The sequence below is a fragment of the Oribacterium sp. P6A1 genome (genome assembly GCF_000702885.1).
Lineage (GTDB): Bacteria > Bacillota > Clostridia > Lachnospirales > Lachnospiraceae > Oribacterium.
Genome location: NZ_JNKO01000002.1, coordinates 1 through 57671 on the forward strand (window position 1 = coordinate 1; position 57671 = coordinate 57671).

The 57671-nt window shown below is 43.3% G+C and carries 52 protein-coding genes, 3 tRNA genes and 1 other annotated feature (1 of these 56 running past the window's edge); of the genes, 46 read left to right on the forward strand and 9 right to left on the reverse strand.

Going from position 1 to position 57671, the window contains the following annotated elements; all coding sequences use genetic code 11:
* Positions 1–152: 152 nt before the first annotated feature.
* The 11 genes from T515_RS01295 (at position 153) to T515_RS01345 (ending at position 15120) form a co-directional block, all read left to right on the forward strand.
* Entirely contained in the window at positions 153–1235 is a 1083-nt protein-coding gene (locus T515_RS01295; protein ID WP_036606732.1) for an acyltransferase family protein, read from the forward strand.
* A 34-nt stretch (positions 1236–1269) separates the two neighbouring features.
* Positions 1270–2433 (forward strand): putative ABC transporter permease, encoded by a 1164-nt coding sequence (locus tag T515_RS01300; protein WP_051671313.1) that lies wholly within the window; start codon positions 1270–1272, stop codon positions 2431–2433.
* A 608-nt stretch (positions 2434–3041) separates the two neighbouring features.
* Complete coding sequence (locus T515_RS01305; protein WP_242839305.1) at positions 3042–4049, forward strand: adenylyl-sulfate kinase; 1008 nt, start codon at positions 3042–3044, stop codon at positions 4047–4049.
* Positions 4050–4177: 128 nt separating this feature from the next.
* Positions 4178–5848, forward strand: coding sequence for an alpha-amylase family glycosyl hydrolase (locus T515_RS01310; RefSeq protein ID WP_036606733.1), 1671 nt, complete (start codon positions 4178–4180; stop codon positions 5846–5848).
* A 285-nt stretch (positions 5849–6133) separates the two neighbouring features.
* Positions 6134–7513: an ABC transporter substrate-binding protein gene (locus T515_RS01315; RefSeq protein ID WP_036606734.1), complete on the forward strand. Its 1380-nt coding sequence runs from the start codon at positions 6134–6136 to the stop codon at positions 7511–7513.
* A 169-nt stretch (positions 7514–7682) separates the two neighbouring features.
* Positions 7683–8573: a carbohydrate ABC transporter permease gene (locus T515_RS01320; protein ID WP_036606735.1), complete on the forward strand. Its 891-nt coding sequence runs from the start codon at positions 7683–7685 to the stop codon at positions 8571–8573.
* Positions 8573–9472 (forward strand): carbohydrate ABC transporter permease, encoded by a 900-nt coding sequence (locus tag T515_RS01325; RefSeq protein WP_051671314.1) that lies wholly within the window; start codon positions 8573–8575, stop codon positions 9470–9472. The genes T515_RS01320 and T515_RS01325 overlap by 1 nt, the downstream gene beginning before the upstream one ends.
* A 279-nt stretch (positions 9473–9751) precedes the next feature.
* Positions 9752–10732, forward strand: coding sequence for a LacI family DNA-binding transcriptional regulator (locus tag T515_RS01330; protein WP_036606737.1), 981 nt, complete (start codon positions 9752–9754; stop codon positions 10730–10732).
* A gap of 149 nt (positions 10733–10881) precedes the next feature.
* A complete protein-coding gene (locus T515_RS01335; protein WP_036606740.1) occupies positions 10882–11886 on the forward strand; it encodes a rod shape-determining protein in 1005 nt (334 codons plus the stop codon).
* A 161-nt stretch (positions 11887–12047) separates the two neighbouring features.
* The gene (gene recD2, locus T515_RS01340; protein ID WP_036606742.1) at positions 12048–14408 is read left to right on the forward strand and encodes an SF1B family DNA helicase RecD2; all 2361 of its coding nucleotides are present in this window, start codon (positions 12048–12050) and stop codon (positions 14406–14408) included.
* Positions 14398–15120 (forward strand): ComF family protein, encoded by a 723-nt coding sequence (locus T515_RS01345; protein WP_036606744.1) that lies wholly within the window; start codon positions 14398–14400, stop codon positions 15118–15120. The genes recD2 and T515_RS01345 overlap by 11 nt, the downstream gene beginning before the upstream one ends.
* A gap of 15 nt (positions 15121–15135) precedes the next feature.
* Here T515_RS01345 and T515_RS01350 read toward each other — a convergent pair whose 3' ends face one another.
* Complete coding sequence (locus tag T515_RS01350; protein WP_036606746.1) at positions 15136–16050, reverse strand: LysR family transcriptional regulator; 915 nt, start codon at positions 16048–16050, stop codon at positions 15136–15138.
* A gap of 303 nt (positions 16051–16353) precedes the next feature.
* Between T515_RS01350 and rpmG the strand changes: the two genes are divergently transcribed.
* The 7 genes from rpmG (at position 16354) to rplL (ending at position 19662) form a co-directional block, all read left to right on the forward strand.
* Positions 16354–16503, forward strand: coding sequence for a 50S ribosomal protein L33 (gene rpmG, locus T515_RS01355; RefSeq protein ID WP_036606748.1), 150 nt, complete (start codon positions 16354–16356; stop codon positions 16501–16503).
* Positions 16503–16700, forward strand: a complete 198-nt coding sequence (gene secE, locus T515_RS01360; protein WP_036606750.1) for a preprotein translocase subunit SecE — start codon at positions 16503–16505, stop codon at positions 16698–16700. The genes rpmG and secE overlap by 1 nt, the downstream gene beginning before the upstream one ends.
* Positions 16701–16711: 11 nt before the next feature.
* Positions 16712–17242, forward strand: coding sequence for a transcription termination/antitermination protein NusG (nusG, locus tag T515_RS01365; RefSeq protein WP_036606753.1), 531 nt, complete (start codon positions 16712–16714; stop codon positions 17240–17242).
* A gap of 63 nt (positions 17243–17305) precedes the next feature.
* A complete protein-coding gene (gene rplK, locus T515_RS01370; protein WP_036606756.1) occupies positions 17306–17731 on the forward strand; it encodes a 50S ribosomal protein L11 in 426 nt (141 codons plus the stop codon).
* Between the two features lie 18 nt (positions 17732–17749).
* Positions 17750–18442 carry a 50S ribosomal protein L1 gene (gene rplA / locus T515_RS01375; protein WP_036606760.1) on the forward strand — a complete coding sequence of 231 codons (693 nt, stop codon included), beginning with the start codon at positions 17750–17752 and terminating at the stop codon, positions 18440–18442.
* 45 nt (positions 18443–18487) lie between these two features.
* Positions 18488–18625, forward strand: a sequence feature (ribosomal protein L10 leader region).
* 37 nt (positions 18626–18662) lie between these two features.
* Entirely contained in the window at positions 18663–19157 is a 495-nt protein-coding gene (gene rplJ / locus T515_RS01380) for a 50S ribosomal protein L10 (RefSeq protein WP_036606763.1), read from the forward strand.
* A 133-nt stretch (positions 19158–19290) separates the two neighbouring features.
* Entirely contained in the window at positions 19291–19662 is a 372-nt protein-coding gene (rplL, locus tag T515_RS01385) for a 50S ribosomal protein L7/L12 (RefSeq protein ID WP_036606766.1), read from the forward strand.
* Between the two features lie 131 nt (positions 19663–19793).
* Here rplL and T515_RS16245 read toward each other — a convergent pair whose 3' ends face one another.
* On the reverse strand, positions 19794–20372 hold the full coding sequence (locus T515_RS16245; RefSeq protein WP_051671315.1) for a TetR/AcrR family transcriptional regulator: 579 nt from the start codon (positions 20370–20372) through the stop codon (positions 19794–19796).
* Between the two features lie 594 nt (positions 20373–20966).
* On the opposite strand from T515_RS16245, the gene T515_RS16960 reads away from it, so the two are divergent.
* The 6 genes from T515_RS16960 to T515_RS01420 all read left to right on the forward strand — a co-directional run bounded on the left by T515_RS16960 (position 20967) and on the right by T515_RS01420 (position 27504).
* Complete coding sequence (locus T515_RS16960) at positions 20967–21470, forward strand: FMN-binding protein (protein WP_081832614.1); 504 nt, start codon at positions 20967–20969, stop codon at positions 21468–21470.
* Between the two features lie 299 nt (positions 21471–21769).
* Positions 21770–22192, forward strand: a complete 423-nt coding sequence (locus T515_RS16250) for an FMN-binding protein (RefSeq protein ID WP_051671316.1) — start codon at positions 21770–21772, stop codon at positions 22190–22192.
* 307 nt (positions 22193–22499) lie between these two features.
* Positions 22500–23969, forward strand: a complete 1470-nt coding sequence (locus tag T515_RS01405) for an MBOAT family O-acyltransferase (RefSeq protein WP_036606769.1) — start codon at positions 22500–22502, stop codon at positions 23967–23969.
* 93 nt (positions 23970–24062) lie between these two features.
* Positions 24063–25238 carry an alginate O-acetyltransferase AlgX-related protein gene (locus T515_RS01410; RefSeq protein ID WP_081832615.1) on the forward strand — a complete coding sequence of 392 codons (1176 nt, stop codon included), beginning with the start codon at positions 24063–24065 and terminating at the stop codon, positions 25236–25238.
* Entirely contained in the window at positions 25225–26508 is a 1284-nt protein-coding gene (locus tag T515_RS01415) for a replication-associated recombination protein A (protein WP_036606775.1), read from the forward strand. Before T515_RS01410 ends, T515_RS01415 begins: the two co-directional genes overlap by 14 nt.
* A gap of 93 nt (positions 26509–26601) precedes the next feature.
* On the forward strand, positions 26602–27504 hold the full coding sequence (locus T515_RS01420) for a hypothetical protein (RefSeq protein ID WP_036606778.1): 903 nt from the start codon (positions 26602–26604) through the stop codon (positions 27502–27504).
* An 81-nt stretch (positions 27505–27585) separates the two neighbouring features.
* On the opposite strand, the gene T515_RS01425 is transcribed toward T515_RS01420, so the two are convergent.
* Complete coding sequence (locus tag T515_RS01425; RefSeq protein WP_036606780.1) at positions 27586–27762, reverse strand: DUF4250 domain-containing protein; 177 nt, start codon at positions 27760–27762, stop codon at positions 27586–27588.
* 237 nt (positions 27763–27999) lie between these two features.
* On the opposite strand from T515_RS01425, the gene T515_RS01430 reads away from it, so the two are divergent.
* From T515_RS01430 to T515_RS01440, 3 genes are all read left to right on the forward strand, one after another.
* The gene (locus T515_RS01430; protein WP_036606782.1) at positions 28000–28416 is read left to right on the forward strand and encodes an HIT family protein; all 417 of its coding nucleotides are present in this window, start codon (positions 28000–28002) and stop codon (positions 28414–28416) included.
* Positions 28417–28433: 17 nt separating this feature from the next.
* Positions 28434–29528, forward strand: a complete 1095-nt coding sequence (locus tag T515_RS01435) for an undecaprenyldiphospho-muramoylpentapeptide beta-N-acetylglucosaminyltransferase (protein ID WP_036607168.1) — start codon at positions 28434–28436, stop codon at positions 29526–29528.
* Between the two features lie 85 nt (positions 29529–29613).
* Positions 29614–30306: a 5'-methylthioadenosine/adenosylhomocysteine nucleosidase gene (locus tag T515_RS01440; protein ID WP_036606784.1), complete on the forward strand. Its 693-nt coding sequence runs from the start codon at positions 29614–29616 to the stop codon at positions 30304–30306.
* Positions 30307–30416: 110 nt separating this feature from the next.
* Here T515_RS01440 and T515_RS01445 read toward each other — a convergent pair whose 3' ends face one another.
* Positions 30417–31544 (reverse strand): cation diffusion facilitator family transporter, encoded by a 1128-nt coding sequence (locus T515_RS01445; RefSeq protein WP_036606786.1) that lies wholly within the window; start codon positions 31542–31544, stop codon positions 30417–30419.
* A 232-nt stretch (positions 31545–31776) separates the two neighbouring features.
* On the opposite strand from T515_RS01445, the gene dtd reads away from it, so the two are divergent.
* Positions 31777–32232, forward strand: coding sequence for a D-aminoacyl-tRNA deacylase (dtd, locus tag T515_RS01450; protein WP_036606788.1), 456 nt, complete (start codon positions 31777–31779; stop codon positions 32230–32232).
* 4 nt (positions 32233–32236) lie between these two features.
* Here the strand turns inward: dtd and T515_RS01455 are convergent, their stop codons facing one another.
* Positions 32237–32503 carry a hypothetical protein gene (locus T515_RS01455; protein ID WP_036606790.1) on the reverse strand — a complete coding sequence of 89 codons (267 nt, stop codon included), beginning with the start codon at positions 32501–32503 and terminating at the stop codon, positions 32237–32239.
* A 191-nt stretch (positions 32504–32694) separates the two neighbouring features.
* On the opposite strand from T515_RS01455, the gene T515_RS01460 reads away from it, so the two are divergent.
* Positions 32695–33804, forward strand: coding sequence for a hypothetical protein (locus tag T515_RS01460; RefSeq protein ID WP_036606794.1), 1110 nt, complete (start codon positions 32695–32697; stop codon positions 33802–33804).
* A 354-nt stretch (positions 33805–34158) separates the two neighbouring features.
* Here T515_RS01460 and T515_RS01465 read toward each other — a convergent pair whose 3' ends face one another.
* The 3 genes from T515_RS01465 to asnS all read right to left on the reverse strand — a co-directional run bounded on the left by T515_RS01465 (position 34159) and on the right by asnS (position 38663).
* Positions 34159–36084, reverse strand: a complete 1926-nt coding sequence (locus T515_RS01465) for an ATP-binding protein (RefSeq protein ID WP_051671317.1) — start codon at positions 36082–36084, stop codon at positions 34159–34161.
* Positions 36081–37160, reverse strand: a complete 1080-nt coding sequence (locus T515_RS01470) for a metallophosphoesterase family protein (RefSeq protein WP_036606798.1) — start codon at positions 37158–37160, stop codon at positions 36081–36083. Before T515_RS01470 ends, T515_RS01465 begins: the two co-directional genes overlap by 4 nt.
* A gap of 114 nt (positions 37161–37274) precedes the next feature.
* Positions 37275–38663, reverse strand: coding sequence for an asparagine--tRNA ligase (gene asnS / locus T515_RS01475; protein WP_036606801.1), 1389 nt, complete (start codon positions 38661–38663; stop codon positions 37275–37277).
* 313 nt (positions 38664–38976) lie between these two features.
* Here asnS and T515_RS01480 point away from each other — a divergent pair, with 313 nt between their 5' ends.
* The 16 genes from T515_RS01480 to T515_RS16255 all read left to right on the forward strand — a co-directional run bounded on the left by T515_RS01480 (position 38977) and on the right by T515_RS16255 (position 54771).
* Complete coding sequence (locus T515_RS01480) at positions 38977–40251, forward strand: glucose-1-phosphate adenylyltransferase (RefSeq protein ID WP_036606804.1); 1275 nt, start codon at positions 38977–38979, stop codon at positions 40249–40251.
* Positions 40248–41369 (forward strand): glucose-1-phosphate adenylyltransferase subunit GlgD, encoded by a 1122-nt coding sequence (gene glgD, locus T515_RS01485; protein WP_036606806.1) that lies wholly within the window; start codon positions 40248–40250, stop codon positions 41367–41369. Before T515_RS01480 ends, glgD begins: the two co-directional genes overlap by 4 nt.
* 135 nt (positions 41370–41504) lie before the next feature.
* Positions 41505–41780 carry a septation regulator SpoVG gene (gene spoVG / locus T515_RS01490; RefSeq protein ID WP_036606809.1) on the forward strand — a complete coding sequence of 92 codons (276 nt, stop codon included), beginning with the start codon at positions 41505–41507 and terminating at the stop codon, positions 41778–41780.
* Between the two features lie 234 nt (positions 41781–42014).
* On the forward strand, positions 42015–42599 hold the full coding sequence (gene pth / locus T515_RS01495) for an aminoacyl-tRNA hydrolase (protein WP_036606810.1): 585 nt from the start codon (positions 42015–42017) through the stop codon (positions 42597–42599).
* Positions 42600–42623: 24 nt separating this feature from the next.
* A complete protein-coding gene (mfd, locus tag T515_RS01500) occupies positions 42624–46229 on the forward strand; it encodes a transcription-repair coupling factor (protein WP_036606812.1) in 3606 nt (1201 codons plus the stop codon).
* Positions 46230–46498: 269 nt separating this feature from the next.
* Positions 46499–46771 (forward strand): HU family DNA-binding protein, encoded by a 273-nt coding sequence (locus tag T515_RS01505; protein WP_036606814.1) that lies wholly within the window; start codon positions 46499–46501, stop codon positions 46769–46771.
* A gap of 110 nt (positions 46772–46881) precedes the next feature.
* Complete coding sequence (locus T515_RS01510; RefSeq protein WP_036606816.1) at positions 46882–47121, forward strand: RNA-binding S4 domain-containing protein; 240 nt, start codon at positions 46882–46884, stop codon at positions 47119–47121.
* An 82-nt stretch (positions 47122–47203) separates the two neighbouring features.
* Positions 47204–47515: a hypothetical protein gene (locus T515_RS01515; RefSeq protein WP_036606818.1), complete on the forward strand. Its 312-nt coding sequence runs from the start codon at positions 47204–47206 to the stop codon at positions 47513–47515.
* A 169-nt stretch (positions 47516–47684) separates the two neighbouring features.
* Positions 47685–48785, forward strand: coding sequence for a tRNA lysidine(34) synthetase TilS (tilS, locus tag T515_RS01520; protein ID WP_197026378.1), 1101 nt, complete (start codon positions 47685–47687; stop codon positions 48783–48785).
* Complete coding sequence (hpt, locus tag T515_RS01525) at positions 48754–49284, forward strand: hypoxanthine phosphoribosyltransferase (RefSeq protein WP_036606820.1); 531 nt, start codon at positions 48754–48756, stop codon at positions 49282–49284. The genes tilS and hpt overlap by 32 nt, the downstream gene beginning before the upstream one ends.
* 73 nt (positions 49285–49357) lie before the next feature.
* Positions 49358–51445: a glycoside hydrolase family 13 protein gene (locus tag T515_RS01530; protein ID WP_051671319.1), complete on the forward strand. Its 2088-nt coding sequence runs from the start codon at positions 49358–49360 to the stop codon at positions 51443–51445.
* 158 nt (positions 51446–51603) lie between these two features.
* Positions 51604–51674: transfer RNA gene (locus T515_RS01535), tRNA-Gly, on the forward strand.
* Between the two features lie 5 nt (positions 51675–51679).
* Positions 51680–51752 (forward strand) — tRNA-Phe (locus T515_RS01540).
* Positions 51753–51809: 57 nt separating this feature from the next.
* Positions 51810–51881, forward strand: a tRNA-Gly gene (locus tag T515_RS01545).
* A gap of 391 nt (positions 51882–52272) precedes the next feature.
* Positions 52273–53712, forward strand: a complete 1440-nt coding sequence (locus T515_RS01550; RefSeq protein ID WP_155988227.1) for an SH3 domain-containing protein — start codon at positions 52273–52275, stop codon at positions 53710–53712.
* Between the two features lie 471 nt (positions 53713–54183).
* Positions 54184–54771, forward strand: coding sequence for a hypothetical protein (locus T515_RS16255; RefSeq protein WP_051671320.1), 588 nt, complete (start codon positions 54184–54186; stop codon positions 54769–54771).
* A gap of 989 nt (positions 54772–55760) precedes the next feature.
* On the opposite strand, the gene T515_RS01560 is transcribed toward T515_RS16255, so the two are convergent.
* On the reverse strand, positions 55761–57152 hold the full coding sequence (locus T515_RS01560; protein ID WP_036606825.1) for an MATE family efflux transporter: 1392 nt from the start codon (positions 57150–57152) through the stop codon (positions 55761–55763).
* A 197-nt stretch (positions 57153–57349) separates the two neighbouring features.
* Here T515_RS01560 and T515_RS01565 point away from each other — a divergent pair, with 197 nt between their 5' ends.
* A protein-coding gene (locus T515_RS01565) for a DUF2752 domain-containing protein (protein WP_036606828.1) crosses the window boundary here: on the forward strand, positions 57350–57671 show its 5' portion. The gene runs 113 nt beyond the window's last position; 322 of the gene's 435 nt are visible here — the first part of the coding sequence; the start codon lies at positions 57350–57352; its stop codon lies off the right edge, out of view.

Consider the following 57671-nt stretch of genomic DNA (forward strand, 5'->3'; position numbering starts at 1 on the left):
GACCATCTTTGATGGGAGATTGCGATAAGCCCGTCAAGCGCTCTCTTGGGCGTTGAGTTTACACATAAGACCAAGAGAGCATTTGACGGGCAACGCAGAATCGACCATCTGAGATGGGAGATTGCAAAATTAATGGTTTTAGGGGATGATACATGTCTGTGAACAGAAATCTCAGGATGGATAATGCAAAGGGAATTTTGATAATGCTGGTGGTTATAGGGCATTTTCTTCTTCCGCTGCAGGGAAGAACCGTAGTCTGCACCAATCTGTTCTATGAGATCTATGTTTTCCATATGGCGGCCTTTACCTTTATTTCAGGCCTTTTTTCCCGGAATATTTACAGAGGAAAAGAGAAAAAGTCATTTAATCTCAGGCAGCTGTTTAAGACACTTTGGCTTTATGTGATATTTGAGATCATAGTGTTCTTTTCCGAGATTCCGGCCTATGGAAGAGCTTCTGCGTGGCCGGATCTTTTTCACGAAGAGGGGGCGCCATGGTACCTGCTGGCTCTTTTTGTATGGTATCTGTTCATTCCTTTTTTTACAGTACTTAAGGATAAGGTTTTTAAGTCCGGTTCAGTTATTATGCTTTTTATAGTTATACTTTCCCTTGGGGGAGGATATATAAGCGGAGTGGGAGAGTTTCTGTCAATTGAAAGAATCCTGGCATTTGCCCCCTTTTTTTATGCAGGTCACTTTACGGGGAGTGAGAAGCTGGAAGCTTTCCTCCGAGGTGAAAAACCGGAGCAGGCTAAAGCAATATGGTATGTGATAGAAGCATTGGCACTTTTTTCGGTGCTGGCTATAGCATTATTTATGTATGACTATCTGCTTCCGTATCATGACATTGTGTTCGGAGTATGGTATGAGAGACTGAGAGCCTATGAACATCCTGAATGTTTTACAGGTATAACAGGACAGTTTTGGTTCCTGAGACTCTTGTGGTATATTTTTGCAGGTGCAGTGACGCTTTCTTTTTTGAGAGTCATACCTGACCGCAGGATCCCGGTACTGTCTCTCATGGGACAAAGGACATTGCAGATATACATTCTTCACAGGCCTGTCAGGGACCTGATGCTGGCGGCGGGACTTATAACCTGTTTTGATCCGGGGAAGCCGACGGACCTTATAATGGTTTTACTTTTTTGTACAGTATTGTCCGTTATGCTTTCTGCAGGGATTTTTACAAAGCTTTTTGAGTTTATACTCACACCTTTCAAAAAGAAACAGCCCTGATAATTTGACATAATTACTTTGCTAAGGAATTTATATGGTTGATTTTTTGGGAAATCTTTCGATTTTTTCGCAGTACACACTTCTTCAGTGGGCGCTGCTCTTTATGCTTTACTGCATATTCGGATGGGTATTTGAATCCGTATACTGTTCACTTAAGGAGCTCAGACCTCTGAACAGAGGCTTCTGTCATGGCCCGTGGCTGCCCATATACGGTGTCGGAGCCATCATGATGCTTATGTTTGCCTGGCCCTACAGAGAAAATCTTTTTATGGTATATATCATGGGAGCGCTGGTGGGGACTGTGCTTGAGCTTCTAACAGGTGTAAGCATGTATCATATTTTTCATATGAAGTGGTGGGATTACAGCCACAACCCTTTCAATTTCCATGGTTACATCTGCCTTTATGCATCTCTGGCCTGGGGGATTCTTGCGGTTATATTCACAAAACTCATTCATCCCCATGTAGCTGCCATATCGGAGGACTGGACATACACCGGTTTTGTTGTGGCAGTTACCATGCTGTACACTCTTTTTATTGAAGATCTGGTTTTTTCCATTATCGGTGCTCTTGATCTTAAGCGGCGAATTGAGCAGCTCGCTGCGAACAGTGAGGAGATTCAGATGCTTAAACTGAATATCTCAGAGGCCAGATCAAGACTTCTTGAAATGCAGGAGCAGGCCCGGGCCAATGTCTCCGAAGTTAAGTCAATAGCTGAAAACGAAGGAAATCTGGCGGCAGCAAAGGTGGTCACAGAGGAAACAAAACGAGTTATTGCTACCGGAGGCACATTTGTTGCAAAGACCATCGCAAACGGAAGTGTAACGGCTGCAAAAGCAGCAGGAAAAACCGTGGTGGATGCCGGTAAATCTGCTGTGAGAAAGGCTGCCAATGCAGTGCCGGGAACCAGAGCTTATGAGGAAAAACATGGTGAAAACCGTGAAGGTTTAGAGCTTCGCCGCAGACGTATGGAAGAGAGACTCCGTATACTTGAGGATGGAGGAGATGAACGTTCAGGCCGTATGAACTGGTGGGTAGGAAACATGCTCAGGAACAACCCTACACTGAAGGGCGGTTCAGAGTATTTTGATAAGCTGAGAGAGGCTGCCAGAAAGTACTCTGAAAGTCTGGAAAAGCTGGAAGCCTGCATAGAAATGGAAAGAGAGAAGCCGGAAGAATTCTGTGATGATGAAAACTGAGCATCATAAGTGAGGGGCAAAATCCGACATGGAATCGTTTCGTCACTAACGCTCTCATCTCACTGATGTCATAAAATAAAATAGTAAACGAATGACCCCACCGAAGCTGTTTCGCTTCGATGGGGTCTTTCTGTCTCTTATTAAATCTATATATGTCAAGAGTTCACGTAAGGGGAGAAAAGAACTCTTACTAGGTATATTTCAAACGGTCATGCTTGACAGGGAAGATCCGGAAGGATCGTCGATATCATACACATAAGCGACCGTTGTTTATGAAGGGGGGCTCCGGAGTGTATCACAACTCCGGAGTATGAGTATGAAAAGCTTTTTTTGTGTTACATTTCTGTAACTGTTTTATATGATACAGAAGCTTTGTGACTTAAGTATGTCTCACGACTTAAAGAAGTCTAAAAATTCTAAATAAAATATAAAGTACATGGACGCAATTATGAAGAACTGTCTACATAAAATCTTAAGTACATGTTCGGATTAGGCTTTATTAATCTGTTATAAAATTATCAACAGGCTCTTTACAGATGTTTGCAAATCTGTTAACGTAGCATGTGTCAACCGCTTAACATATTTTTGTATGTTAGGAGAAAATATAAATGAATAATAAAATGAGTAAAAGTATGAATACAAATTATAAGAAAATCGATAAGTTATCAAAGAATTATGCTGAGGAGATCCTCAAGGTACTTCCATGGGAGACAAAGGAAGTTCCGTCAGAGATTCCTCATGGAGATATGCCGGGAGATAAGATTGAGATAGGAGAGTCTCACATCGCAAAGGCAAATAAAATCTTCCCTGTACTTGTTAAGGAGATAGCAGAGAAGATGAAAGCAAACGACAACCAGAGAGTTGTAGTAAGTGTCTGCGGAGGATCAGGAGTAGGTAAGTCAGAGATTGCTTCTGTTCTTGCGTGGTTCCTTAACCAGTCAGGCGTGGGAGCATATATTCTTTCCGGAGACAACTATCCTCACCGCATCCCTATGTACAATGATGCTGAGAGACTTCATGTATTCCGTGAGAGTGCTGTGAGAAACATGGTTGAAGCCGGAGATTACACAAACGAGAGATTTGCGGAAATCAGAAGCTGGCAGCAGGAGGATACAGATGCGGATAAGAATCATGCAGAGGGAAATGCATGGTTTGAGTCATATCTTGCAGGCGGACGCAAGGGACTTTCTGAGTATCTCGGAACTCCCAAGGAGACAGATTTTGATGAAGTAAGCAATATTATCAGCGCATTCAAGGATGGAGCAGCTGACCTCTGGCTCAGACGTATGGGAAGAGATGCAGCAAGTCTCTGGTATGAGGATGTGGATTTTTCTGACAAGCAGGTTCTTATCATTGAGTGGACACACGGAAACAGTGATTTTCTTAAGGGAGTTGATATCCCTGTTCTTCTTAACAGTACACCTGCAGAAACTCTTGAGCACAGAAGAGCAAGAAACAGAGACGGAAAGACCGACAGCGCATTTACAACCATGGTTCTTGAAATCGAGCAGGGTAAGCTCCATGCACAGGCACACAAGGCAAAGATCATCTGCTCAAAGAATGGTGAGCTCATCAGTTTCGAAGAGTACACAGATCTCATGAAGGATCAGTTCTGATCAGGCATTTGAAACAGAATAACGATCTTGATGATAAAGGGTAAAGGATTATCCTTGCAGTTCAAAACAGTTTCCGGACAGATCTTCTTAAACAGAGGTCTGTCTTAGGTATTTAACAGGAGTTTGAAATGGAGAAACATTATACAGATAACGGACCTATGCTCAATGCCTACCCTGACAGCATGGGTGGTCGCCTCAGCGATGTTGTGGGATTTCTTGAGAAGAAGGAGATGGAGGATTCTTTCCAGTCATTCTATATTCTTCCAAGCATTTTCAATACGGATCTCGACAGAGGATTCTCTGTTATCGATTACAATATAAATAATGAGATGGGAAGTGAGGAGGACCTGGAGAGACTCCGCAATCTCGGAGTAAATCTGAAGCTTGATTTCATTCTGAATCATGCATCGGTTCTTTCGCCACAGTTCCAGGATCTCATCAAAAATGGCGAAAATTCAAAGTACAGCGATTTCTTTATCAACTGGAACAAGTTCTGGGAAGGCAAGGGAGAGATGACTCCGGAAGGATACATCCAGCCTGAGGATCAGTATATAAAGGATATGTTCTTCCGTAAGCCGGGTCTTCCTATACTTATGGTCAGAACACCGGACGGAAAGGATGTTCCATACTGGAATACATTCTATCAGGAGGTTATCTACAAGCGTCCTGATGCCATGGATCTTATGGGAGCCATGGATATTCAGTACCTTACTGCGGAACGTATCTGTGACAGAGTCAATACCGCTCTTGATGAGGGTAAGAAACCTTCAGAGACAGACTTCAGCGGATATGAAGCATATCGTGACAAGGTAATAGATTATCTTGAGTCAAACCGTAAGTACCTTGGCCAGATGGATCTCAATGTAAAGTCAGATCTTGTATGGGAGCATTATGATAACACACTAAAAGCTCTTTCCGGATATGGTGCTTCCATCGTTCGTCTTGATGCCTTTGCTTATGCTCCGAAGGAGCCGGGAAAGAAGAATTTCATGAACGAGCCGGATACCTGGGATCTTCTTGCAAAGGTTCGTGAGCTTGCTGATAAATATCATGTGACACTTCTTCCTGAGATCCATGCAAGCTATGGCGAGAAGGTTTACAAGAAGGTGGCGGATATGGGATACATGACCTATGATTTCTTCCTTCCGGGACTTCTTATTGATGCTATAGAAAAGAAGAACGGCAAAGATCTTGCAAGATGGGCTCAGGAGCTTGTTGATGATAAGATCCGCACAGTAAATATGCTGGGCTGTCATGACGGAATCCCTCTTCTTGATCTAAAGGGTATCCTTCCTGAGGAGGAGATCCAGAATCTCATCGATACCATCGTTGAAAGAGGCGGACTCGTTAAGGATCTTCACGGAAAGAAGAATATGTATTATCAGGTTAATGCAACATATTACAGCGCTCTCGGTGAGGATGACAGAAAGATGCTGCTTGCAAGAGCTATCCAGATGTTTATGCCGGGTAAGCCACAGGTTTGGTATCTTGATCTCTTTGCAGGAAAGAACGACCATGAGGCTGTAAAGCATGCAGGTCCTGCCGGACACAAGGAAATCAACCGTACAAACCTTTCCATTGAGGAGATGGAGAAGAGACTTTCTTCGGAAGTCGTAGCAAAGCAGATTGAAATGCTCAGGTTCCGAAACACCTGTCCTGCATTCTCCTTTGATGCCGATTTCTCTGTTGAGACAGAAGGCACAAAGATGAACATGACATGGAAGAATAATGGAAATACAGCATCTCTTAAGGTTGATTTTGCAGATTATTCCTATGAGATCTCATCAGAGACTGTATAAGCCGCAAAAACTGTATTCAGGGGTGGGCTGATTATTCTGTCTTTTAGTATTGAGTATATAAATTTTATATAAAAAAACAGGTACCGTCGAAGGGGTAATCCCTTCGGCGGTATTTTTGTACAAAAAAGCGCACAAAACGAGTTATATAATATTGCACAATATACACAAAAATATGTTATACGATTGACAGAAATTGTGAAAAGAGATATAGTCGCATTAAGTTAAATGTCAAGCGGTTGACAGAGCTGACATTATCAATACAATTCAGTCAAAGAGGAGATAATCATGAAAAAAAATTTGAACAGAATGGCTGCGTTACTTATGACAGTGGCATGTGTAAGCTCACTTGCAGCATGCGGCAGCAGCACAACTGCTGAAACAAGCAAGGCAGCCGATGCAACAACTGAAGCAGCTTCAACAGCGGCAGGAACAGAGGCAGCAGCACCTGCAGAAAAGTCAGAGCTTGCAGGACAGTCAATCACACTTCTTAATTCAAAGGGTGAGATTCAGACAGCTCTTGAGGAGCTTGCAGGAACATTTACAGAGGAGACAGGCATCAACCTTGAGGTTCTTGCATGCGGAGCAGGTGAGGTTCCTTATACTAAGGTTACTTCCATGTACAGCTCAGGAACAGCACCAACCATGTCAATTCTTGATACAACAGACGTTATCGCACTTGGCGCTGAGTACGGACTTGACCTTACAGATCAGGACTGGAACCAGTATTGCGACAGCATGACAACAAAGATCGACGGTAAGGTTTACAGCTTCCCGTTCTGTGTTGAGGGTCGTGGAATCATTTACTCAAAGAAGTCAATCGAGGATGCTCTCGGAAAGGATTTCGATCCTGCATCCATCAACTCACTTGATTCCTTCAAGGCAATCTGTGAAGAGCTCAGAGCAGCAGGTATGGAGAATCCTGTGGTTCTTTCAAAGGAAGACTGGTCACTGGGTGCACATCAGCTCGGATATATCTATGATACATACGACGGCACAACAGCCGGTGCTGACAAAATCATGGCAGCTCTTAAGGATGGTTCACAGAAGGTTGAGGATTATGACCGTTTTAACCAGTTCATGGATACCATGGATGTGATCCTTGAGTACAACTACAACAAGGAAGATCCACTCGGAGCTATCTACGATGAGGATCCTATTCACCTTGTTGAGGGTGATGCAGCATTCTGGCCAAATGGTAACTGGGCATGGCCAAACCTTGAGACAGCCGGTGCTGAGACATCTGATGAGTATGGCTTCATTCCGTTCGTTCTCGGAAATGATTCTTCTGATATTGCCAACACATCAATGCAGGCATCTCCTACAAAGCAGCTTATGGTAGACGCAAAGCAGTCAACAGAGGAGCAGCAGAAGGCAGCTCTTGAGTTCATCAACTGGCTTGTAAACTCAGAGTCAGGTCAGAAGGGCCTTGTTGAGAAACTCGCACTTATCCCTGCATGCTCAAACAACACTGTAGCTCCTAAGGATCCGTTAAGCCGTGATATCGTAGCTAAGATGGCTTCAGGAAATACTTACTCTTCAAGCTTCGTAGCACCTTCAGATCACTGGTCAGTAGTTGGTGCTGTTATGCAGAAGTATGTTGCAGGTCAGACAGACCGTGCTGGTGCTGCTTCAGAGATCGATGCTTACTGGCAGTCACAGAAATAATCAAAAGTAACAAGATAAGATTCAGGACCATAACTCTCTGCGAGATATGAGGCATTGAGATATTTTACTTATCCGGCGAGAACGAACAGCTTTCCGGATAAGTATTTTGGAAGAATTCCAAAACAGGTCCTGATTTTTTTATAGGAAGAATTAAGAAAGGCAGATCAATATGAATTCTCTAGGCCGTACCACCGGTGATAAAATAAAAAGTTTTCTAATGTTTGCACTTCCGGGAACATTCGTTTTTGTATGTGTGGTCATCATACCTTTTCTGTATGGTTTTTATCTCACATTTACAGACTGGAACGGTGTTGCGGCAGTGAAGAACCTTGTGGGCTTTGATAATTACAAGGCTCTTGCTCAGGATAAGGATTTTTGGAATTCCATGGGACTTACACTTAAGTATGTAGTGCTCTCTGTTATTCTGGTCAATGCATTCGGCTTCCTTTTTGCATATTTCCTTTCAGGAAGAATCAAAAAGGGTCAGAATGTCTTTCGTGCCGGATTTTTCACACCGAACCTTATCGGTGGTGTAGTTTTGGGATTCATATGGCAGTTCGTTTTTTCCCAGCTTCTTGTTAAGTTCGGAAAGAGCCTCGGAATCGCCTTTTTTTCAAAGTCATGGCTTTCCGATCCGACCAAGGCCTTCTGGGCGCTGGTCATCGTGACCGTATGGCAGCTTAGCGGATATATGATGCTCATCTACATTGCAGGATTCACAGGTCTTTCGGAGGATGTACTGGAAGCTGCATCCATAGACGGGGCATACGGATGGTCAAAGATGAGACATATCACACTTCCTCTTATGGTTCCGTCTTTCGTAATATGTATTTTCCTGACACTTTCAAGAGCCTTCATGGTTTACGATATCAACCTTACATTGACAGGCGGTGAACCATACGGCAGTACAAGACTTGTAGCCATGCATGTTTACGAAAAGGCATTTACGGCCAGACAATACGGAATAGGACAGGCGGAAGCGGTATTCCTTTTCTTCGTGGTCGCCATAATTTCCGGACTTCAGGTATATATCGGTAAGAAGCAGGAGGTAGAAGCGTGATGAGTGGTCAGGCAAATATTTCCGCAAAGGATCTGTCACCAAGGGCTGCAGATCGGGTTGGCGGAACAAAAAAACTTGTTAAGGATATCTGTATATATATTCTTCTTGTCATCGGAGCGTTATTTTACCTGGTACCGTTCTTTATGGTCATTGCCAACTCCTTTAAGCAGAAAAAGGATATCATAAAGGCTCCGATGGATATCGTCGGTGCTCATGGAATGAGCCTTGATAACTATTTCAAAGCCTTTAAGCAGATGGAATTCTTAAAAGCATTCGGAAACTCCATTTTCATTACAGGTCTTTCCACCCTGGCGGTCATCGTACTTTCTTCCATGGTTGCGTACTATATAGTTCGTGCGAACACCAAAATCGCGAAGCTGATATTTGCGCTGATGATCTCTTCCATGATCATTCCGTTCCAGTCTATAATGATTCCTCTGGTATCTATCTATGGTGCACAGCTCAGCCTGCTTAATCACAGACTTTCACTTGTATTCATGCATACCGGTTTTGCCATGAGTATGTCAGTGTTCATGTATGCCGGGTTCCTTAGAAGCGGTGTACCGAAGTCTCTTGAGGAGGCAGCCTACATCGATGGATGTACAAAGATGGAGACTTTCAGGCTTATAGTATTTCCTCTGCTTAAGCCTACAACTGCTACACTGGTCATCTTAAATGCCATGCAGTTCTGGAATGACTATCTGCTCCCAAGCCTTGTTCTCGGAAAGAAGCCCCTTTATACACTGCCTCTTTCCACATACAGCTTCTACGGAACATATAGTTCGGATTACGGCCTTATCATGGCGGCGCTGGTACTTACACTTCTTCCTATACTTATTCTGTATTTCTTCTTACAGAAGCAGATTATAGCCGGAATGGTTGCAGGTGCTGTTAAGTAAGATTCTTATGTATAGAGTATGAGTATTGGAATAAAAAGTTATAAAACTAATATCTGATATGTTTTTTAAGATTTTAAACAGTTGAAGGTATAGTATAATGAAGCCGGACATCAGTGGTGTCCGGCTTTTTTTCTACATTGCCATGGCAGGATGTATATGATAAAAAACATTTATGGAATCAGGGAAACAGGCTATTATGAAAGCTGTGCTTTGGCGACGGATGATTCATGCTTCCGGTTATGGAGATGCGCAAAAAAACAGTAAAGGGAATAGAATGGAATGGCAACGACGTTAAAAGATGTGGCTAAGGAAGCCGGACTGGCAGTGGAGACTGTATCCAGAGTGCTGAATAACAGGGGATATATCAGTGAGAAGACCAAGAAAAAGGTCTATGATGCCATGCAGAAAATAGGATACAGACCGAATATTGTGGCACGAACACTTTCAAAGGGAAGATCCGATGCCATCGCGGTTATCATGCCGCACATGGTTCATCCGTATTTTTCGCAGATGCTCAGCGAGATAGAGCGTTATGCTGCTGAAAAGCAGTATCAGGTATTTGTCAATAATTCGACAGGGGATCCTCAAAAGGAGACCAGTGTTCTGGAACTGTGTGAAAACAGTCTTGTTGCAGGAGTGCTGATTTTCAGCCAGCAGGTGAAGCCGGAGACATTAAAAAAATTCAATCTTCCTATTATAACCATCGAGCGTTTCATAGAAGGCGGAACAGGCTGCGTACTTTGCGACAACTATAAAGGCGGACAGCTTGCGGCTGAGGAACTCATAAAAAAAGGCTGCAAAAATCTTCTGATGCTGGGAAGTGTATGGCAGAGCAAGATGCCTGCGGATGTGCGTGAAGACGGTTTCATGGACGTATGCCGTAAGAGTGGTGTCAATGCCAGGGTGCTTACAAGTGATTCAAGAGAATACAAGGAGATGGAGTATCATGAGAGTATAATAAAGGCTCTCAATGAATATCCGGAAACTGACGGAGTGTTCTGCAGCTCGGATCTGATCGCGGCACAGGTTATACAGGTTGCAGCAATGCTCGGTAAGAAGGTCCCCGATGATTTGAGGATAATCGGATTTGATGATACTGAACTGGCACTTCTCACCACGCCGAGGCTCACGACCGTTCATCAGCCCATAAGAGAGATGGCGAGAAAGGCTGTTGATATGATAATCGACACTTTGGAAAACAGAGAAGTCAGTGAGAGAAATGTGATGGATGTAAGCCTTGTGGTGCGGGGAACAACATAAAATATTAAAAAGTTAATATTCGTTTTGCTTTTTACCATAGATTATTACTTTAAAAATCCTGTTCTTTCTATTATACTATATGAGACTATGGGTTAAGATGCCTATGGAGTAGTATAGATGCTGAATACGGCATTTTATGGGAGAGTTTAATGTTTTCGTTGATTTCAAATGATATCGGAATAGATCTTGGTACATCAAGTGTTCTTGTGTACATTAAGGGCAGAGGCGTTGTGCTGAAAGAGCCTTCTGTGGTTGCAGTGAACAAAGACACCAACACTGTCCTTGCCTATGGTGAGGATGCCCGGCTTATGCTTGGAAGAACACCTGAGAATATAGCTGCGGTCCGTCCTCTCAGACAGGGAGTCATATCGGATTATACATTGACGGAGCAGATGCTTAAACACTTTATAAATAAGGCTGTTGGAAAGCGTACCTTACGTAAACCCAGGATTTCGGTCTGTATTCCATCGGGAGCAACAGAGGTTGAAAAGAAAGCTGTAGAGGATGCCACCTATCATGCAGGGGCAAGAGAGGTTACCATCATTGAGGAGCCTGTTGCTGCAGCCATAGGGGCAGGCATAGACATCAGCAAACCTCAGGGGAATATGATCATTGACATCGGAGGCGGAACCTCGGATATAGCGGTTATCGCTCTTGACGGTCCTGTGGTATCCGAATCCATCAAGGTGGCCGGAGATGATTTTGATGAGGCTATTCTCCGATATATGCGTAAGAAGCACAATCTTCTCATAGGAGAAAGAACCGCAGAGGATATAAAGATAAACATAGGCTGTGCAAGCAAGAGACCGGAAAATATCACTATGGAAGTCAGGGGACGTAACCTGGTTACGGCACTTCCGAAAACAGTGGTTGTAAGCGCGGACGAGATTATGGACGCACTGCTGGAGCCGGCAACTATGATAGTTAATGCTGTGCACAATGTATTGGAACGTACTCCGCCTGAGCTGGCAGCAGACATTTACGAGAGAGGCATCGTTATGACAGGAGGAGGAGCGCTTCTTTACGGACTGGATAAACTGATGCATGAGAAGACCGGTATAAACTGTATGCTGGCCGAGGATCCTCTCACTGCTGTTGCTATCGGAACAGGAAAGTTCATCGATATATCAAACGGTGAGGATGACGATCTGTAATAAAAAATTAAAATGGGGGTGGCCTTTTAGGCTGCCCCTTTGCTGTATAAAAGAGACGGCCCGGGAGCAGAGTTTACTGTGAAGGCATTTAAATTCAGGAAGTGCAGGGAAGTGAAGGCGCCCATGCCGGATCAGGTTTGTTTACATAAGGAAACGAAGAATTGGATTTTTTTGAAGGTTATATAGATCATATTATATTCAGAAGTGATTCCACAGGATATACGGTCATGGTCGGCGTAATGAAGGGTAAGGATTATACTCTTGTGGGAACAGTTCCCGGACTGGAACCGGGAGAGAACATAAAGGCTGACGGACATGAGACCACACATCAGATTTACGGAACCCAGTTTGTTATAGATAAATATCAGGTGGTTCCTCCCGAATCAAGTGAAGCGGTGGAAAGATATCTGGGCTCCGGAGCAATAAAAGGCATAGGGGCCGCCATGGCTTCCCGTATAGTGAAGCAATTCGGTGATGATACCATGCGTATCATTGAAGAAGAGCCTGAGAGACTTGCGGAGATAAAGGGTATCTCCTCAAGGAAAGCCATAGATATAGCTGCGTCCGTCAACTCTAAAAAAGAGATGCAGTATGCGGTGATGTTCCTTCAGCAGTATGGCATTTCCATAAATATGGCAGGAAAGATATACGCTCAGTACGGTAATGATATGTACGATATCGTCAGGGATAATCCGTATAAGCTGGCGGAGGATATCGATGGCATGGGCTTCAGAACCTGTGATGAGATAGCCAGAAATGCAGGAATAAAGGAGGATTCCGATTTTCGTATAGAATCGGGTATCCTATATGCTTTGGCGATGTCTGAAAGTAACGGACACTGTTATCTTCCGCTTCCTGAGCTTTTGCAGGCTACAGAGACACTTCTCAATATTTCTGTTCATGATATAAACAGGTATCTTCTGGATCTTCAGATGCAGGGAAAAGTGGTTGTGAAGAAGACCGGTAAAAAGAAGAGTATAGATGAATACCTGCAGGAAGTTGAGAAAGGCGGATCCGTAAATCTGTGTGAAGAAGGGGCAAGCGGCGGGGGTATTATATATGATGCCGATAACAGAAATGTGGATCCCGGGGTAAGGGTCTACAGATCTCTTTTGTATTATACAGAGCTTCAGGTGGCCACAAAACTTCAGGAACTCAATATAGAAAAAGAACCTGATAAGAACCAGGGTCTTGAAAGAGAGATAGATGAAATAACCGAAAAGGAAGGCATAGAGCTTGACGATCTGCAGCGTCAGGCGGTTTCCATTGCGGCAAATTCAGGACTTCTTGTTATCACCGGAGGTCCGGGTACGGGAAAAACCACCACCATAAACACCATAATCAGAGTTTTTGCCAATGAAGGAAAGACTATACTTCTTGCGGCACCTACGGGAAGAGCAGCCAAAAGGATGTCTGAATCCACCGGGTGGGCAGCTTCTACCATACATCGGCTTCTGGAGTATCAGGGAAGACCGGAAGAAGAGGGAGATGAAGGGGGTGAACAGATCAGGGGTCACTTCGAGAGGAATGACAGCAATCCCCTTGAGTGCGATGTGGTGATCATAGATGAGATGTCCATGGTGGATATATTTCTGATGAATTCACTTCTGAAGGCTATCCATAAAGGAACAAGACTGATCATGGTTGGAGATGCTAATCAGCTGCCTTCTGTCGGTGCCGGAAATGTCCTCAGGGATATCATTGAATCCGGAGTTATCAGAACCGTCAAGCTCAATCATATTTTCAGACAGGCGGCGGAGTCAGATATAGTCGTAAACGCTCATAAGATAAATGAAGGGCAAAGTGTTGATCTCAGCAAGAAATCAAGGGACTTTCTTTTCATAAGAAATCAGAACCCTGAGCAGATTTTCAATTCGGTTACGGCTTTGATCCTTGATAAGCTTCCGGGTTACCTTGGCGTTGATCCTTTTGATATGCAGATCATGACGCCTCAGAGAAAGGGTGCTTTAGGTGTCGAGAGACTTAATCAGCTTCTTCAGGAACGTATCAATCCTAAAGACGGTAAGAAGCCGGAGAAGGAGATAAACGGCACGCTGTTCCGCCTGGGTGATAAAGTGATGCAGGTAAAGAATGATTACAATCTTATATGGGAGATAAAAGGAAGGTACGGCATACCCATTGAAAAGGGAGAGGGTGTGTTCAACGGAGACATTGGCATCATAACGGAGATGAACAATTTTGCCCAGACACTTACGGTAAAGTTCGATGACAGATTTGTAGAGTATGAGTTTAAGCAGTGCGACAGTCTGGACCTTGCCTATGCCATCACCATCCATAAGTCTCAGGGATCGGAATATCCGGCGGTGATCATACCTATGTATCAGGGACCGCAAATGCTTATGAACCGTAATCTTTTGTATACTGCGGTGACCAGAGCCAAGAGATGTGTATGTCTGGTGGGAAATCCGCAGATATTCGAACAGATGATAAGCAATGAATCCGAAGCAAAACGGTATTCGTCATTATGGGAACGGTTAAAGGAGATTTCAGATGCCGGTTAAAATGCTTTATCAGAGGGCAGTGGACCTGCTTTTCCCGAGAAGATGCCCTATATGTGAGGAGCCGGTGATGCCGAAGGGGGAGCTCATCTGTCCTGAATGTATTCGTGAGATCCACTTCATAAAGGAACCTTTCTGTAAGGTCTGCGGAAGAGAGATTGGATCACGGGAGGATGAGATCTGCTCGAACTGCAGGCGTCACAGATTCAGTTTTGAGTACGGATATGCTCTTATGAGTTACAGTGATGTGGTGGCTCATTCCATCACGAGAATAAAATATACAGGGGCAAAGGAGTATCTTGATTTTTACGGAAAAACGGCAGCGAGAATATACGGTGACCGGATAAAATCCATGAGGGTTGACGCTATAGTCCCGGTTCCTGTTCATAAGAGCAGATTAAAAAAACGCGGATATAACCAGGCACAGGTTCTTGCTGAAATAATGGGAAGAGAACTTGGGATACCTGTATACGAAGATGCTCTTTACAGAAATAAAAAAACCGCAGCATTAAAAGAGCTTAATGCTGCGGAAAGACTTAAAAATTTATCCAGCGCATTCTTTGCGGGAGAAATCCCGAAGGATATGCGGTCTGTTCTCATAGTGGATGATATCTTTACCACCGGCGCAACCATGGAGGCAACAAGCAGGTGCCTGAAAAGTGCAGGTGTGGAAAAGGTATATTGTTTTTCGCTTGCAATCAAATCAGATATCTGAGGATGTTTCAGATCCTCAGTCCTGATCTTCGGTCCAGTAATCTCTTGCAAGATCAATGAGGTTTCTCATGGGTTCAGAGAGGTATTTATCCTTTCTGTATACGGCATAAGCATTCATGACAGGATGGGTTTTCAGCTTTATAAGCTGAACATCATCGGGGATGTCCACATGATGAGATGCGCCGATGAGAGCCGCACATTCATCTGCGGCTACAAGGGCAAGCTCGTAGTTTATTCCTTCGGCATCCATATATACATCGGGCTCAAAACCTGCCTGCTCAAAAACCTGCTCTGAAACAAAACGTTCTGTGGAGTCCTTGGGTCCGAGGAAGAAAGGAACATCCTTGAATTTACGGATATCCATGACCATGGTTCCGTCCTCTTCATACTCCACTTCGTTTACCAGAGGGTTGGAGGAAGCAACAGCCAGCACCATCTCAACATGACTGAGAAGCTCGTACTGAAGACGATAGTTCTGTTTATCACCCATGAGGATGATACCGAGATCAATGGTTCCGTTCTTAACAAGTTCCTGGGCTTTCAAACCCTTCATGATGTTGAGCTGTAATTTAACAGTGGGATTCATCTTGTGGAACTGACGATATATGGAAGTCATCATGTAATCGGCTTCGATTCCGGCTGCACCTACTGCTATTTCTTCGTTGTGAAGCTTGGCTATGTCAGAGATGCGGGAATAACAATCCTTCTTCATGGCGATCATCTTTCTCGCGGTATCCACATAGATCCTTCCGGCTTCGGTAATGGACCATTCATTTCCTCTTCTATAGAAGAGCTTGGTTCCCAGTTCTTTTTCCAGATTGAGAAGCTGAAGATTGAGGGCAGGCTGGGAAATGAATAGTTTGTCCGCAGCTCTGGTGATATTTTTTTCCTCTGCGATACGAATTATATTTTCGATACGACGTAGATCCATAAAAAGCCTTCTTCCTATTAAATAAGATGTATGCGAATTTTCATAGATTGCATTTAACAGCGATTGTTTTAATGCAAAACTTAAAATTTCAATATATTTAATAGTATATAAGGTATTATAACTTATTACAATAGAAAGCCTGAATAGTAATAAAAATTTTAAATAACGAAGCATAGGGCTGATTAGCTTGACGGGTACAGACGGACATGTTATAGTTTGCAGGTAAACAAGGGGCTAAGCCCTATTTTTTATGCACTAATTTCGTAGTCATGCGGAGTTAAGAATCATTGGAGGTGAACAGCCGTGCGCACAAAGATTATTTTAGCATGTACAGAATGTAAGCAGAGAAATTACTTCACGACTAAGGAAAAGAAGAACCATCCTGAGAGAATGGAAGTTCGTAAGTATTGCAGATTCTGTAAACAGCACACGCTTCATAAGGAGACAAAGTAATGGACGAAAAGAAGAGTTCTAGTATTCAGGGCTTCTTCAAGGGTCTTAAGACGGAATTTAACAAGATTATTTTCCCGAATAGACAGGACGTTATTAAGGAAACAACAGCTACAATTGTTGTGAGCTTACTTATCGGAGTTGTTATCGCAGTTCTTGATCTCATCATGAAGACGGGACTTGGCTTTATACTTAAGTAAAGGGGATATCGATGTCAGAAACAAATTCTGCAGCTCGTTGGTATGTAGCACATACCTATTCAGGCTACGAGAACAAGGTTAAGATGGATCTTGAAAAGACAATCGAAAACCGTGGTCTTCAGGATCTTATTCTTGAAGTCAGCGTTCCAATGCAGCCGGTCATCGAAATGAAGAACGGCGTTGAGAAGAAGACTGACAAGAAAATGTTCCCGGGCTATGTTCTTGTAAACATGGTTATGAATCAGGAAACCTGGTACGTTGTGAGAAATACACGTGGCGTCACCGGTTTTGTTGGCCCAGGATCAGAGCCGACACCTCTCTCAGAAGAGGAGATCAGAGCTCTCGGCTATAGAAAGTCAGAGGTTCTGGTAGACTTCGCTATCGGCGATTCAGTATCTGTAAATTCCGGATCATGGAAGGGTACAGTCGGCGTAATAAGCGAAATCAATGATCAGAAGAAGACCGTAACTATCTTGGTTGAGATGTTCGGCAGAGAAACTCCGGTAGAGTTATCATACGGAGAAGTAGAAAAGCTTAGATAACAAAGTTTGGGAGGGTTAGCGTCTCAGACGGCTACCCCGCAATTACCACAAGGAGGTGCCTCAATGGCAAAGAAGGTAGAAGGTTACATCAAGTTACAGATTCCAGCTGGTAAAGCAACACCAGCTCCACCAGTAGGTCCTGCTCTTGGACAGCATGGTGTAAATATCGTTGCATTCACAAAGGAATTTAACGCAAGAACAGCTAACGAGGGAGATGTTATCATCCCTGTAGTTATCACTGTTTATGCTGATAGAAGTTTTAGCTTCATCACAAAGACTCCTCCAGCTGCAGTCCTTATCAAGAAGGCTTGTAAGCTTCAGAAGGCTTCTGGTGAGCCAAACAAGAACAAGGTTGCTACAATCAGTAAGGCTGATCTTCAGAAGATTGCAGAGACAAAGATGAAGGATCTTAACGCTGCATCACTTGAAGCTGCTATGTCTATGATCGCTGGTACATGCAGATCTATGGGCGTTGAAGTAGAGAAGTAATAGGGAGGTCAACTGATTATGAAAACAGGTAAGAGATATAATGCAGCTGCTCAGGGCGTTGACAGAGCTGTTAAGTACAGCGCAGTAGACGCAATTGAGCTTGTAAAGAAGAATGCAACAGCAAAATTCGACGAGACCGTTGAACTTCACATCAGAACAGGTTGTGACTCACGTCACGCTGATCAGCAGGTTCGTGGTTCCGTTGTACTTCCTGCCGGTACAGGTAAGAAGGTTAGAATCCTCGTATTTGCAAAGGGCGCTAAGGCTGATGAAGCTCAGGCAGCCGGTGCAGATTTCGTAGGAGCTGAGGAGCTTGTTCCTAAGATTCAGGGTGGTTGGTTCGATTACGATGTAGTAATCGCTACTCCTGATATGATGGGTGTTGTAGGACGTATCGGACGTCTTCTCGGACCTAAGGGTCTCATGCCTAACCCTAAGACAGGTACTGTTACTATGGACGTTGCCAAGGCTATCGCTGATACTAAGGCAGGTAAGGTAGAGTATCGTCTTGATAAGGCTAACATCATCCACGTTCCTGTAGGAAAGGCTTCATTCGAGACAGAGAAGCTTCAGGAGAACCTTAACACACTCATGGCAGCTATCGTTAAGGCAAGACCTGCAACACTTAAGGGCCAGTTTATGAAGTCAGCAACTCTGACATCTACAATGGGTCCTGGAGTTAAGCTTGATACTGTTCAGTTCGGTGCTTAATTTATTTTAAAATAAGCTATTGACAATCCATTTGATGGATGTTAATATACGCAACGTATTAACCCGAAGACAGCAGGTGGTGCCGTAAGGTACCGTAAGACAGAACGCCTGCCGAGGAAAGATACAAACTATTTTGTTTGTTCTACCCCATGTCTTTTGGCATGGGGTTTTCCTTTTAGAAAGGTTTATACGAAAATCTTATAAGGAGGAAAAACCGTAAATGGCAAAGGTTGAAATTAAACAGCCAATCGTTGACGAGATCAAGGCACTTTTTGATGGTGCTGTAGCTGTTACTGCTATTGATTACCTCGGAATTACTGTTGAGCAGGATACACTTCTTCGTAAGCAGTTAAGAGAGGCCGGTGTTCAGTACAAGGTTTACAAGAACACTCTTATCAAGAGAGCAGCAGAGGGTACAGATTTCGCACAGCTTGATTCTGTACTTGAGGGACCTACAGCTATTGCAGTATCAAAGGATGATCCTGCAGCAGCAGCTAGAATCATTGCAAAGTTTGCTAAGGATGCTCCTAAGCTTGAGCTTAAGGCAGCAGTTGCTGAGGGCAAGCTTTATGATCAGAAGGAGGTTCAGGCTCTTGCAGCTATCCCTTCAAGAGAAGAGCTTCTCGGAAGACTTTGTGGTTCTCTTCAGAGCCCAATCGCAAACTTCGCACGTGTTATCAATCAGGTTGCGGAGAAGAGCGAGCCAGCAGCTTAATTATAAGCTTATGGCATCCTGAAGCGGCTTAAGCTTCAGTCGTGGTCGAGAGATCACAAAGCAATGAAAATTGTAAATATATATTAAATTTGATATGTGCAATGCACGATATTTCTAAATGGAGGAAATTAAAATGGCTAAGTTAACTACAGAAGAGTTTATCGCAGCTATCAAGGAGCTTTCTGTTGTAGAGCTTAATGACCTTGTAAAGGCTGTTGAGGAAGAGTTTGGCGTTTCTGCTGCTGCAGGCGTTGTTGTTGCAGGTGCTGCTGCTGCAGCTCCAGCTGAGGAGAAGACTGAGTTCGACGTTGAGCTTACAGAGGTAGGCGCAGAGAAGATCAAGGTTATCAAGGTTGTTCGTGAGGCTACTGGTCTTGGACTTAAGGAAGCTAAGGAAGCTGTTGAGTCAGCTCCAAAGATCCTTAAGGAGGCTGCTCCTAAGGCAGAGGCTGAGGAGCTCAAGAAGAAGCTTGAGGAAGTTGGCGCTAAGGTTACTCTTAAGTAATTCTGACTTTATTAAAAGCTTAAATACAGAAGGTGTATGGATTTATCCATGCACCTTTTTTAGTATAAGAAAGCCGGTGCAGTGCACCGGCTTAGATAAATAATATACTTATTTGATGAATTTTGTTCATATCAGGCAGTCATGCTGTAAAAGCTGAGTACTTTGGAAATTTCGGATTCCAAAACGGATCTGATATCGAATTGTTCTTTGCCGGTTGCCCAGCAGTATGCAATTCCCCTGAAGGTATAGAGAATGGAATTTGTAATGATTTCCGGAGTATATTCGGAAGAAAGCTCTTTTTTGTTTATAGCATCACTTACCAGATTGGTAAGAGTTTCCTCAAGACTTTTGGACCTGTTTATATTCAGGTCTCTTCCCCACATACGTATAGCACAGATTTCAGGCCCTTCAAATAATATGAAGTCGGCAATCAGAGTTGTGAAGAGAGACAGAATCTGACCTTTTCTTGTGGGGATGGAAGGGTCATAGGCTTTTTGCCTGATTATATCCTCGTTTCCGACGGTGCGATTTATAATAATATCCGCTTTGTTTTTAAAATGATAATACAGTGCACCTGTAGTGATATCAAGCTCGGCAGCTATCTGACGAACACTTACATTGTCGTAACCATGCTCTTTAAACAACTGGAAAGCCTTATCGGAGATTTTTTCTTTAGTGGTTTTTTGTAATGTTTCCTTGGAATTGTTCATTTTGTCTACCCGTATTCTGATAAAAAAATATTCTAGTAAAACATAGTGCCATGTGAAATTTCATACAATAAAATTTCACATGGCTTATTATAAGTTAAAAAAGAAATTAACGACATAATATATGGAAATATTTATGAAAAAAACAGAAAAAATCAGTTGAATTAAAGCTATTGGTTATTCTTATTTACTAAGTAAAAAAATAGAGAGGCGTTTCAAGGGCCGTTTTACTGATTTAATAAAAATGAAAGAAATATTCTGTCATGATTAAAAATAAATAAAATGAAAAAAATTTGAAAGAAAAGATGCATATAATATGTACAAATTGCAAAAGTAATGTTACTTTGAAGAAGAAAAAAAGGCAAAAACGTTTAATTGTGTCAAATATTGACTCTTAAGAATTTTTTCCTACAGTTATCCGGGAGTGGAAAATAAATTTGACTTTAAATTAAGTGGAGTGTATTATACGTTCTTGTCTTAAACAGATGTGCATGGTTTCCGAAACTATTTGAAGAGAAACCGGTCACGGATTGTCATCCTTATGCCTTGGGCAGTTTTTATTGAGGATGATGTTTAATATTAGGAGGATTTAAAATTATGAAGAAGTTAGTTATGATGACTGCATCAGCAGGTCTTATGCTCGCACTCGCAGCATGTGGTTCAACATCAGCACCAGAGGCTACAACAGCAGCAGCTACAACAGTAGCAGCAGAGGAGACAACAGTAGCAGCTGAAGAGACAACTGCAGCAGCAGAGGAGACAACAGCAGCAGCTGAAGAGACAACTGCAGCAGCAGAGGAGACAACAGCAGCTGAAGAGACAACAGTAGCAGCTGAGGAGAAGGCTGAGGGCGAGACTCTTACAGCTACAGCCAAGGGCTTCGGCGGTGATGTTACTGTAACTCTTACAATGGATGGAGACAAGATCGTTGCAGCTTCTATCGAGGGCAAGGATGAGACTCCAACAGTTGGCGGTGCAGCTCTTGCGGATCTTGAGAAGCAGATCGTAGAGGCTGGTTCAGCTGATTTCGATGGTGTTTCAGGTGCTACTGTAACATCAACAGGTGTTAAGGAGGCTGTAAAGGCAGCTCTTTCCAAGTAATCATAAGCTCATAGATTTTTGAGATATTAATAGCGTAATATACCGGGGTTCATATCAGACTGTTATGAAATAATACCCGGTAAGCATTGATCCCTTTCGGAACAGCTTATAAGGCTGTTATCCGGGAGGGATTTTTGCATGTGAAGAAATATTAATAATATTTTCCGGGATTATGCCTTGTTATAGTGGAATTACTTTGGCATCATTAAGGTAAGGTTCTACAGGAGATCCTGTTCAGGAAAAGATATTGTCCCGGATTATCCCGGACGGTCTTAAGTATAAATAGCGGAGGATGGATTATGAAAAAATATATAATTACTGCGGCCGTTGGAATGGCTATTTCACTTGCAGCCTGCGGTAACAATGATGTGCCTGCTTCAACAACACAGGCGGAGACTGTGAAAAATGAGTCATCAGAAGAAGCCGTAAAGGAGCTTAGCGGAAGCGCTGAAGGCTTTGGCGGAACCATCACGGTTACTCTCAAGATGAAGGGTGATGATATAATTGAAGCATCCATACTGGGTAACGATGAGTCTCCGGAAATAGGTGGAAAAGCTCTTTCGGAGCTTGAAAAACAGCTTGTGGAGAAGGATGGCTTCGAGATAGACGGAGTTTCCGGGGCTACATATACATCTGAGGGTGTAAGAAACGCAACAAAGGATGCTCTTGGACTATTCCTTCCGGATATGGAGGAATCAAAGACTGAATCCGAAAAACAGTAAAAAATGACGGATGTTGATGTGGGAGGAACGCGGGAGTGCAAAGAGCGAAGCGTTCTGATAAGGACTTTTGAATCTCAGGTCATAAACTGATAATCACTATCATGATGTTCCGACATGTAAAAACAGTCAGAAGCTGTGTGAATTCTTTTTAAACGATATATTAACAGCGAAGCAAAAAGGTGAAGTGTTCTTATGAGTACTTCATCTTTTTTTGCAGTCACGGGCTCTCGATTTGTAGGAATTTATTAGGTATAATGCTGTAAGCAATCGTATTACCTACAGCATAGTATTTGGAGATGTATACCGGATGGTTTTCAGTTCGACACTTTTTTTGTTTTGTTTTCTGCCTGTTACACTTGCAGGCTACTATATAAGCTTAAGCCTGGATAAAAAGATTTTTGGCTGCCGAAAAGAGTTAAGCAACCTGTGGCTCCTTATAATGAGTGTTATCTTTTTTTCCTGGTCACAGATAGGCTGCCTGTGGATCATTCTTCTCAATATACTCATAAACTATACCGGCGGGAGGCTCGTGGATCTTGAGAAAAAAAGATGCCGCTCAGGCGCTGCCGGGATTCTTTTGGCTCTGACTGTTGCAGCAAATCTGGGAATACTTTTTTATTTTAAGTATTTTGATTTTACTGTGGATACCGTGAACATGGTTTTCGGGAGACAAATTCCGCTTCGAAACATTATACTTCCCATAGGAATCAGTTTTTTTACATTTCAGGCCATGTCCTACACTGTTGACGTCTACAGAGGCAAGGCGGGAGTTCAGAAAAATCCTTTAAAGCTTGCGCTATATGTGATGCTTTTTCCGCAGCTCATCGCCGGACCTATAGTTCGTTATACCGATGTGGAATCGGAAATTGACGAGAGAAAAGTAAGCCTTGATGATTTTTATGCCGGTGCAGAAAGGTTCACCATGGGACTCGGCAAGAAGGCGCTGATAGCCAATACAATGGCAGTGACGGTGGACAGTATCTTTTCTCAGGGAACAGAGAATAACACGGTGGCCATAGCATGGCTGGGAGCAGTGGCCTATGCCCTTCAGATATATTTTGATTTTTCGGGTTATTCCGATATGGCTATAGGTCTCGGAAGGATGTTCGGCTTTCATTTTCTTGAGAATTTCAACCATCCGTATATATCCCGTTCCATTACGGAATTCTGGCGCAGGTGGCATATTTCCCTTTCCACATGGTTCAGAGATTATGTCTATATCCCGCTGGGAGGAAACCGTCGGGGAACTCTTGTGACCTACAGGAATCTGCTTATTATTTTTCTGTTGACAGGAATATGGCACGGCGCTGCATGGCACTATATTTTCTGGGGCATCTGGCATGGTGTGTTCATGCTTGCGGAACGTTTCTTCGGAAATGGGGATCATAAGCCACAGACATTTTTGCGTGACATCATAGGACATTTATACACTCTTTTTGTGGTTCTTACAGGCTGGGTATTTTTCAGAGCGGATTCTCTGACCCATGCCATCATGTACCTGAAAACCATGTTCGGTCGGGCACTGGGAGCGGAGCCGGGATTCTCCGTTATGTGGTATCTGGACGGATGGACAGCACTTATGCTTTGCCTTGGTATAATGTTTTCGACGGAGCTTCCGGAAAAAGCTGCGGGGTTTCTCAGGGCGAAGTGCGAAGATGCTTCGAAACTTACGGTATATGAGGCTTTAAGAGATATTTTACTGCTGGCACTTCTTTTTCTTTCATCAATGAGAATAGTATCCGGAACTTATAATCCTTTCATATATTTTCAGTTCTGACGGTGTCGGATCTGACAGTTAATCTGCCGGGTCTGATATACAAATCTGCATGATTATAGATCATATATTTTAAAAAGGCGTTTTACTAATAATATGAATCTGAGTAATAAAACTAAAATTCGAAAAATGATATTTGCCCTGTCTTTCATGATGGTCATCTCGGTTCCGCTTCTATCGGTGAACAGAGAAAATGGTGCCATCTCCTACGATGAGAACAGATATCTCGCAAAAAGACCTTCTCTATGGGATGAGGATGGGCAGATAAGCAGGACATTTGCAGCTGACTTTGAGAATTGGATAAACGATAACATCGGACTGAGACCTCTTTTTGTAAAGGCCAATGCAAAGCTCCAGTACCATGTGTTCGGAAATCTTTCGGCAGCGGGTTCCGGAAGCTCTGACTATTATCTGGGGCCTCATGGCGAGTTCAATTATGCGGAAAAGGATATGCTGAGAGATTATCAGCATAAAAATCTCTACTCACAGGAACAGTTGGACGAGCTTTCCTCAGCGTATGAGAAAATAAGAGAGACATTGGAAAAAAGGGGAATAAGATACTATTACATGCAGTGCAGGGACAAGCACAGCATCTATCCAGAACAGTTCATGACATCGGTCTTTCAGTATGGGGACTGCTCGCTGGTGGATCAGGTCATGGCTGATTTGAAGGCGAATACAGGAGTGAAGGTGGTAGATACAACGGAGGTTCTCTGTGAAGGTAAGAAGGATGGTGATACTTTCGGGAAATATACCGATCCTTCCCATTGGACGGAAAGAGGTGCTTATCTTGCCTACAGATCTTTGATGGAGGCTTTGAATGCTCCGGAAGGAAACTATCGTGTTCTTGAAACTTCGGACTATACATTAACATTAAAAGATCAGGGCACCACACTTTTTGGAGGTATCCATGAGGCGGATATGCAGGAGGATTTTCTTATAAATGATCCAAAGGCTGTGGAGGATGATATGGAAACTACTCCCCTTGAGGGAACAGGCCACAGGATTTTTACCTGTGAAGAAGCCGATAATGATGAAGTTGTCCTGATTATAGGTGACTCCTACGTGGAGAACTATATACTTGATGATCTGGCGGAGAGCTTTCATAAAACGATTTTTGTATGGGGCGACTACAGCTCACATTTTATGGAGTTTATAGACCTTTATGAGCCTACAATCGTGATAAATGAAAACGCGGAGCGCTGCAGCTACAGATTCCCGATGATTGTGGATGTGGCTCAGAAAATGGAGGATGAATATGGATCTTTTTGAATATATGGCAGAGAAAAACAAAGAAGATGATGCGCCCCTTGCATCGAGACTGCGACCCGAGACCCTTGAAGAGGTTGTGGGTCAGGAGCATATCATCGCACCGGGAAAACTGCTTTATCGTGCCATAAAGGCGGATAAGCTGGGTTCCATCATTTTTTACGGTCCCCCAGGAACCGGGAAGACAACACTTGCAAAGGTAATTGCACATACCACCAGCGCGGATTTTGAATCCGTAAATGCCACGGTGGCGGGAAAGAAGGATCTTGAGGACGTGGTGGCAAGAGCCAGACAGAATCAGGGGGGCTACGGACGAAAGACCATTCTTTTTGTAGATGAGATTCACCGCTTCAACAAGGCCCAGCAGGACTATCTTCTTCCCCATGTGGAGGACGGAACGGTGACACTTATCGGCGCAACAACGGAGAATCCGTATTTTGAGGTGAACAGCGCTCTTATCTCCCGTTCACGTATATTTGAGCTTCGTCCCCTTTCGGCTGATAGTATAGGTACACTTATAGACAGGGCTCTTACGGATACAAAAAAAGGTGTTGGTTCCTTCCGCGGCTATATTGATGATGATGCCAGGGAGTTTCTTTCCCATACTGCAAACGGGGATGCCAGAGCCGCTCTCAACGCCATAGAGCTTGCGGTTCTGACAACAGACAGGGATCCTGACGGACGTATACATATAACTCTTCCTGTGGCTGCGGAGTGTATACAGAAAAGAGCGGTGAGATATGATAAGGACGGGGATAATCATTATGACACTATTTCGGCCTTTATTAAGTCCATGAGAGGTTCCGATCCTGACGCGGCGGTATATTATCTTGCAAGGATGCTGAAGGCAGGAGAGGACATAAAGTTCATAGCCCGCCGTATGGTTATCTGCGCTTCCGAAGATGTGGGTAATGCAGATCCAAGGGCGCTTCTTGTGGCTACCAATGCATTTCTTGCCATAGAACGTGTCGGCATGCCGGAGGCTCAGATCATTCTCTCCCAGGCCTGCACATACATCGCATCTGCGCCTAAGTCCAATGCCTGCTGTACAGCTATATTTGAAGCCATGGACGAGGTTGATAGATCAGGAGGGCTGCCTATACCGCCTTATCTTCAGGATGCGCATTACAAGGCAAGCGCGGAGCTTGGAAGAGGAGTCGGATATAAATACCCCCATGACTATCCCGGAAACTGGGTTGAGCAGCAGTATCTTCCGGATGAGATAAAGGACAGGGAGTTCTATCATTTCCGCCATGACCACAAGAAAACTTAATAAAGAGTTAAGGTGAAAGCAGTGGAAGAAAAAAATCTTTAGTGCTATTTTAATTATCGCTTGATTTTTAGATTACATTGAGGAGATTAAATTATGAAAAAATGGTTATATACAGCCCTTGCAGCCATGATGGTGGTTTCACTTGCGGCATGCGGCGGAGAAAAGAAGGAAGAGACAAAGGCCCAGGAGACTGTGGCAGCAACAGAGAATGCAGCAGAAAAAGACGGAATCGGTGTTGACGGTGACAGCAGCATCGCAGGTCCTGTTGACATATCCGGTATGTCGGAGTTTCAGGCTACAGTTCAGAAGGTTGATGATAAAAAGCTTACAGTTGAATACGAAGACGGTACAAGCATTACAGTCGATACAACAGATGCATTTATAAATCCTGCATGGGAGCTTATGCCGGGGGATGAGGTTAATATCTTCTTTGAAGGCGATTCAGATGTTCCTGCAGACGGAACAAAGGTTGCAGAGGTTGTTATGGCAGTGCCTTATGAGTATACTTCAGAGGAGTACTCTTCAGAGCCTCAGGTTTACGGAAAGATAGTAAAGATGGATGACAAGTCCATAACTATCTGTGAGGAAGAAGGTATTAACGGTGACAACGGCCCTAAGGACGGCGTAGAGTATACTTTTAAGATCACTTCATACGCAACTACAGTCGGAGAGCCAAAGGTTGGTGATTACGCTCAGGCGCTTTATATCGGAGAGCTTGGTTCTGACAGTGCTGTTACATATAGAATCTGCACAGAAGATATGATGGAGGATCCTGCATCAGATGTATTTGAAATCAAGGGAACACTTGCCCAGTTTAAGACAGGTATAGTTTATCTCAAGACAGATGACGGAGATGTTTTCGGATTCACAGTTGATGGAGATGAGGCTCTTGCGAAGCTTGCTCAGGAGTCAACAGGCAAGAAGGTTAAGATCAGTTATACCGATTCCATCCGTATGAGAGTTTCAACATGTAACGGAATCACTGTTATCGAGTGACAGATATCAGAAATATACAATAATAAATAAAACCTCTATATCCGGTTTCGGGTCTGAAACCGGATATAGAGGTTTTTCTGTTTATTTAAACTGATTTGTAGAAGAGTTATAGTGCAGGTCAACAGAGGCCAGAGTCTTCTCCAGAGATGCTCTGTCGAGATCCAAAGCCGAACACAGACTCTCCAGAGAATCGTAGTTGTCACGAAGCTGGGTGTTTATGTAGCTCATAAGTATAAAAGGATCCTTTGGAATGGACATGTCATACTCCTTTTCTGTATCAATGAAGGGCCGTAGCTCAAGTGTGAGAACAGGAACATATCCTGTGCCCCGTATTTACTGTTTTGTAATATCCCATTGTAAAACCTCCGGAGCATTTGTCAATGATTACATGCTTATAAATATCCTATGACTTGTGTAAGAATAAACATGATACTATAATGTTTTTAGTTTTTAAAAATAAGAAAAAATACTTTCCATGAGTTAGGAGAACAGACCATGAAAGACGATAATTGCATTTTTTGTAAATTGGCAAACGGAGTCATTCCCACCACAACCCTTTATGAGGATGATACCTACAGGGTTATTTTTGATGCGAATCCTGCAACGGACGGACATGTGCTCATCATACCTAAGGAGCATTATGCAAATCTTACGGAGCTTCCCTATGAGATCGCTTCAGATGTTATGCCCCTTGCCGGAAAGATAGGAAAGGCTATGATTTCCGGTCTTGGAGCCAAGGGATATAATGTTGTTCAGAACAACGGAGAGGCAGCAGGCCAGACAGTGCATCATTTCCATACACATATTATTCCGAGATACGGCATTGAAAAGGAAATGGTTTTATGGAAGCCCAATGAGGTTTCTTCCGGAAAACTTGCCGAAACCTGTGAAAAACTTAAAAAAGCACTTTGATAAGGAGAAGTGAGATGATAGGAAAAGTAGTGCTGACAGGAGGCGGAACAGCAGGACACGTTACTGCCAATATCGCACTTTTGCCAAGGATGAGGCAGGATGGTTATGAGGTATATTACATCGGCTCCTATGACGGCATAGAGAAGCAGATGATGGAAAAGGAGAATGTTCCCTATACGGGTATCGCAACAGGAAAACTCCGCAGATATTTTGATATCAAGAATTTCTCTGATCCCCTGAGGGTTCTTAAGGGCTACTGTGAAGCAAGAAAGACACTGAAGGAAATCAGGCCTGACATCGTATTCAGTAAAGGCGGATTTGTAGCAGTTCCTGTAGTGTGGGCAGCCCACAGCCTCCATATTCCGGTGGTTACTCATGAGTCTGATATGACTCCGGGGCTTGCCAACAGACTCTGTCTTAAGGCGGCAGAGAAAATATGCTGTAATTTTCCCGAAACCCTTAAGTCATTGCCTAAGGGGAAAGCTGTTCTTACAGGTTCTCCCATCAGAGAGATACTTCTGAAGGGCACAAGGGAGGAAGGACTGGAAATGACCGGATTTTCCGGCAAAAAACCTGTGCTCATGATAATCGGAGGTTCTCTTGGATCCGTAGCCATCAACAACGCAGTAAGAGAACTTCTCCCGAGGATTCTGGAAGAGTTTGATGTAGTGCATGTATGCGGCAAGGGAAATCTGGACAAAGCTCTTGAAGGTACAGCCGGATACAGGCAGTATGAATTCATAACCAACGGATTACGCAATCTGTATGCTCTTGCGGATGTAGTCATCTCCAGGGCAGGTGCCAATGTTATCTGCGAGCTTCTCGCACTGAAGAAACCTAATATACTCATTCCGCTGCCTAAAGAAGCCAGCAGAGGAGACCAGATACTCAATGCGGAGTCATTTGCAAAACAGGGATTCAGTTATGTTCTTGACCAGCATGATATGGAGAAGGACATAGAACTTCTCTTCAATGCCATAAAGGAAGTTCATCTCAAAAAGTCCGGATATATCATTGCCATGCAGAACTCAAACCAGAGTAACGGAGTGGATCACGTTATTCAGGTGCTTAGAGATGTAGTCAGGGAAGATCAGGCAAAAAAGAAAAGCTGATGATCTATTGCAGGAAGTCACTCATGCCTTTGGCGTAAAATGAGAGATACAGGCGGATTTACCGTATTAAAACAAAGGAGAAAGTATGATAGGAATAATCGGAGCAATGGACGAAGAGGTTGAGAAGCTTAAGGCTTCCATAACCGACGCGAAGACAGAGGAACATAACGGGCTTACATTTGTAACAGGAAAGTTTAATGGTAAGGATGTTACGGTTGTACGTTCTGGAATAGGTAAAGTTAATGCCGGAGCCTGTACAGCCGTTCTTATAGACAGGTATAAGGCTGAGTATGTCATAAATACCGGTATAGCAGGATCTTTGGATGCTCATATTGATATCGGAGATATAGTTATTTCGGAGGACGCAGTACAGTATGACATGGATGCAACAAACTTCGGATATCAGCTTGGAGAGGTTCCCAGGGTCGGCACCCTGGCATTTAAGGCAGACGACAGACTTATAGCTTTGGCGGAAGAAGAGAACCGTAAAGTTAATCCGGATATACATACCTTTATCGGACGTGTATGCAGCGGAGATAAATTTGTATCAGACGGAGAAACAAAGGAATGGATCATCAAACATTTCCAGGGAAAGTGCTGCGAGATGGAAGGAGCAGCCATAGCTCAGGTGGCATGGCAGAATAAGGTTCCTTTCGTTATCATCCGTGCCATTTCCGACAAGGCAGATGATTCGGCTCATGTGGATTACCCTACTTTTGAAAAGAAGGCCATTGAGCACTGCGTAAGACTTACAGAAGCACTTGTGGGAAGACTTTGATGTTATTCGGCAGATAGGATGACTTCTATTGCGAAGTACCACTAAAATATACGTATGAAAACAAAGAACCTCAAAAAACGGATCCAAACCGTTTTTTGAGGTTTCTTTTATCAGTCACTTATATCCGCATCCATGGTAAGCTCGATTTTGTATCCCGGGAATTCTGTCTGTATCCGGTTCACGATTTCTTCGAAGATTTTTCTTCTGTCCTCTGCGGCAAATTCTATGATTACGTCAAAATTAATGATCTTTTTTATATCATCGATATAAAATCCATGCATCTGAAGCACATGATCATTGGACATGACTATCTCTCTGCAGCGGCTAAGTATGCCCTGTGCCTTATCATCGCTTGTGTTTATGGAATATATGCTTATTCCTTCCATGATGACTTTGTGTTCATCATACACCTTATGGGTAATGTCTCGCATGAGCCTGTCCAGTTCTCTTGCACTCATGGTGTCTACCACTTCTATATGTACTGAGCCCATATAGGTATCTGGACCGTAAGAATGAAGAACAAGATCGTAAGCCCCTCTTACCTCGGGAAAGCTTGCGATAGTCATCTTTATGGACTTGCTGAAATCGGAATCAACTCTTTCTCCAAGTATCTGGGATACGGTGTCACGAAGCATTTCAAAGCCCGCTTTCATGATGATGACTGAAATTACAGCTCCGAGCCAGGCTTCCAGAGAGATTCCGCTGTAAATGAAGATCACGGCAGCAACGAGGGTTGAAGCGGAGATGACAGCATCAAAGGTGGCATCCGAGCCGGAGGCGATAAGTGAGTCGGAATTGACCTTTTCGCCTATACCTTTTACATATCTTCCCAGGAGTATCTTAACCACTACACCCACAGCGATTATGACCAGTGTGACAATGCTGTAATCCGGTGTTTCAGGGTTAATGATCTTTTTTATTGATTCCACAAAGGAGGTTACACCTGCATAAAATACGATGACCGCAATTATGGTTGCAGTGAGATATTCGACTCTGCCGTGCCCAAGGGGGTGCTTTTTATCGGGCTGCTTTCTAGCGAGCTTTGTACCGATTATGGTTATAACCGATGAAATGGCATCAGAGAGATTATTTACAGCATCCAGCACGATGGCTATGGAATTGGACATAAGTCCTATGACAGCCTTAAAAGCCGCCAGAAAAACATTGGCAACTATTCCGATGATACTTGTTCTTATGATGATTTTTCCGCGATCGTTGTCCTTACTTAATTGAGCCATAATTCCTCCTGTAAATGCGTAATGTGAAATGAGTGTCGTGAAGTCTGTCTCCCTCTTTTGTGCGGGCACAAGTGTGAGAAACAGACTTATGACACTTATGTCATTATATTACCAAAGATAAGTGTTTCTCAATGTATATTAATTAGCTGATCAGGAAACAATATGCTAAACTTTAGGATATGTAAATTAACAGAGGCCGGCAGAGTGCCGTGCCTTTTGGAAAGAGGTCAATATGAGATGTGTGGTTCAGGTAGTTCAGCATGCTTCGGTAACCGTAGATGATGCTGTTATAGGAAAGATAGGCAGAGGATTTCTGATATTTCTCGGTGTTTCCGACACCGATACAGAGGCGATAGCCGACAAGATGGTAAAGAAAATATGCAGCCTGCGTATCTTTCCCGACGAGAACGGAAAGACCAACTGTTCTCTCTCGGATGTAGGAGGATCAGTGCTTGTAGTCAGTCAGTTCACGCTTTATGCAAACTGCCGTAAAGGCAACCGTCCGAGCTTTATAGAAGCAGGAGAGCCGCAAAAGGCGGATGATCTGTACAGATACTTTACGGAAAGATGCAAAGATTACGTACGTAAAGTCGAGCATGGAGAATTCGGAGCGGATATGAAAGTTGAGCTTCTGAATGACGGCCCATTTACTCTGATGCTTGATTCCATGCAGTTATTTAACGAGTGATGTCTCACTCCTCAATTACTTCTATCCTGAGATAATCAAAATTTATGGGTTCAACAAAGGAATCTGACCGGAAGCAGGTTATGGATTTGCGTTTAAATTCCCTGATATTCGGCTCCAGCCAGATGGGAACCGCAAGGTCCATGTATTCGCAGATTTCTTTAAGAGCAGTGAGGACTCTGTCTGTACGTGACATAGAGTAGTCTTCCTGACGGGAAACGCAGTCCTTGAGCATCTGCCCATCCCGATATATGGTTCCATTCATTCTAAACATAGATTTCTCCTAAAAATTGATAGTGATAATAATACATAATTCATCCACGCAATTCAAACAGATTTTCCGGCGGGGATTTTTGTGGAAAAGTGTTAAAAAATGAAAAAAAATGAGTTTTGTTAATAAATAATTCACAAAAGAGCTATACTATTATAGTAGTCTTAATTTTATGACATTAGGAGGCGTACATAATGGGAATGGAGATAGAGAATCCCCGGGCATTTCTGGAGGAAGCCAAAAATGCTATTGCTGAATATCAGAATGTAAGTACCCAGCTTACAAATATGAGGGAAACGGAGAAACAGACTTCAGTGCTTTTGGACAAAACAAGAAAAGAAGTGCAGGACAAGATTGACAAGACTCTTAAGCAGAGAAGCGAGGATCTTACAGCCACCTATGATCGCCAGATAAGTCAGGCGGAAGCCCGCCTTAAGAAACGTCAGGCCGAAAGAGAAAAAGCTAAACAGGAAGGTGTCAAGGGCCGTATAAAGAGTGAGACTGAACCTCTGAAAATCGAGAACAAAGAGCTTAGACGTCAGATAGCAGCAGTCATGAAGAAAGACAATGCACCTAAGTTTTACAGCACGAATATATTCTATACGCTGTTTCATCCCTCAGGGCTCGGTGAACTCTTATCTTTTCTGCTTGTGTTCATAGTTATATTTGCCCTGCTTCCATTCGGAATATATTTTCTTATTCCGAATCATCAGATTTTATATCTTGTGGCAATCTACATCGCTGACATAATGGTTTTCGGTGGTATTTATGTTGCTGTCATGAATATATCAGGAAGGCATGCGGGAGCGGTACAGCAGGGACGCGATATCAAGAATCGTATAAAACTTAACAGGAAAAATATCAGGAAAAAGATAAAACTCATTCAAAAGGATTCCAGTGAAGCTGGCTATAATCTGGAATCTTTCGATGATGATATAGCAAAGATACAACAGGAAAGAAGCGACATTATCAGCCAGAAGCAAAGCGCACAGAATACCTTTGATACAGTCACAAGAAATATCATCATTGATGAGATTGAGACTGCGGCCAAGCCCAAGGTGGATGAGCTGTCACTTGCATTTACCAATGCGGTGAATCAGCGTTCCGAGCTTGAAACCAAAGAGAAGGAGCAGGCACTTAATCTTTCCAGAAATTATGAACAGTATCTCGGAAAGGCTCATATGAATGCAGAGTCCATAGACAAAATCAATGCTCTTTTGGAAAGCGGTGATGCCTCATCTATTATAGATGCGGTAACAAAGCTCGATCATCCGAATACAGAAGCCCAGGCAGCAGTAAAGTAAAATTTTTTATTTCGGGATATTACCTCAGAATTAAATAGTGATAAAAAAGTGCGGCTCCATCAGGAACCGCACTTTTTTTGGAGTAAAACCGACTCAACTTTCAGATTTTCGGAGCCGAAACCGGAAAAAAAGACTCAACTTTCAGATTTTCGGAGCCGAAACCGGAAAAAACGACTCAACTTTCAGATTTTCGGAGCCAAAACCGGAAAAAACGACTCAACTTTCAGATTTTCGCAGTCAAAACCGGAAAAAATGACTCAACTTTCAGATTTTCGCAGTCAAAAACGGAAAAAATGACTCAACTTTCAGATTTTCGGAGTCAAAACCGGAAAAAATGACTCAACTTTCAGTTTATCAGAGCTCAATAAAATTGAAATCGTCGTTTGCATCCTTCAGTATCCTCTTTTCACGGGTGTGGCAGGTGAAAAGAAGTATCTGACCCTTATGTATATCCATGATGAAGTGAAGAGCGGAATTGAGACGCTTTTCATCATACATGGCAAAAGAATCATCGAAGATAAGAGGAAGCCGGTCTGTTTCTATTTTTGAGTGGACAGCGAGCTTACCGTTTTGCATGAGACGTGATGCGGCAAGTCTGAGGGCCAGATAAATCTGGTCCATGGTTCCGCTGGAAACGTCCTCGATGGGAACAAGCTTTGTGGGTGTATTCATGTAGATTTCCAGATTCTGGTCGATCCACATGGAATCATATACACCTCCGGTGATTCCCGAAATCAGATCTCCGGCTTCTTTGTTCAGATAGTGACCAAAGCTCTGCTTTATGCTGGTTTCCAGTTCTGTCATGGTCTCGTAAGCCAGGTTGATAGCATCTATCTCTTCTGCGACGGCATCGTTTTCGCTGATGGTATGTTTCAGCATTTCGGCTCTGTTTTTAACATTAACGAGATGCTGGAGTTTGCCTTCCAGTTCAGTCTGCTTTTCGTTCTGTTTCTGAAGCGCAACATCGTACTTACGCTCATTATCATTGAGACCCTGTATTTCCAGAGTCAGGGCTTCAAGCTGTGCTCTGTTGGTGTCCAGTTCGTTATAGACTTTAAGAAGCTCTTCCATATGAGTCTGAAAGCTGTTTACTGCATCATCGTTTATGTCCGAGAAACCTATATATCTTGTGAGAAGCTCTCCGAGTTCCCTGGTTGATCTTGTAAGATTCTTTCCGCCGTTGACATTGTTATGAAGTGCCAGTGAACCAAGCATGAAGAACAGCACGAAGAAGAATGTGCAAACAGCTACCGGAACTGTTGCGCCCAAAGTTGAATTATCAACGATCCCTTTAAAAAAGGACAGCTTCTCCGGAGTTATATGGAACGCCGAAGCAAAACCCTGTGAGCCGGCAGCGGCAAACAGCATATCTGTGACGATACTGAGTAATGCCAGAGCCATAAAGGCAGAAGGGATGATGATCCTTGACGGCTGAGATCTCCTTTCGGTCTCTTCTTTGCAGGATTCGTACAGGTTAAGCCCCCTGTCCAGAGTATTCTGGATTTCAACATCGTCTTTCAGGCCCGATTGAAGCAAGGTGGCTTCCTGAGCAGCGACCTTCTGAAGCATTTCCTCCTTCTTGGTTTGCCTGTCCACCTGCTCGGTTCGAACCTCAGTGCGAAGATTCTGATACTTGCGCAGCTGATTTTCGTATTCGGGCTGTTGTATGTCTCTCTCGATGTTTCTTATTTCACCTATAAGCTGGGCATAGGTTTTTGCAGCATCGGGAACGATTTTTGTCTGAAGGTGTTCCTTCTGCCTGTCCAGTATCCTGAGAGCGCTGGAGCTGTCCAAAGACATATCACCGGTGGAATTGAGATTTCGTATGCAGGACTTAAGCTCATTTATCATGCCTCTGCTGGTGGCGCTTCTCAGCTGTCCTATGGAAACTGTGTTTTCGAAGGCTGTTTCGGAGATGCCGTCCAGCATCTGATTGAGCCATGTTTCCGGATTTTCAACATCGGTTCTGTCGGTTTCGTTTCTGATGGAAAGACTGTCCAGATTGAAATCTCTGCTTATAAGGTAAATTTTGCCAAGGTGCTCTATCCGGAGAGTTCCGCTGTAATCGTCGGGATATTCCCAGGACTGGTATTTCTTTGAGAGCTGCTTTCCGGAGCGTCTGCCCAGACCGTAAAGCATAGCCTGAAGGAAGGAGTGAAGTGTAGATTTACCGGCTTCATTATGGCCGTAAATGATATTCATGCCATCCTTCAGCTTCAGATCGAATTTATGGAATTTTCCGAATCCCTCGATGTGAATGTCGATAAAACGCATGATCATCTACCACCCTTCTGAGATTTTAGTAAAGCATTGATGCCGTAGTATAAGGCCTTTTTTTCCACGTAGCTCATATCATTGGGATCTTCCCTGAGAAGCTTTCGTATATAGAAGCCTATGATATCGGATGGATGTTCCTTGTAGATGGCGGCAAAATCATACTGTGGCTCGGAATCGTCATGTACACTTACGACTCTGTATTCGTGGGTTATGGATGATAAATTGAAACGAACATCCGGACTTCGTTTTCCGAAGATGCGTACCATGTAGATATTATCCGTGCCCTTTGATTTGATTTCACCGAGAATGCGATTCACCAGAGCATCATTGGAGGTTTTGTCCGTAACATCGAATTCCAGCGGTATGTAGGAAACCTTTGCGATGTCCATAAAAGTGAGACGCTGTACTTTATGGGTTATAGGGTTTATGTCTCCGAAATAAAATCCATGGGGACCGGTTTCACTCATATCCAGAGGTTCCGGTGAACCCGAATATATAACTCTGCGCTCCACTATCTCCACAGGTTTGTGAAGATATCCTAAAGCCACATAATCAAAAGGAAGCTTTGCCAATGTCTCCACATCCACAGGCATGTGATCCTGATCTCCTCCATGTGCAAGGAGTATGTGAATGTGTCCGTCGTTCTCCGGCTCTATGGTGTCGATTACGGTTTCCCTAAGCTCTCTGGTGTGATATGAGAATCCGTAAACCCTGGTATTAATGTCATCAAAATAAACAGACTCGGGGCTGTCACTGAGAATCCATGTGACATTGGCACTCCAGTTAAAGCTGAGTAAGGCTGAGTTTGAACTGATACGGTCGTTCTCACCGGAAATGATCACCACATGTGTAGATGGGATGGAGCTGAACAGATAGTTCAGTTCCTGAAGGTCTTTGTTCATGGGCTGACGATGAAAGAGATTGCCTGCTATGAAAAGGCAGTCAACACTGAAATCACGACACTTCTCGATGATCTTACGGAAGGAGGTCTTGATATCGTTTGCGCGGTCTTTGCCCCATGCCTGATCGGAATCCGGCACCATGCCCCAATTGACATCTGATGTGTGAATAAAACGCATTTGCTGCTCCTACAAATAATTAAAATAATATAAGATATATTTTAACTTAATAATAATAAATAAAAAAGTGCTTATCGCATAAAAAAACGGGCAGATAAATCTGCCCGATTAGCTTTAAATATCACAATTTCCAACTGTTCTTGGGAATGGAAGTACATCACGAATATTCTGAACACCTGTCAGGTACATGACAGCTCTTTCAAAACCGAGGCCGAATCCGCCGTGTCTTGTTGTACCGTATTTACGAAGATCAAGATAGAACTTGTACTGTTCCATATCCATACCCATCTCTTCCATACGTGCAACAAGCTTGTCGTAATCCTCTTCACGCTGTGAACCGCCCATGATCTCTCCGATACCCGGAACGAGACAGTCAACTGCGGCAACAGTCTTTCCGTCAGGATTCTGCTTCATATAGAAGGCCTTGATATCCTTAGGATAGTCGGTTACGAAAACAGGCTTCTGGAAATGCTTTTCTGTGAGGTAACGCTCATGCTCTGTCTGAAGATCAACGCCCCAGGATACCTTGTACTCAAATTCATCGTTGTGCTCCTCAAGAAGCTTGACGGCATCTGTGTATGTGATACGGGCGAAATCGGAATTCATAACGTGAGTAAGACGCTCGATAAGTCCCTTGTCAACAAACTGATTGAAGAATGCCATCTCTTCCGGTGCATTTTCAAGAACATACTTGATGATGAACTTGATCATATCTTCCTCACAGGCGATGACGTCATCGAGATCTGCAAATGCCATCTCGGGCTCAATCATCCAGAACTCTGCAGCATGACGCTGGGTGTTTGAGTTCTCTGCACGGAATGTAGGTCCGAAGGTGTAGATGTTTCTGAAAGCCTGTGCAAATGTCTCGCCGTTAAGCTGTCCTGAAACAGTAAGTGAGGTCTTCTTGTTGAAAAAATCCTGTGAATAGTCAATCTGTCCGTCAACCACAGGAGCCTCATTAATAGGAAGAGTTGTTACCTGGAACATCTCGCCTGCACCCTCTGCATCAGATGAGGTGATAAGCGGTGTATGAACGTATACGAAGCCTCTTTCCTGGAAGAATACGTGAATAGCGTAAGCGATGAGTGAACGTACACGGAACACTGCCTGGAAAGTGTTTGTTCTGGGACGAAGATGTGTCATGGTACGAAGATACTCAAGTGTATGTCTCTTTTTCTGAAGAGGATAGTCAGGAGTAGTGGCACCTTCTACCGTAACCTCTGTTGCCTGAAGCTCGAATGGCTGCTTGGCATCCGGAGTGGCAACAATCTTTCCTTTTACGACTGCAGCGGCTCCTACTCCAAGCTTTGCGATCTCTGCGAAATTGTCCATGTCATCATGGTAAACCACCTGAAGCGGTGTAAAGAATGTACCGTCTGAAATGACAAGGAAACCAAACTGCTTGGAATCACGATTGGATCTTACCCAGCCGCCTACGGTGACTTCCTTATCATAGAAGGCCTCTTTATTTTTGAAAATTTCTCTTAAAGCAGTAACTTCCATAATTTTCCCCTGTTCTAAATTAATATAAGTATCGGGATCCGAATCTCGATTGATTTAAGATTATACTTTAAACATATCGTGTTTTCAATGTTTCTCGTAATTTGTGGGTGTTGAATTGTATGCAATTTCTTAAAAATCCGGCTCAAATGATAAAATCCGATTATTTTTTATGTTATTTCGACAAAATACAGGTTTGAATCGTTTTAGTTGTGGTTATTTTTACCATTTTTGAGTTAACAGAGAGGAAATAGGGTGCTATAATGGAGAAAGCTTGATAATTTTAACACTTTTTTTACAACTATGAGGTGATGACGTGATTAAAAAAGAAATGATCGCCATGCTGCTAGCAGGCGGCCAGGGTTCACGCCTTGGTGTACTAACAAAGAATGTCGCAAAGCCTGCAGTTTCTTTCGGTGGAAAGTATTCAATTATCGACTTCCCATTGTCAAACTGCATTAATTCCAGTGTAGATACTGTCGGAGTATTGACACAGTATAAGCCTTTACGTCTGAATGCCCATATCGGAATCGGTATTCCATGGGATCTTGACCGTAACAGAGGTGGTGTAACCATCCTTCAGCCGTATGAGTCACAGACCGGCGCGGACTGGTTCTCAGGTACTGCCAATGCGATTTATCAGAATATTGAGTACATCGATAATTATCATCCAGATTATGTTTTGATTCTTTCAGGCGATCATATCTATAAGATGGATTATGAGGTTATGCTTGAGTATCATAAGGCTATGAATGCGGATTGTACCATCGCATCTATGCCTGTTCCTATGGAGGAGGCAAGCCGCTTCGGAATCACGGTTACTGATGAGCAGAACCGTATCATTGATTTCCAGGAGAAGCCAAAGGAGCCAAAGTCGAATCTCGCATCTATGGGTATCTATATTTTCTCATGGCCGGTACTTCGCGAGGCACTTATCACAAACAAGGATGTTCCGGGAGAGGATTTCGGTAAACATATCATTCCTTATCTGTTCCAGGGCGGAAAGCGTATTTTCGCTTATGAGTTCAACGGTTACTGGAAGGATGTAGGAACACTTCAGTCATACTGGCAGGCAAACATGGAGCTGGTTGCCATTATTCCTGAGTTCAACCTCTATGAGGAGTACTGGAAGATCTATACAGATACCAAGAATCCTGCACCGCAGTTTATTTCGGAGAACTCTCATGTTGAGAGATGTCTCATTGCAGAGGGCTGTGAGATTCACGGAGAGGTTCACAATTCAGTCATTGGTGAGGGCGTAAGGATTGAGTCCGGTGCAGTGGTAACGGATTCTGTTATCATGTCTAACGCAGTTATCGAAGCCGGAACAAAGATCGATAAGGCAGTTATCGCTCAGGATGTAAAGATCGGTAAGAACTGTGATATCGGTGTCGGCGAGTTCGCACCCAGTACGTATGACCAGAGAGTATACAACGCAGATCTTGTTACTGTGGGAGAAAATTCAGTTATTCCCGACAATGTAAAGATCGGCAGAAACACCGCTATCTATGGCGTTACAACAGCAGAGGATTATCCTGACGGATTACTCGCAAGCGGCGGAGCAATCATTAAGGAGGACAGCGAGATATGAGAGCGATAGGTATTATTTTAGCAGGTGGTAACAACAAGCGTATGCGTGAGCTTTCAAACAAGAGAGCGATTTCAGCCATGCCTGTTGCAGGTTCATTCAGAGCTATCGATTTTTCACTTTCCAATATGTCCAACTCACATATTCAGAAAGTTGCAGTTTTGACACAGTACAATTCAAGATCCCTTAACCAGCACCTTTCATCATCAAAGTGGTGGGATTTCGGACGTAAGCAGGGCGGTCTGTATGTTTATACACCGACTATTACCGCAGAGCACAGCGACTGGTTCAGAGGAACAGCCGATGCACTTTATCAGAACCTGGAGTTCCTTAAGGCATCACATGAGCCTTATGTTATCGTTGCTGCAGGTGATGGTATCTATAAGCTTGATTACAACAAGGTTCTTGAATACCACATTGAAAAGAAGGCCGACATTACTGTAGTTGTAAAAACTATGGAGCCGAACACAGACGTATCAAGATTCGGATGTGTAAAGCTTAACGATGACGGACGCATAGTTGATTTTGAGGAGAAACCTATCTCTACAGATGCCAATACCATTTCCTGCGGTATCTACGTGGTTCGCAGACGTCAGCTTATTGAGCTTCTTGAGAAGGCACATGAAGAAGACCGTACAGATTTCGTAAACGATATTCTTGTTCGCTATAAGAACGTAAAGAGAATCTACGGATATAAGATCGAGACCTATTGGTCCAACATCGCTTCGGTAGAGTCATATTACAAGACAAATATGGATTTCCTGAAGAGAGACGTACGTGATTATTTCTTCCGTACATTACCGGGAGTTTATACAAAGCTTGAGGACAACCCTCCTGCAAAGTACAATCCGGATTGTAATGTCCGTCACTCCATTCTTGCAAGTGGATGTATCATAAACGGAACCGTTGAGAATTCTGTTCTGTTCCGTAAGGTATATGTCGGAAACAATTGCGTGATCAAGAATTCCATCATTCTTAATGATGTCTATATCGGAGACAATACGGTTATCGAGAACTGTATTGTAGAGAGCCGCGATACTATCCGTGCAAATACTACATACATCGGAAAACCGGATGATATTAAGATTGTGGTTGAGAAAAACGTTAGATATCAGATGTAATATATCTGGGTTTCGAAGATAGTCTAATCAGATGAAAATGCCCTGCGTTATTTTATAAATGGGCATTTTCTCTTTATAAACTAACCAAAATACGTGACCGAAGTAATGACAACCGGGGTCAGGGAAGGGAGCAATATGCAGGTAACAGACGTGCGGATTCGCAAAGTGGACAAAGAAGGAAAGATGAAAGCCATCGTATCCATCACTTTTGATAACGAGTTCGTAATTCATGACATCAAGGTAATTGAAGGTGAGAAGGGGCTCTTCATTGCCATGCCGTCCAGAAAGACTGCTGATGGAGAGTATAGAGACATCGCTCATCCTATCAAGTCTTCGACCAGAGACGCTATTCAGAGCATTATTCTCGACAAGTATCAGGCTGAGATGATCTCTGAAGCTGAGGGATTTTGATCTCTGACACATATTTAAAATGATTTGGAGTCGCTGTATTACGGCGGCTCCTTTTCAGTGTGGGGAAAATCTCCTTTTGCTTGCTTTTGGGGTGTAAAAAATATAAAATGCACAAAGTCAAAATGGAATAAAGCGACATTTGCAGGCAGATAAGGCTGCGGAAGGATGAGGCTTTTTGTATATATTGATTCAGATGCTTAAGACAGTGAACTATCGACTAACGGAGGAAATGATATGTATTTAATTGCAGGACTCGGAAATCCCGAGAGAAAATATGAAGGAACACGCCATAATGCAGGCTTTGCAGCCGTAGATGCCCTTCTTGATAAGATGGGGGGAGAAAAGCTGAATGAAACAAAGTTTAACGGTGCCTATACAAAGCTTCGCTACCAGAGTGCTCACGGACTTGAACAGATAATAGTTGTTAAGCCCCTTACATATATGAATCTTTCGGGAAACTGCATTGCGCCTTTGGCTAATTTTTATAAAATAGAACCAGAGCATATTATCGTATTCTCCGATGATATAAATCTCGATGTGGGACGTATGCGCATCAGACCTTCCGGCTCTGCGGGAGGACATAATGGACTGAAATCCATCATTTCAAGTCTGGGCTCCGATAAATTCGGAAGGATACGTGTCGGAGTGGGTATGAAGCCGGATAATATGGATCTTGCAGTGCACGTTCTCGCAAAGTTTAACCAGACTGACGAAAAAATCATGAAGGAAGTTTATGATGAAGCTGCGTCGGCAGCCTTTGACATAATTGATAACGGCGTCGAACATGCTATGAACAGATATAATCCAATGAAGCTTTGATTTAACGATTCAGAAGGAAGGTACATGGTTAATCCGTTTTTAAGAACAAAAGACTATGAAGAACTGCAGAAGGCCCTGGCATCAGGAAAGGGTCCAGTTACGGTTACAGGAACCGTTAATACTGTCAAGGCCCAGCTTCTTGTATCGCTGGAGAGCGCCCCGGAGGTTTCAGCTGAAAAGGCGGGGGTGAAGTCCGGAAAAAACTGGAAGCTCATGGTTGTTAAGGATGAGGTAACGGGAAAACAGTTCGTGAAGGATATTCATGCTTTTTCCGAGAATGCATGGTACTATCCGGCGAAGGATTTTCTTTTTTATCAGGCGGATACTCAGGGCAATCTCATTACCAGACAACGTGTGGAGGTGCTTAAGCATCTTATGGAAGAGGACGGGGGAGTAATAGTCGCAAGCATTGACGCTCTCATGGATAAGGTCCTTGGAAAAGAGACTTTTTCGGAAGCTGTCCTTTCCATAAGACCCGGTATGGTCATGGAGATGGAGGCCCTGTCAAAAAAGCTCAGGGATCTTGGGTATGAGCGTATGACAGAGGTTGAGGCTATGGGAGAGTATTCTGTTCGCGGAGGCATCGCGGACATTTATCCCTTTACGGCGGAAAATCCTGTCAGAATAGAGTTTTGGGATACTGAGGTTGATAATATCCGAAGCTTTGATGTGGAAAGTCAAAGGTCCATAGAGACTCTGGAGGAAGCTGAGATATATCCGGCATCCGACAGGGCAAGCGGGAAGGAAAGCGAAGGGAAAGAAGTAAGTCTTCTTGATTATTTCGGGGAAGACGATATTTTTTTCCTGGATGAACCTGACAGGCTTAAGGAACGCGGAGAAATGGTGGAGACGGAATTCAGAGAAAGTTTTGAGGCCCGTCTCAGTGAAATGCAAAAGCATGCAAAGCTTACTGCTGTACTGGAAGCAAACGGTATGGGAGTTCAGGATGAGAAAGATCCCGATAAGCTTATCTATGGAATAGACCAGATCATGGAGAGACTCTGTGACAGAAGGACAGTTGCCTTCAGTACATTGGGTACAAATGTCAGAGAGCTCCATTCGAAGAAAACATTTCATTTTGAAACTACTGAAGTGGTTCCCTACAAAGCGGGCTTTGAGCTTCTGATAAAAGATCTTAAACATTGGCAGAAGGAAAAGTATGAGATAGTGCTTCTCAGTCCGTCAAGAACCAGAGCTTCAAGACTCGCCCAGGATCTGAGGGATTATGAGCTGAGAGCATATTGCCCTGATACAAGGGAAAGCTCTGAAAAGGATGCGGCAGAATCATCATCCGGAAGCGGACTGATTAATTCGGGAAAGGGAACCAAATCTGAAAGCGGAGAAAGATATGGCGGTTTAAGCGGAAAGAGCGGACTATCGGGGAATTCCGGTTCCGGTGCACTGCGTGCAGCAAGAGAGGAAGCTGAGAGGGGAGCCATTCAGGTAAGATTCGGCGTTCTTAACAGTGGTTATCAGTTCCCCGGGGAGAAATTTGTACTGCTTACGGAAGGAGATATGTTCGGTAATGCCAACATTGTAAAAAAGAAGCGTAAGCAGAAGAAGTTTGACGGTCAGAAGATTTCCAAACTTAGTGAACTTTCCGTAGGGGACTATGTGGTACATGAGAATCATGGAATAGGAATCTACAGAGGAATTGAACGTATCAGAACCGAAGGTGTGACCAAGGATTATATAAAGGTTGAGTACGGTGATGGCGGCAATCTCTATCTTCCTGCCACAAAGCTTGATGGAATACAAAAGTATGCCAGCCAGGATATAGGAAAGGCTCCAAAACTGAATAAGCTTGGGGGAACGGAATGGCAGAAGGCCAAGAGCCGGGTTCAGCACGCGGTCAAGGAAATCGCCAGGGACCTGGTTAAACTCTATGCGGCAAGACAGAGTACTGCCGGATACAAATTCGGCAGTGATACTGTGTGGCAGAAGGAATTCGAGGAAATGTTCCCCTATGATGAGACTGTGGACCAGGAGCTGGCTATAGACGCCACAAAGGCGGACATGGAGAGCCATAAGATCATGGACCGGCTCATCTGCGGAGATGTGGGTTACGGCAAGACGGAAATAGCACTTCGCGCAGGTTTTAAGGCTGTGCAGGATTCTAAGCAGGTTGCGTATCTGGTGCCTACCACTATACTTGCCCAGCAGATATACAACACCTTTGTGGAGCGTATGAAAGGATTTCCTGTTAATATTGCTTTGCTGTGCAGATTCAGGACTCCCCAGCAGATAAAGAAATCCATAGAGGATATAAAGAACGGAAGGGCCGATATCGTCATAGGCACCCACAGACTATTGAGCAAGGATGTAAAGTTCAGGGATCTGGGACTTCTTATCGTAGATGAGGAGCAGAGATTCGGCGTGACTCACAAGGAAAAGATAAAGAATCTGAAACAGAATGTGGATGTTCTGACTCTTTCCGCGACGCCTATACCCAGAACTCTCCACATGTCTCTTGCCGGTATAAGGGATATGTCTGTTCTTGAGGAGCCTCCTATAGACCGTCAGCCCATACAGACCTATGTAATGGAGTATAATGATGAGCTTATCAGAGAGGCCATCAGCAGGGAGCTTTCCAGAAACGGACAGGTGTACTATGTCTATAACCGGGTGAATAACATAGCCGATGTTGCGGCCCATATTCAGAAGCTGTGCCCGGATGTAAGAATAGCCTATGCCCATGGACAGATGTCCGAGAGTCAGCTTGAGGATATCATGCTTCAATTTATAAATGGAGAGATTGATGTCCTTGTATCCACAACTATCATAGAAACAGGACTTGATATCCCCAATGCAAACACTATGATAATTCAGGATGCGGAGAGAATGGGTCTCTCACAGCTGTATCAGCTGAGAGGCAGAGTGGGCAGATCCAGCCGGACCGCTTACGCTTTTCTTATGTATCGCCGAGGAAAAATGCTGAGTGAGGAGTCGGAGAAGAGGCTTAAGGCAATAAAGGAATTTACCCAGCTTGGTTCAGGTATACGTATCGCTATGAGGGATCTGGAGATAAGAGGTGCCGGTAATGTACTGGGAGCGGAACAGCATGGGCACATGGAAGCAGTGGGGTACGATCTTTACTGTAAACTTCTTAATACGGCTGTCCTTCAGGAAAAGGGAGAAGCAGAGGAGATTCCTGAGTTCGATACACAGATAAACTGCGATATAGATGCTTTTATTCCGGACTCCTATATATCCAATGAGGCACAGAAACTGGATACCTATAAGAGGATCTCGTCTATTACCGGTGATGAAGACTACAGTGATATGCAGGACGAACTTATAGATCGTTTCGGAGAGCTTCCGTTGGAGTGCGAGAATCTTCTTCATATCGCCAGACTGAAAGCTCTTGCCCATCAGTGCTATGTGACCGAGGTGAATATACAAAGAGGTATGTTTAAAATACTGTTCGATAAAAATGCGGACATTCAGGTGGATGCAATCCCTGAGGTTGTCAGAGAGAACTTCGGACAGTTAAGGTTCTCAAACGGAAATGCGCCTATGATGGTATTCCGCCAGAGTACCAGAGAGAAGACCTGGGGGATGATGGAAACCATAGAACATCTTGAAGGAATTCTGAGAAGGATAAGAAAAACTCCTGTAACGAAGGCGTGATACTGCGGAAGAGAAGAACATACAGCAGAAACCGGAGTTTGGGAATTAAACCTTTGAAAAGGCCTGCCGGCCAGGGAATATTAAAATTATCTGAAATATACCTTTCGAAAGGGTCAAAAACGGCCAAAAACCGCGAGATTATGCGGTTCTTGGTTGACATGGTGGATATATAAATATATAATTTCAGAGGTAAAACAAAGTATAAGATACATCGGAAGCTTGACATGATCAGGTAATATAAATCTGATGGTATTACGGAGGAAAATAACATGAATAGAGTAGAATTAGTAGCAGAGGTTGCTAAGAGAGCTGATCTTTCAAAGAAGGATGCTGAGGCTGCTGTAAAGGGCATTTTCGATGCTATTTCAGATGCACTTGCAAACGGTGATAAGGTTCAGCTTATCGGATTTGGTACATTCGATGTTGCTGAGAGAGCTGCTCGTGAGGGTAGAAATCCTAGAACTGGTGCAACAATGAAGATTGAGGCTTCAAAGGCTCCAAGATTCAAGGCCGGTAAGGCTCTTAAGGACAAGGTTAACTAATTTTAGGTTTTGAACTCAAAACATGTTTTATAACTATAGTTAACATTAAGGATGGTTGCATTGCAGCCATCCTTTTTTGTCACAGAATGTGGTTTTCGGATAGGAGATTTATGCGTTTAGATAAATATCTTAAGGTATCAAGACTTATAAAAAGACGTACTGTTGCCAATGAAGCCTGCGATACGGGCCGTGTTATGATAAATGATAAAGTGGCGAAGGCAGGTACAGAAGTTAAGATCGGAGACATTATCGAAGTATCCTTCGGTACAAAATCCGTGAAGGTAAAAGTTACTGCAATTCAGGAGACTGTTCATAAAGAAGACTCAAAGGATATGTATGAATATCTTTGAAAGTGTACCGGATTTGACACAGAGGCTTCAATTCTTGCTATTTGTTTTTTAAGAGTTTATAATCCAATCAGAGGATAAAGATATGAAGAACAGACGAAGGAATAAAAATGAAACATCAAACCGTCTGGCAATCATTGGAATTACGATAGTTGTTCTGTGTATAGCTTTTGCGATACACATGCGTAGTGTGACTCTGAGGGAACAGGCTCACGAGTATCAGCTGCAGGAGGAAAGTCTGCAGGCTGACATAGATGAGCAGAAGCGGCTGTCGGAAGAACTGGAGCAGAAAAAGATATACGTAAAGACAAAAGAGTTCACTATGGAAAAGGCCAGAGAGATCTTTGGACTTAAATTGCCGGATGAGATCATCATAAAACCGGACACGGAAAAGTGATATTATTTAAGAGGGCTTTATGCCCTCTTTTTGTTTGCGTGGGAAAGAAAATTTAATAAAAATGTCATTAACTATAGATTAAAGGTTAATGAAATGGCAGTTTATTGGTATAATAGTATGTATGGGAATTGTACATTTCAAGAAAAAAGATATAAAAACGGACAAGCAGATGCTTGAAATAAGAAATTATATTCTGGAGCATCGGCTTGTGGAAAAGGGAGACGACATACTGGTAGGGCTGTCGGGAGGACCCGATTCGGTCTTTCTGCTTTATGCTCTTGATATGTTTAAAGAGTCTCTGGGCTACAGCCTTCATGCGGTACATGTTCATCATGGGATCCGCGGGGAGGAAGCCGACAGAGATATGAAGTTTTCCGAAGAGCTTTGCAATAACCTGGAAATTCCTTTTAAAAAGGTATTTGTTGATGCTCCGAAACTTGCCGGAGAAAAGGGGATGAGCCTTGAGGAAGCGGCAAGGATACTAAGGTATGAAGCTTTTGAGACAACAAGAAAAGAAATAGAGGATAAGCTTACGGCAGTAACCGGAGGGCAGGAGACTGAAAACTCCAGGTGCCTGATTGCCGTGGCCCATCATATGGATGATCAGGCTGAAACGGTTCTTCACAATCTGGTGAGAGGCTCCGGCATACGAGGGCTGTCAGGTATGGAGCCGAAGAGAGGATTTATCATTCGTCCGTTGCTTTCGGTGAAGAGAGAATATATACTGAGTAAGCTTAAAGATAACGGTATTCCCTATGTGATCGATTCCACAAATCTTGATACCAGGTATACAAGAAACCATATTAGAAGCGAGATACTTCCGGGCCTCAGAGAGATAAATCCGGAAGCAAGTTCCCATATAGCCCGTACGGCTGACATCCTCAGGGAGGCTGATGACTTCTTTGGGAGACTTGCGTCTATGTATGTAGATAAATATGCAGAAATCAGGAATGGAGAAATGACGGGGCAGGAGGGGACGGAGATATCTCTTCCTGTTACGGAACTTAAGACTTATCCCGAACTGGTGAGACAGTATGTGATGATCGAACTTATCAGGCGTATAGGAACACCGCTTAAGGATTGGGGAGCAGTTCACTTTCGTGACATGGATAAATTGATTCATGGCCCGGGAAATGCCCATTTGGATCTTCCATATAAGATGAGCGCCGATTATCGAAAAAAGCGTCTGATTTTGAGGATAAATCAGGAGATTTTCAGCATTAAAAGGAGAAAGAATAATGACGGAGCGAGTAAGAGTTCTGATTCCTGAGGGACAGATCGAAGAGAAGATTGTTGAGATAGCAGAAAAGATATCAGAGGAGTACAAGGGAAGATCCCTGCATCTGATATGCATTCTTAAGGGCGGAGCCATGTTTATGTGTGAGCTTGCCAAGAGAATTCATGGTGTAGACATTTCTTTCGACTTTATGTCGGTTTCAAGCTATGGTGCCGGAACGACTTCCAGCGGAATCGTAAAGATAGTAAAGGACCTTGATGAGCCTCTGGAGGGAAAGAATGTTCTTATCGTTGAGGATATCATTGATTCCGGACATACACTGAGCCACTTAAGCAAGCTTCTTCTGGACAGAAATCCAAAATCCATAGAGATCTGTACACTGCTTAACAAGCCGTCACGTCGTGAGAAGGAAGTTCCCGTAAAGTATTCATGCTTTGAAATACCTGACGAATTTGTTGTGGGTTATGGTCTTGATTATGATCAGCGCTACCGTAATCTCCCTTATATCGGAGTAGTTGAGTTCGATAAATAATAAATGTAGCATTGTGGGATCAACATATCCCACAGAGTTCCAGTATTTGCAAGAAAGAAGAGTATAGAGCTTCATGGCAATGAGTGAAATCAACTGGGATTCGCTCTACACCGCGGGAACCGATGACTATCGTTCGCCTGCAGAGCAGAATCCCGGAGATACCGTGAAAATACGATTCAGAACTAAATATAAGGATGTAGACGCAGTTTACATTTATTTCCACGAGAGCAATACCAAAGATCGTATGCGCCGTATTTTCAGCGACGATTATTTTGATTTCTTTGAGTATCAGGTTGTCGTGGGTAATGCCATGCTCAGCTATAGCTTCTTCATCGAGAAACAGGGGGAGGAGCTGCACTATAACAGGCTTGGTGTTTCGGCGGATATGAATCCTCAGATGGCGTTTCATCTTATGCCGGGATTCCATGTACCCGATTGGGTCAAGGGTGCCATCATGTATCAGATCTTTATTGACAGATTTTATGATGGTGACAAGAGCAACAATGTAAAGAATAACGAGTATATCTATCTCGGCAGAGCGGTAAAAGGCATAGAGAACTGGGAAACACCGGTGGAGCCTTTTGATGTTCACAGATTCTACGGCGGAGACCTGCAGGGTGTTATGGATAAGCTTGACTATATTCAGTATCTTGGGGTTCAGGTCATATATTTCAATCCTCTGTTTGTTTCTCCGTCAAATCACAAATATGACATTCAGGACTACGACCATATCGATCCGCATATCGGAAAGATAGTAAAAGACGGCGGATCTGTGGTTGAGGACTGGGAGACCGATAATGCCCGTGCCACCAAGTATTCGGTACGCACCACACATCACGAAAACCTGGAGGCAAGCGACAGGCTGTTCCTTGAGTTTGTTCAGGAATGCCATAAGAGAGGGATGCGGGTCATTATTGACGGCGTTTTCAATCACTGCGGTTCATACAACAAATGGATGAATAAGTCCAATTTCTATAACTACAAGGATAAGTCCAATGATTATCAGGCCGGAGCTTATCAGTTAAAAGATAGTCCGTATCATAATTATTTTGCCTTCGGGGACAATGCTGACGAAGCGTGGCCGAAGAATAACACTTATGAGAAGTGGTGGGGCAATGACACCCTTCCGAAACTTAACTATGAAGGCTCCATGGAGCTTGAAAACAAGATACTGGCGGTTGGAAAGAAGTGGGTCAGCCCTCCGTACAATGTAGACGGCTGGCGTCTTGATGTTGCCGCCGATCTCGGTCATACAGGTGATTACAATCATTTATTCTGGAAGAGATTCAGAAAAGTGGTGAAACAGGCCAATCCGAATGCGGTGATACTGGCTGAGCATTATGGAGATCCTTTCTGGTGGCTTCAGGGAGATGAATGGGATACCATCATGAACTATGATGCGTTTATGGAGCCTATAACCTGGTTCCTTACAGGCATGGAGAAACATTCGGATTCCAGAGACGAGAGACTGAAGGGGGATGGAAAGAGGTTTTTTGATTCCATGACCTATCATATGTCGCGCATGCCGGAGGTGTCGGTGCTGTGCTCCATGAATCAGCTCTCAAATCACGACCACAGCCGCTTTATGACCAGGACTAACATGAAGGTAGGGCGTATAGGCACCTGCGGCTCATATGAGGCTGATCAGGGCACAAATGTGGCTTTGTACAGGCTCGGAGCCATGATGCAGATGACATGGCCGGGAGCACCTACGCTGTATTACGGAGATGAGGCCGGAATGACGGGCTGGACTGAGCCTGATTCCAGACGTCCTTATCCCTGGGGGCATGAGGATCTGGAACTTATAGAGTACCATCATTATCTTGCCGGAATACATAAAAGGTATGATGTTTTCAAGTACGGCTCCGTAATGAAACTGATGGCAGGATACAACTATGTAGTTTATGCGCGAATATATAAAAATGAGGTTTCAATCATAGTTATAAACTGCGGTGAAGATGAATTCACCCTGCAGATTCCTGTATGGCGTACCGGCATAAAGGAAAACAACCAGATGGTGAGACTGCTTCTTACAGAGAAGGAACGATATAATGCTGGTCAGACCAGGCATTATATCAGGGAAAAGGGCATTTATAAGAGTAACTGCCGTCCGTATACCGGAAAGATATATTATTGCAATCTGGCGGCAAGGAACATGTAGTTTGAAGCTAAAAACCCTTTTGGGATATTCTGACTGATTTGGGTTTGCGGATGCGGGTTTAAAAAGTTTTTTAGAAATTTTTTATTGTTTGTTGACAAACGGGTTTTTCTGGTGTAATATAACACTCGCGTCACAGATGAGCGACGCGAAAGACCTTCGCGGGTGTAGTTCAATGGTAGAATGTCAGCCTTCCAAGCTGAACATGTGGGTTCGATTCCCATCACCCGCTGCGTTGCCCAGATAGCTCAGTTGGTAGAGCAGAGGACTGAAAATCCTCGTGTCACTGGTTCGATTCCGGTTCTGGGCATTCAGAGAGATTCGAACTGATGACGAAGATTATCGGTTTGCTCTTAACTGAATATATGCGCGAGTAGTAGAGTGGTACTACGTCGCCTTGCCAAGGCGAAGATCGCGGGTTCGATCCCCGTCTCGCGCTTCTCAAGAGCCTCAGGTATAACCTGAGGCTCTTTTCGCGACTCAACGAGGATCGAACCTTCGGTTCGTCTCGTGACTGCCCCCGATCTATGATCGGGGGAGCCACGCGGCTTTGAGCGCTTCATAGGAATCCATTAGGATTCCTTCTCCTGCCGGCTCGGTCGGCGCTAAGCGCATGCCAAAGGGCATGCAGCGCCCCCGTCTCGCGCTTCTCAACAGCCCAGAGGAAAAGCCTCTGGGCTGTTTTTTGGTGTAAAAAAATAAGATGAATTAAGCATTGCGCAGCGAGTATAATATAGGATGTGAATAATCGGGCGAAAGAGAAGGAATACAGGCTTTTGGTTCATGATTATGATAAGAATGGTGATGATGATTTTTTGAGAGGGGGCATTATGAAATTTAGGCATTGTATGGCGATGCGGAAGGAAGGAAAGATATTTAGAAGGGCTGCGGCTGCGGCGGGAATTGCGGCCATGCTGATGATGCGGCCGGTTGGAGCATTGGCAGCAGTCTCCTATATGCCTGATGTGACTGCTGAGATGAACACTCCGGAATTTTGGCTGGCACTTAGAGGAGGAGAGGCTGATGCCATTCTTGCTGATGCCGGAACGATTCAGAGAATAAATGCGGCAAACCTTATGAATGAAAAAACCAACATGAATGATCTTCGGAATTACAGTGAGATTACGGATATCATGAGTCTCAATGCCAAGTTCCTGGAGTCGTCAACAGAGGATCTGAAAAAATATCAGGAAAAGGGATATTTTGATCAGTATGGTAATGTGCTGAGCGACGATCTGATATATTTTATCGCCCAAAACACCCAGAATCAGACGGGATTGCAGAATATGTCACCGATGTACGGCGTAGTTGTCGAGAGGTCGGTGCTATGCGCGTTTCCGACGGACTACATCATAACAGACGAGCAGGGAGATCTTAACTTTGATTACAACGCTCTGTCTGCGGTAAGAGTAAACGAGCCGCTTATAATCAGGTCGGTTTCAAGCGATGGACAGTGGTACTATGTGTTGTCGGCAAATTGTAACGGATGGGTAAAAGCTTCTGATGTGGCTATATGCTCATCCAAGGCGGAGTGGCTGAATGCATGGGATATACCGTCAGAACGCTGTATAGTGGTTACAAGCCCTAGATTGATGCTCGCGGAGTCTGATACCAACCCTGATGTATCCAATCGTGTTATTACCCTGGGAACGGTCCTTGAACAGGCTCCTGCGGGTTCGTATGGGGCGAGAGTCACTAATCGTTCCGCTGTCGGTAATTATGTGGTTTATGTTCCTGTAAGAGGTGCAGACGGAAGGTACAGAAAGGAACTTGCTCTTGTGAGCGAAAAGGCGGGGGTCCATGAAGGATATCTGCCCCTTACAACAAGAAACATCATAACGGTTGCTTTCAATATGCTTGGAGAGACATACGGATGGGGAGGGATGCTTTCTTCGAATGACTGTTCGGGCTATATGACGGATGTGTACAGATGTTTCGGACTGGTGCTTCCGAGAAACACCACATGGCAGGCGGCATCGAATGCCTTCAATTTTGACGTTACGGACTATGCGGACGAACAAAAGGCTGCAATACTCAATAATATGCCCATAGGAAGCATATTGTTTTTTAAAGGGCATGAGATGATGTATCTTGGCATGGTCAACGGGAAGTATTATGTTATAAGCTCTGTGAGTTCGATAGGAAGCTTCGATGGGACAGGCACCATGAGGGCGAGATCTGTTATCATCAATACTCTGGATATACAAAGAGCGAATAAAACCACCTGGATGAGTAATATATATAAGATTCAGATTCCGTACTGGATGTAATAAGCGGAGTCTGCTTATAAAAACAATTAAAAGAAGAAAAAATCAAAATTTCAAAAGTCATAATTTTGAAATTTTGATAAGAGGCTATAGTTAATTTCTCCGTATTTTTTTGACTTTTAAGGCAAAAAAACCGGATGAGAAAGGCTATAGCCTTAATTTTTGTAAAAAATTATATGCATATACGTATAAAATGTGTTAAAAAAATCAAAAAATAAGATATTTTTTTCGGGAATCACAGAATTGTGCAATTTTAATCCCTTTTATAATATATCACCTGCTTATGGTAAAAATGCAAAAATAATTACGTTTTTCTGCAAAATATGGTTCAAATTATCCGAAAACCATGTATAATAATTACTGAAAAGTTACATTGTTAATTTGAGTAATGACATGTGACGATGGTCGTGAATTTAAAGTACAGCTTTGGAGTAATTATTTCAAAAGTCAGAATTATGCAAGGAGATCAGTAAAGTGAAACAGTATGTTGTTCATGGCAGTACAGTAAGGACTGTGGATACAGAAGAATTTAAGACTGCTGACGGTACTGTTGTCATCGAGCAGAAGGGTCACCGTGATAAGCTGCATATTTACAGAACGAGAACAGGACAGCTTAAGATGGAATATACCGAGGACAGAAGTGTTATAAAACCTGTTCTTCGCAGAATTCCGGCAGTTGTGATAGATCGTGTATGTTATACTGCTTTGGTATTTTCTCTGATTGTTATTTTTTTCTCCTGCTACCAGTGCATAAAGCTTGATACACAGGTTTCGACAAGTCTCAGAAACATTGAGCAGATGAGGTCGGAGCTGGAGGATATTAGGCTTCAGAATAATGAGCTTAAAGCAATTATAGACAGTGCGGTGAATCCGGATGAGATATATCGTGTGGCTACACAGGAGTACGGTATGGTGGCACCTGTCAGTTCTGAGGTTATTACATTCAAAAAAACCGACACCGGTTATGTTCGTACATGGGATGACATACCAAGCGGTAAGGTTAAAGATGAAAGTATGATGGCTGTACTTGCCAACCGTATCATGAAGTTGTTCGGAAAATGAGTATTATGATTTTATAGAGGGGCGTCCGTTTTATCGGACGCTCTTTTTGCGTGATAATAGCTTTGATTGAAGAGCACCTTGTAATGCGGGGATCAAGGAGAAAGAAAAAGAAGAAATTTCGCTCAAAAGGAATTAGAAAAAGCATTAAAATAAAAATAATTTCCGTAAAATAAAACTTTACAAATCAAATATTCGCTGTTATTATAAGTACAACAGAACAAGATAAGTCAACAGAAAAGTTCACTTGACGAGAAAGAGTGAAGGGCCGGTTGACAAAAGTGCAGGAGATGAACCTGCGAAACAAGATCGTAGAAAGTAAGAGGTACAAAGACATGACACCAGATCAGTCAGTCAATAGTATCCTCTGGACCGCTTAAAAAGAAGAAAATCGTGAGAACGGCATCGAACCGTACATTCGATGAAAAACAGTTCAAATTATTAGAGAAGTGCATCTTCGGATTATTTCTTACTAAAGCCCAGATGATATTATTGCAAAAGAGAAATCGACATATAAATAGTTATCGAATGATATAAATAACTGAAACAGTTCAGAAAATAAATTAGTTGAAGACCTTTAAGGAGGGTCATAAAAAATCTGAAAAGAAGAATACTTTGAAAGATTAGAATAGTAATTAATAAAATAAAGTGTCGATTTTACAATTGAATATCAAAACTGAATAAAGAAATAATCTATTTATAGATGATATCCATAAGATATAAAAGATTTATCGAAGAGATATTTATAGAATTTAAATAGAAATCTAAGAAAAGAGGTACAAACCGAAGTACAATTAAGTAATGGAACTTATTACCGGGTTCCAGGGTTGAGTAAATAAAATATATAGGGGTTGCCGTAAGGCAACCCCTTTCTTTGTGTGTAAATATATTAAAGATCGAATCTCCAAAGTTTAGATCCCGGCTTTCAGAGGCTCCAGCTTTAAATCTGCGGGTTCTGTGAAGCGCCGGAATCCGGGGATATATGAGCCGGATCAGTGCAGCTGCTTAAGCTCTTTCCGAACCCTCTTGATCACAAAAGTATAGGAAACTGCAGTGAAGACACCTGCGGCAATCCATGCTGCGGGATCGCAGAATACTGCAAGAGGGAAGCTCATAATGTACATTGCGATGAGAGCAACTATGAGTCTCGCGAAAAACTCGACTACACCGCCCATCATCGGAAGAAATCCGTGCCCGCATCCCTGCATTGCATTTCGGAATATAAAAATAAAACTTAACGGGATATAGAACATGGTTACTATATGTATATATGTACTTGACCATGGCATCATTAGTGAAATGGTATCAAGACTTTCAACTGCGCCTGCAGCAGCTTCTGCGGAGCCGGATCCGGCAAAGAACAGAGACATGACAGGCTGCAGAAGGGCGTTGCAAAGTAGGGCTGCGATTATCGCATAGGTGACTTCTATCACGATGGCCGCATGAACACCCTTGTTTATTCTGTCGCTGTCTCCTCCTCCGTAATTCTGACCACAGTATGTGGCTACGGCCTGTCCCATGGCGAGCATTTCCTGTATCATAAGGCTGCTTAGCTTATTTGCGGCAGTGTATGCGGCAACAGCGGTTGAACCGAAAAGGTTTATGGCTGACTGCATTACCATGGTTCCGGAAGCTGTGATTCCGAACTGGAGAGCCATCGGAATACCGACTGCCATCTGATGCTGGGTATCGGTTTTATTTATGCGCCAGTCTGAACGTTCTGGCCAAAGCACCTTTGCTTTTGAATGGATATATAAAAGACAGAGGATGGCTGATATTCCCTGAGAAAGATTTGTGGCCCAGGCCGCACCGGCGACGCCCATCTTTCCAACTATAATAAACAGGAGATCCAGGCCTACGTTGAGGCTAGCACTGAAAAGCAGAAAATAAAGAGGCACCCTGCTGTTTCCTATGGAACGGATAAATGCTGAAAACAGGTTATAGTACACACTTGCCACGGTTCCGAGGCAGATAATGGTAATGTAGGTAAGCGAGTCGTGGAAAATATTTACCGGAGTGTTCATGAGATGGAGCAGGGGGCGCATTAGCGAAACTGACAGAATAGTTACTATCACTATGACTATTAGCGCCAGAAGGATGCCGTTGGCAACGCTTCGTTTAACTCTTTTAAAGTTCCGGGCACCGTAAGCCTGCGAGGTAAGAACCGTAAAGCCTGTGCAAAGCCCCTGGGAAAAGCCGAGAACCAGAAACATGATATTTCCTGTAGCTCCTACTGCTGCCAATGCATCTGCACTTACATAACGACCGACAATGATGGTGTCGGCCATGTTGTAGAGCTGCTGAAAAACATTGCCGATAAACAGCGGAATCATAAACTTCAATATAATAGGAAAGGGATTTCCTTTAGTCATTGTTACTTCCATAATAACCTCCCTGATTGATGAATGAGCATTATAATATTTTGATTCTGATTTTTCCATAGTAATATTTGTATTTCTGGAAAAAACATAAAAACTCTTAAATATAATCATCGCTAAGCTAAAATTAATGTTGTATAATTACTATATCGTAGCTGTTTTTTTGTTTGATAGTATGTTAACAATAGAACATGAAGATAGTTATGAAAAAAGAATGGAGTGGAACATTGAGAAAGTGGAAATCAGATATTGAAGCTATGGGCATCATAATATGTTTTTATCTGATTCTGGAGATTGTCCTTGGCATTACCTGCCCCATCAAGTTCATGACGGGGATTTCGGATGCGGGCTGCGGCATGAGTCGTGCATGGATGTGCGTGCTCAGACTGGATTTTGAAGGTGCATTTTACTATCACCCTTTATGGATGCTGCCTGTTCCTGCTGTGCCGGTATTTATAGTCAGGGAAAAGCTTCCGAAAAGAGTATATCAGATGCTTGTTGCGGCTTTTATCGCGGCTTTCATCA

Coding starts and splice junctions, on each gene's coding strand:
- rplA (WP_036606760.1), top strand. CDS start 17,750: ATGAAAACAGGTAAGAGATATAATGCAGCTGCTCAGGGCGTTGACAGA.
- rplK (WP_036606756.1), top strand. CDS start 17,306: ATGGCAAAGAAGGTAGAAGGTTACATCAAGTTACAGATTCCAGCTGGT.
- pth (WP_036606810.1), top strand. CDS start 42,015: ATGTATTTAATTGCAGGACTCGGAAATCCCGAGAGAAAATATGAAGGA.
- dtd (WP_036606788.1), top strand. CDS start 31,777: ATGAGATGTGTGGTTCAGGTAGTTCAGCATGCTTCGGTAACCGTAGAT.
- T515_RS01465 (WP_051671317.1), bottom strand. CDS start 36,084: ATGATCATGCGTTTTATCGACATTCACATCGAGGGATTCGGAAAATTC.
- asnS (WP_036606801.1), bottom strand. CDS start 38,663: ATGGAAGTTACTGCTTTAAGAGAAATTTTCAAAAATAAAGAGGCCTTC.
- T515_RS01315 (WP_036606734.1), top strand. CDS start 6,134: ATGAAAAAAAATTTGAACAGAATGGCTGCGTTACTTATGACAGTGGCA.
- T515_RS01405 (WP_036606769.1), top strand. CDS start 22,500: ATGGTTTTCAGTTCGACACTTTTTTTGTTTTGTTTTCTGCCTGTTACA.
- mfd (WP_036606812.1), top strand. CDS start 42,624: ATGGTTAATCCGTTTTTAAGAACAAAAGACTATGAAGAACTGCAGAAG.
- T515_RS01325 (WP_051671314.1), top strand. CDS start 8,573: ATGAGTGGTCAGGCAAATATTTCCGCAAAGGATCTGTCACCAAGGGCT.
- T515_RS01330 (WP_036606737.1), top strand. CDS start 9,752: ATGGCAACGACGTTAAAAGATGTGGCTAAGGAAGCCGGACTGGCAGTG.
- T515_RS01420 (WP_036606778.1), top strand. CDS start 26,602: ATGAAAAAATGGTTATATACAGCCCTTGCAGCCATGATGGTGGTTTCA.
- T515_RS01345 (WP_036606744.1), top strand. CDS start 14,398: ATGCCGGTTAAAATGCTTTATCAGAGGGCAGTGGACCTGCTTTTCCCG.
- T515_RS01410 (WP_081832615.1), top strand. CDS start 24,063: ATGAATCTGAGTAATAAAACTAAAATTCGAAAAATGATATTTGCCCTG.
- secE (WP_036606750.1), top strand. CDS start 16,503: ATGGACGAAAAGAAGAGTTCTAGTATTCAGGGCTTCTTCAAGGGTCTT.
- T515_RS01350 (WP_036606746.1), bottom strand. CDS start 16,050: ATGGATCTACGTCGTATCGAAAATATAATTCGTATCGCAGAGGAAAAA.
- T515_RS01530 (WP_051671319.1), top strand. CDS start 49,358: ATGGCAATGAGTGAAATCAACTGGGATTCGCTCTACACCGCGGGAACC.
- T515_RS01300 (WP_051671313.1), top strand. CDS start 1,270: ATGGTTGATTTTTTGGGAAATCTTTCGATTTTTTCGCAGTACACACTT.
- T515_RS01455 (WP_036606790.1), bottom strand. CDS start 32,503: ATGTTTAGAATGAATGGAACCATATATCGGGATGGGCAGATGCTCAAG.
- tilS (WP_197026378.1), top strand. CDS start 47,685: ATGCTTGAAATAAGAAATTATATTCTGGAGCATCGGCTTGTGGAAAAG.
- T515_RS01310 (WP_036606733.1), top strand. CDS start 4,178: ATGGAGAAACATTATACAGATAACGGACCTATGCTCAATGCCTACCCT.
- T515_RS16250 (WP_051671316.1), top strand. CDS start 21,770: ATGAAAAAATATATAATTACTGCGGCCGTTGGAATGGCTATTTCACTT.
- rplJ (WP_036606763.1), top strand. CDS start 18,663: ATGGCAAAGGTTGAAATTAAACAGCCAATCGTTGACGAGATCAAGGCA.
- T515_RS01430 (WP_036606782.1), top strand. CDS start 28,000: ATGAAAGACGATAATTGCATTTTTTGTAAATTGGCAAACGGAGTCATT.
- T515_RS01425 (WP_036606780.1), bottom strand. CDS start 27,762: ATGTCCATTCCAAAGGATCCTTTTATACTTATGAGCTACATAAACACC.
- T515_RS01415 (WP_036606775.1), top strand. CDS start 25,225: ATGGATCTTTTTGAATATATGGCAGAGAAAAACAAAGAAGATGATGCG.
- nusG (WP_036606753.1), top strand. CDS start 16,712: ATGTCAGAAACAAATTCTGCAGCTCGTTGGTATGTAGCACATACCTAT.
- T515_RS01445 (WP_036606786.1), bottom strand. CDS start 31,544: ATGGCTCAATTAAGTAAGGACAACGATCGCGGAAAAATCATCATAAGA.
- T515_RS01440 (WP_036606784.1), top strand. CDS start 29,614: ATGATAGGAATAATCGGAGCAATGGACGAAGAGGTTGAGAAGCTTAAG.
- spoVG (WP_036606809.1), top strand. CDS start 41,505: ATGCAGGTAACAGACGTGCGGATTCGCAAAGTGGACAAAGAAGGAAAG.
- T515_RS01470 (WP_036606798.1), bottom strand. CDS start 37,160: ATGCGTTTTATTCACACATCAGATGTCAATTGGGGCATGGTGCCGGAT.
- T515_RS01320 (WP_036606735.1), top strand. CDS start 7,683: ATGAATTCTCTAGGCCGTACCACCGGTGATAAAATAAAAAGTTTTCTA.
- T515_RS01305 (WP_242839305.1), top strand. CDS start 3,042: ATGAATAATAAAATGAGTAAAAGTATGAATACAAATTATAAGAAAATC.
- T515_RS01550 (WP_155988227.1), top strand. CDS start 52,273: ATGAAATTTAGGCATTGTATGGCGATGCGGAAGGAAGGAAAGATATTT.
- T515_RS01510 (WP_036606816.1), top strand. CDS start 46,882: ATGCGTTTAGATAAATATCTTAAGGTATCAAGACTTATAAAAAGACGT.
- hpt (WP_036606820.1), top strand. CDS start 48,754: ATGACGGAGCGAGTAAGAGTTCTGATTCCTGAGGGACAGATCGAAGAG.
- T515_RS01505 (WP_036606814.1), top strand. CDS start 46,499: ATGAATAGAGTAGAATTAGTAGCAGAGGTTGCTAAGAGAGCTGATCTT.
- glgD (WP_036606806.1), top strand. CDS start 40,248: ATGAGAGCGATAGGTATTATTTTAGCAGGTGGTAACAACAAGCGTATG.
- T515_RS01560 (WP_036606825.1), bottom strand. CDS start 57,152: ATGGAAGTAACAATGACTAAAGGAAATCCCTTTCCTATTATATTGAAG.
- T515_RS01295 (WP_036606732.1), top strand. CDS start 153: ATGTCTGTGAACAGAAATCTCAGGATGGATAATGCAAAGGGAATTTTG.
- T515_RS16960 (WP_081832614.1), top strand. CDS start 20,967: ATGAAGAAGTTAGTTATGATGACTGCATCAGCAGGTCTTATGCTCGCA.
- T515_RS01460 (WP_036606794.1), top strand. CDS start 32,695: ATGGGAATGGAGATAGAGAATCCCCGGGCATTTCTGGAGGAAGCCAAA.
- T515_RS01515 (WP_036606818.1), top strand. CDS start 47,204: ATGAAGAACAGACGAAGGAATAAAAATGAAACATCAAACCGTCTGGCA.
- T515_RS01335 (WP_036606740.1), top strand. CDS start 10,882: ATGTTTTCGTTGATTTCAAATGATATCGGAATAGATCTTGGTACATCA.
- T515_RS16245 (WP_051671315.1), bottom strand. CDS start 20,372: ATGAACAATTCCAAGGAAACATTACAAAAAACCACTAAAGAAAAAATC.
- rplL (WP_036606766.1), top strand. CDS start 19,291: ATGGCTAAGTTAACTACAGAAGAGTTTATCGCAGCTATCAAGGAGCTT.